The 57,671-nt window shown below is 69.3% G+C and carries 35 protein-coding genes (1 of these 35 running past the window's edge); 25 read left to right on the top strand and 10 right to left on the bottom strand.

Annotated features, from left to right (window positions below):
- Together ML01_RS29715 and ML01_RS29045 are read left to right on the top strand one after the other, a co-directional pair.
- Nucleotides 1-5,305, top strand: a 5,305-nt coding sequence (locus ML01_RS29715; RefSeq protein ID WP_162268065.1) for a hypothetical protein, incomplete at its 5' end; no start/stop codon positions are given.
- Nucleotides 5,298-8,309, top strand: coding sequence for a CHAT domain-containing tetratricopeptide repeat protein (locus ML01_RS29045; protein WP_058557012.1), 3,012 nt, complete (start codon nt 5,298-5,300; stop codon nt 8,307-8,309). The genes ML01_RS29715 and ML01_RS29045, both read left to right, overlap by 8 nt.
- Before the next feature lie 227 nt (nt 8,310-8,536).
- Here the strand turns inward: ML01_RS29045 and ML01_RS19210 are convergent, their stop codons facing one another.
- The 3 genes from ML01_RS19210 to treZ all read right to left on the bottom strand — a co-directional run bounded on the left by ML01_RS19210 (nt 8,537) and on the right by treZ (nt 16,734).
- Complete coding sequence (locus ML01_RS19210; RefSeq protein ID WP_058557013.1) at nt 8,537-9,313, bottom strand: DUF72 domain-containing protein; 777 nt, start codon at nt 9,311-9,313, stop codon at nt 8,537-8,539.
- A 199-nt stretch (nt 9,314-9,512) separates the two neighbouring features.
- Complete coding sequence (treY, locus tag ML01_RS19215; RefSeq protein WP_058557014.1) at nt 9,513-14,792, bottom strand: malto-oligosyltrehalose synthase; 5,280 nt, start codon at nt 14,790-14,792, stop codon at nt 9,513-9,515.
- Between the two features lies 1 nt (nt 14,793).
- Entirely contained in the window at nt 14,794-16,734 is a 1,941-nt protein-coding gene (treZ, locus tag ML01_RS19220) for a malto-oligosyltrehalose trehalohydrolase (RefSeq protein ID WP_254045319.1), read from the bottom strand.
- Between the two features lie 599 nt (nt 16,735-17,333).
- Here treZ and ML01_RS19225 point away from each other — a divergent pair.
- The 4 genes from ML01_RS19225 (at nt 17,334) to ML01_RS19240 (ending at nt 22,722) form a co-directional block, all read left to right on the top strand.
- Complete coding sequence (locus tag ML01_RS19225; RefSeq protein ID WP_156427858.1) at nt 17,334-17,702, top strand: hypothetical protein; 369 nt, start codon at nt 17,334-17,336, stop codon at nt 17,700-17,702.
- 286 nt (nt 17,703-17,988) lie between these two features.
- The gene (gene treS, locus ML01_RS19230) at nt 17,989-21,495 is read left to right on the top strand and encodes a maltose alpha-D-glucosyltransferase (protein WP_058557016.1); all 3,507 of its coding nucleotides are present in this window, start codon (nt 17,989-17,991) and stop codon (nt 21,493-21,495) included.
- Nucleotides 21,496-21,561: 66 nt separating this feature from the next.
- On the top strand, nt 21,562-21,951 hold the full coding sequence (locus ML01_RS19235; RefSeq protein WP_058557017.1) for a DUF423 domain-containing protein: 390 nt from the start codon (nt 21,562-21,564) through the stop codon (nt 21,949-21,951).
- 27 nt (nt 21,952-21,978) lie between these two features.
- Nucleotides 21,979-22,722 carry a 16S rRNA (uracil(1498)-N(3))-methyltransferase gene (locus ML01_RS19240; RefSeq protein WP_058557018.1) on the top strand — a complete coding sequence of 248 codons (744 nt, stop codon included), beginning with the start codon at nt 21,979-21,981 and terminating at the stop codon, nt 22,720-22,722.
- An 85-nt stretch (nt 22,723-22,807) separates the two neighbouring features.
- Here the strand turns inward: ML01_RS19240 and ML01_RS19245 are convergent, their stop codons facing one another.
- From ML01_RS19245 to ML01_RS19255, 3 genes are all read right to left on the bottom strand, one after another.
- Entirely contained in the window at nt 22,808-23,332 is a 525-nt protein-coding gene (locus ML01_RS19245; protein ID WP_058557019.1) for a hypothetical protein, read from the bottom strand.
- A gap of 3 nt (nt 23,333-23,335) precedes the next feature.
- The gene (locus ML01_RS19250; protein WP_058557020.1) at nt 23,336-27,922 is read right to left on the bottom strand and encodes a response regulator; all 4,587 of its coding nucleotides are present in this window, start codon (nt 27,920-27,922) and stop codon (nt 23,336-23,338) included.
- Between the two features lie 352 nt (nt 27,923-28,274).
- On the bottom strand, nt 28,275-29,837 hold the full coding sequence (locus ML01_RS19255; protein WP_058557021.1) for a hypothetical protein: 1,563 nt from the start codon (nt 29,835-29,837) through the stop codon (nt 28,275-28,277).
- Nucleotides 29,838-30,197: 360 nt separating this feature from the next.
- Between ML01_RS19255 and ML01_RS19260 the strand changes: the two genes are divergently transcribed.
- The 6 genes from ML01_RS19260 to ML01_RS19280 all read left to right on the top strand — a co-directional run bounded on the left by ML01_RS19260 (nt 30,198) and on the right by ML01_RS19280 (nt 37,138).
- Nucleotides 30,198-30,752: a hypothetical protein gene (locus ML01_RS19260; protein ID WP_058557022.1), complete on the top strand. Its 555-nt coding sequence runs from the start codon at nt 30,198-30,200 to the stop codon at nt 30,750-30,752.
- A gap of 116 nt (nt 30,753-30,868) precedes the next feature.
- On the top strand, nt 30,869-33,577 hold the full coding sequence (gene polA / locus ML01_RS19265; protein ID WP_058557023.1) for a DNA polymerase I: 2,709 nt from the start codon (nt 30,869-30,871) through the stop codon (nt 33,575-33,577).
- A 104-nt stretch (nt 33,578-33,681) separates the two neighbouring features.
- Entirely contained in the window at nt 33,682-34,254 is a 573-nt protein-coding gene (locus ML01_RS19270) for a Uma2 family endonuclease (RefSeq protein ID WP_058557024.1), read from the top strand.
- Nucleotides 34,255-34,282: 28 nt separating this feature from the next.
- Nucleotides 34,283-35,581 (top strand): AAA family ATPase, encoded by a 1,299-nt coding sequence (locus ML01_RS19275; protein WP_058557025.1) that lies wholly within the window; start codon nt 34,283-34,285, stop codon nt 35,579-35,581.
- Between the two features lie 201 nt (nt 35,582-35,782).
- On the top strand, nt 35,783-36,202 hold the full coding sequence (locus ML01_RS29050) for a hypothetical protein (protein ID WP_156427859.1): 420 nt from the start codon (nt 35,783-35,785) through the stop codon (nt 36,200-36,202).
- Between the two features lie 522 nt (nt 36,203-36,724).
- Complete coding sequence (locus ML01_RS19280; RefSeq protein ID WP_058557026.1) at nt 36,725-37,138, top strand: hypothetical protein; 414 nt, start codon at nt 36,725-36,727, stop codon at nt 37,136-37,138.
- A gap of 43 nt (nt 37,139-37,181) precedes the next feature.
- Here ML01_RS19280 and ML01_RS31450 read toward each other — a convergent pair whose 3' ends face one another.
- Complete coding sequence (locus tag ML01_RS31450) at nt 37,182-37,943, bottom strand: pentapeptide repeat-containing protein (protein WP_082674452.1); 762 nt, start codon at nt 37,941-37,943, stop codon at nt 37,182-37,184.
- A 330-nt stretch (nt 37,944-38,273) separates the two neighbouring features.
- Here ML01_RS31450 and ML01_RS19285 point away from each other — a divergent pair, with 330 nt between their 5' ends.
- The 10 genes from ML01_RS19285 (at nt 38,274) to ML01_RS30010 (ending at nt 46,608) form a co-directional block, all read left to right on the top strand.
- Nucleotides 38,274-39,545 carry an aminotransferase class V-fold PLP-dependent enzyme gene (locus tag ML01_RS19285; protein WP_058557047.1) on the top strand — a complete coding sequence of 424 codons (1,272 nt, stop codon included), beginning with the start codon at nt 38,274-38,276 and terminating at the stop codon, nt 39,543-39,545.
- On the top strand, nt 39,542-40,009 hold the full coding sequence (sufU, locus tag ML01_RS19290) for a Fe-S cluster assembly sulfur transfer protein SufU (RefSeq protein WP_058557027.1): 468 nt from the start codon (nt 39,542-39,544) through the stop codon (nt 40,007-40,009). The genes ML01_RS19285 and sufU overlap by 4 nt, the downstream gene beginning before the upstream one ends.
- Nucleotides 40,010-40,112: 103 nt before the next feature.
- Nucleotides 40,113-40,952, top strand: coding sequence for a hypothetical protein (locus ML01_RS19295; RefSeq protein ID WP_162268066.1), 840 nt, complete (start codon nt 40,113-40,115; stop codon nt 40,950-40,952).
- A 579-nt stretch (nt 40,953-41,531) separates the two neighbouring features.
- On the top strand, nt 41,532-42,395 hold the full coding sequence (locus ML01_RS19300; protein ID WP_173865200.1) for an adenylyl-sulfate reductase: 864 nt from the start codon (nt 41,532-41,534) through the stop codon (nt 42,393-42,395).
- A gap of 39 nt (nt 42,396-42,434) precedes the next feature.
- Nucleotides 42,435-42,917: an adenylyl-sulfate reductase subunit beta gene (gene aprB, locus ML01_RS19305; protein WP_058557029.1), complete on the top strand. Its 483-nt coding sequence runs from the start codon at nt 42,435-42,437 to the stop codon at nt 42,915-42,917.
- On the top strand, nt 42,917-44,800 hold the full coding sequence (gene aprA / locus ML01_RS19310; protein WP_058557030.1) for an adenylyl-sulfate reductase subunit alpha: 1,884 nt from the start codon (nt 42,917-42,919) through the stop codon (nt 44,798-44,800). Before aprB ends, aprA begins: the two co-directional genes overlap by 1 nt.
- Nucleotides 44,801-44,911: 111 nt before the next feature.
- The gene (locus ML01_RS19315) at nt 44,912-45,262 is read left to right on the top strand and encodes a hypothetical protein (RefSeq protein WP_058557031.1); all 351 of its coding nucleotides are present in this window, start codon (nt 44,912-44,914) and stop codon (nt 45,260-45,262) included.
- 4 nt (nt 45,263-45,266) lie between these two features.
- Nucleotides 45,267-45,776, top strand: a complete 510-nt coding sequence (locus tag ML01_RS19320; RefSeq protein WP_058557032.1) for a peptidylprolyl isomerase — start codon at nt 45,267-45,269, stop codon at nt 45,774-45,776.
- Between the two features lie 176 nt (nt 45,777-45,952).
- Nucleotides 45,953-46,273, top strand: coding sequence for a hypothetical protein (locus ML01_RS19325; RefSeq protein WP_058557033.1), 321 nt, complete (start codon nt 45,953-45,955; stop codon nt 46,271-46,273).
- A gap of 173 nt (nt 46,274-46,446) precedes the next feature.
- Complete coding sequence (locus ML01_RS30010) at nt 46,447-46,608, top strand: hypothetical protein (protein WP_173865201.1); 162 nt, start codon at nt 46,447-46,449, stop codon at nt 46,606-46,608.
- A 306-nt stretch (nt 46,609-46,914) separates the two neighbouring features.
- Here ML01_RS30010 and ML01_RS19330 read toward each other — a convergent pair whose 3' ends face one another.
- Entirely contained in the window at nt 46,915-47,412 is a 498-nt protein-coding gene (locus ML01_RS19330) for a peptidylprolyl isomerase (protein WP_058557034.1), read from the bottom strand.
- 328 nt (nt 47,413-47,740) lie between these two features.
- Nucleotides 47,741-48,301: a hypothetical protein gene (locus ML01_RS19335; protein ID WP_058557035.1), complete on the bottom strand. Its 561-nt coding sequence runs from the start codon at nt 48,299-48,301 to the stop codon at nt 47,741-47,743.
- A 359-nt stretch (nt 48,302-48,660) separates the two neighbouring features.
- On the opposite strand from ML01_RS19335, the gene ML01_RS19340 reads away from it, so the two are divergent.
- On the top strand, nt 48,661-50,130 hold the full coding sequence (locus tag ML01_RS19340) for a mechanosensitive ion channel family protein (protein ID WP_082674453.1): 1,470 nt from the start codon (nt 48,661-48,663) through the stop codon (nt 50,128-50,130).
- Nucleotides 50,131-50,358: 228 nt separating this feature from the next.
- On the opposite strand, the gene putP is transcribed toward ML01_RS19340, so the two are convergent.
- On the bottom strand, nt 50,359-51,852 hold the full coding sequence (putP, locus tag ML01_RS19345) for a sodium/proline symporter PutP (RefSeq protein ID WP_058557049.1): 1,494 nt from the start codon (nt 51,850-51,852) through the stop codon (nt 50,359-50,361).
- 414 nt (nt 51,853-52,266) lie between these two features.
- On the opposite strand from putP, the gene ML01_RS19350 reads away from it, so the two are divergent.
- Together ML01_RS19350 and ML01_RS19355 are read left to right on the top strand one after the other, a co-directional pair.
- Complete coding sequence (locus ML01_RS19350; RefSeq protein WP_082674454.1) at nt 52,267-55,890, top strand: hypothetical protein; 3,624 nt, start codon at nt 52,267-52,269, stop codon at nt 55,888-55,890.
- Between the two features lie 613 nt (nt 55,891-56,503).
- Nucleotides 56,504-57,671: the 5' portion of an ATP-binding protein gene (locus tag ML01_RS19355; protein ID WP_058557037.1), read on the top strand. Its footprint extends 386 nt past the window's final position; the window shows 1,168 of its 1,554 coding nt (coding positions 1-1,168); it begins with the start codon at nt 56,504-56,506; its stop codon lies beyond the right edge, outside the window.

Below are 57,671 nucleotides of genomic sequence, written 5' to 3' on the forward strand. Positions count from 1 at the left end.
CTCCGACCCGACCGCGGGCCCCGGCGCCGAGCTGACGGTCAGCGGCCCGGTCACCGCCGACGGCACGGGTGCCGACATCGCCCTCAGCACCACCGGCAGCGGCGACATCGCGCTCGAAGGCACCGTCACCGCCGACGACGACGCGATCGCCGTCAGCGCCGCGGGCGCCATCGACGGCCCGACCGATCCCGCGCAGGCGCTCATCGCGCAGCGTGTCGAGCTCGACGCCGGTTTGGGCATCGGCGCCGTCGCGGCGGTGCAGACCCGCGCCGAAGCACTCAATGCCGACGCCGTGAACGGCGCCATCGACCTCGACAACACCTTCGCCGACGCGGTGACGGTCGAGCAGTTGCGCAGCCAAAGCGGCGGCGCGATCGACTTCGACCAAAGCGGCGGCAACGTCACCTTCAACGACGTCCGGACCGCGGGCACGGCGACCTTGGGCGCGAGCGCCAACCTCGTCGTCGCCGAAACCGGCATCAGCGCCGGCACCGCCAACCTCGATGCGGGCGGCAGCATCACCGGCGGCGTAATCGGTGCCGGGACGGCCAACCTCGACGCCGGGAATCTCATCAACGTCACCACAGCGGCGCAGACCCTCGATGCCGAGAGCGCCACCGGCGGCATCACCATCGCCAACGCCCTGGCCGCGGACGTCACCGTCACCGGCCTGCGCGCGCTCGGCACCGGCGGCATCGACTTCGACCAAGCGGGCGGCGGCAGCCTGGAGATTCAGGCCGCGAGCACCGCCGACGGCGGCATCGACATCGCCAACTCCGACCCGACCGCGGGCCCCGGCGCCGAGCTGACGGTCAGCGGCCCGGTCACCGCCGACGGCACGGGTGCCGACATCGCCCTCAGCACCACCGGCAGCGGCGACATCGCGCTCGAAAGCACCGTCACCGCCGACGACGACGCGATCGCCGTCAGCGCCGCGGGCGCCATCGACGGCCCGACCGATCCCGCGCAGGCGCTCATCGCGCAGCGTGTCGAGCTCGACGCCGGTTTGGGCATCGGCGCCGTCGCGGCGGTGCAGACCCGCGCCGAAGCACTCAATGCCGACGCCGTGAACGGCGCCATCGACCTCGACAACACCTTCGCCGACGCGGTGACGGTCGAGCAGTTGCGCAGCCAAAGCGGCGGCGCGATCGACTTCGACCAAAGCGGCGGCAACGTCACCTTCAACGACGTCCGGACCGCGGGTACGGCGACCTTGGGCGCGGACGCGAGCATCGTCGTCGGCGGCAGCGGCATCAGCGCCGGCACCGCGAACGTCAGCGCCGGCGGCAGCCTCACCGGTGGCGTGATCGCCGCCGGCCTGGCCGACCTCGACGCGGGTGGCGAGATCAACGTCACCACCGCGGCGCGGACCATGATCGCCGACAGCGCCACCGGCGGCATCCGCATCGTCAACACCCTGGCCGAGGACGTCACCGTCACCGCGTTGCGCGCGCTCGGCACCGGCGGCATCGACTTCGACCAAGCGGGCGGCGGCAGCCTGGAGATTCAGGCCGCCAGCACCGCCGACGGCGGCATCGACATCGCCAACTCCGACCCGACCGCGGGCCCCGGCGCCGAGCTGACGGTCAGCGGGCCGGTCACCGCCGACGGCACGGGTGCCGACATCGCCCTCAGCACCACCGGCAGCGGCGACATCGCGCTCGAAAGCACCGTCACCGCCGACGACGACGCGATCGCCGTCAGCGCCGCGGGCGCCATCGACGGCCCGACCGATCCCGCGCAGGCGCTCATCGCGCAGCGTGTCGAGCTCGACGCCGGTTTGGGCATCGGCGCCGTCGCGGCGGTGCAGACCCGCGCCGAAGCACTCAATGCCGACGCCGTGAACGGCGCCATCGACCTCGACAACACCCTCGCCGACGCGGTGACGGTCGAGCAGTTGCGCAGCCGCAGCGGAGATCGCATCGACTTCGACCAAAGCGGCGGCGACGTCACCTTCAACGACGTCGAGACCGCGGGCACGGCGACCTTGGGCGCGGACGCGAGCATCGTCGTCGGCGGCAGCGGCATCAGCGCCGGCACCGCGAACGTCAGCGCGGGCGGCAGCCTCACCGGCGGCGTGATCGCCGCCGGCCTAGCCGACCTCGACGCGGGTGGCGAGATCAACGTCACCACAACGGCGCAGATCCTCGATGCCGAGAGCGCCACCGGCGGCATCACCATCGCCAACGCCCTGGCCGCGGACGTCACCGTCACCGGCCTGCGTGCGCTCGGCACCGGCGGCATCGACTTCGACCAGACGGGCGGCGGCAGCCTGGAGATCCAGGCCGCGAGCACCGCCGACGGCGGCATCGACATCGCCAATGCCAACCCCAGCGCGGGCGCTGGCGCCGAGCTGACGGTCAGCGGCCCGGTCACCGCCGACGGCGCCGATGCCGACATCGCCCTCGCCACCACCGGCAGCGGCGACATCGCGCTCGAAGGCACCGTCACCGCCGAAGACGACGAGATCGCCGTCAGCGCCGCGGGCGCCATCGACGGCCCGACCGATCCCGCGCATGCGCTCGTGGCGCAGCGCGTCGAGCTCGACGCCGGCCTGGGCATCGGTGCCGCCACGGCGGTACGGACCCGAGCCGCGGTGCTCGATGCCGACGCCGTCAACGGCGCCATCGACCTCGACAACACCCTCGCCGACGCGGTGACGGTCGAGCAGTTGCGCAGCCGCAGCGGAGATCGCATCGACTTCGACCAAAGCGGCGGCGACGTCACCTTCAACGACGTCGAGACCGCGGGCACGGCGACCTTGGGCGCGGACGCGAGCATCGTCGTCGGCGGCAGCGGCATCAGCGCCGGCACCGCGAACGTCAGCGCGGGCGGCAGCCTCACCGGCGGCGTGATCGCCGCCGGCCTAGCCGACCTCGACGCGGGTGGCGAGATCAACGTCACCACAGCGGCGCAGACCCTCGATGCCGAGAGCGCCACCGGCGGCATCACCATCGCCAACGCCCTGGCCGCGGACGTCACCGTCACCGGCCTGCGCGCGCTCGGCACCGGCGGCATCGACTTCGACCAGACGGGCGGCGGCAGCCTGGAGATTCAGGCCGCGAGCACCGCCGACGGCGGCATCGACATCGCCAATGCCAACCCCAGCGCGGGCGCTGGCGCCGAGCTGACGGTCAGCGGCCCGGTCACCGCCGACGGCACGGGTGCCGACATCGCCCTCAGCGCCACCGGCAGCGGCGACATCGCGCTCGAAGGCACCGTCACCGCCGAAGACGACGAGATCGCCGTCAGCGCCGCGGGCGCCATCGACGGCCCGACCGATCCCACGCATGCGCTCGTGGCGCAGCGCGTCGAGCTCGACGCCGGCCTGGGCATCGGTGCCGCCACGGCGGTACGGACCCGAGCCGCGGTGCTCGATGCCGACGCCGTCAACGGCGCCATCGACCTCGACAACACCCTCGCCGACGCGGTGACGGTCGAGCAGTTGCGCAGCCGCAGCGGAGATCGCATCGACTTCGACCAAAGCGGCGGCGACGTCACCTTCAACGACGTCCAGACCGCGGGCACGGCGACCTTGGGCGCGGACGCGAGCATCGTCGTCGTCGGCAGCGGCATCAGCGCCGGCACCGCGAACGTCAGCGCGGGCGGCAGCCTCACCGGCGGCGTGATCGCCGCCGGCCTAGCCGACCTCGACGCCGGCGGCAGTATCGGCACGGCCAGTCGTGCGCTGGACACGAATGTCGAGCGCATCAACGCAAGGTCCGGCACCGGCGGGATCTTCATCGCCGAGGCGAGCGATCTCCAACTCGGCGCAACGGCTCCCGTGACAACCGGGGCGCCGGGTGCAGAGATCCGCGTGACCAACGGCGGCGCGCTTACCGTCGCCCAGGCCGTCACTACCACCGGCAGCGGCAATATCTCGCTGACCAGCATCGGTACCCAGACCGTCAACGCCGCCGTCACGGCCGGGGGGGAGGCCAGGCTGACCAGCAGCGCCGGCCAGCGCATCGACGCCGCCGTCAGCGCCGGCAACAATGCGACGCTCTCCGCCGCCGGCGGCATCACCCATGGTGCGGCCGGCCACGTGAGCGCGAATGGCGCCATCGTCGCCAATGCAGGCAGCGGTGCACTGACCATGGACGGCGGGACGCGCTACACCGCCGGCGGTCCGGTGCAACTGACCGCGGCGCAGAACATCGGCGTCGGCCGCGTCCAAGCGGGCACGGACCTGCGCGTGCAGAGCACCGGCGGGCGCATCCTCGATGCCAGCCCGTCCGGCGACGGCATCGGCAACGAGAACTTCCTCGGCCGCGACTTGATCCTGCTCGCCGCCACCGGCATCGGCGCCGTCGGCGACGGGGACATCGACACCGCGGTGGAGCGCATCGACGCCGTCACCGGCAGCGGGGACATCTACATCGGCGAGCGCGATGCGGTGACCTTCGGCTTCAACCAGGGCGTGAGCACCGGCTCGGGGGACATCGAGGGGAGCTCCGGCGGGACCATGACCATCGGCGCGCCGGTGTCGGCCGGCGGCAGCGACATCCTGCTGCGAGCCGGGAACGAGCTCTTGATCTTGTCGGACATTCGCACCGGCACGGGCGACATCGAGCTGTTTGCGAGCAGCAATATCCGCTCCATCGGCCCCGGTGTCATCAGCGCCTCGGTGAACGATCGCGGTTCCCTGGCGCTGCGGGCCGGGGGTGCTGTCGGCGAATCGGCTGCCCCGATCCTGATGGACATCGCGACGGTCGCGGCCCAGGCGGACGGCGGCGGGGTCTTCCTGACCCAGATCGACGGTGGGCAGGGCAACCTGATCATCGGCCGCACCACCGGCTCGCAACCCCTCGCCGGCATCACCGCCACCAACGGCAATGTCGAGGTCCGCACCCTCGGCGACGGCTCGCCGCCGGACCATGGTCGGCTCGACGTGACCGAGGATATCCGCATCATCGGCACAGGCGACATCCTGTTGGCGACGGAGGGCCCGAACAGCGACATCTTCATCAGCGCCCTGCTCATCGCCGACAACGGCACCACAACGCTCGACGCCGGCCGCCGCGTCCTCTCCACCTATGATCTCAGCGGCGTGCTGATCCAGAGCCAGATGGACGAGCTTGCGACGGTGGTGGACTCAACGCTGATCCTGGCGCGCTACTTCAGCGGCTCCCTCGCCGAGGCCTATGCGATCCCGGACTACGGGGTCGATGATGACGAGGACATCCTGTACCTCAGTGACGGGAACGAGGCGCTCTGGGGGCCGGCGGACGATGGCTCGGCAGGGCTCGATGACGACGATGACGGCGACGGCGACGAGTACGATCAGGAGCATGACCATGACTGAGCCGCGGCCCCGCCACATCCGCGCAGCCCTGCGCCGGCTATCGGCATGCGGCGCGAGCGCAACGCTCGCGGCACTGCTGCTCGCGGGCTGTGCGGCGACGCCGGTCGGCGACGACGGCACCGCGGTCGACCTCGATGTCGGCACGAACCAGAGCGGCGAGCCCTGCACGCTGTCGGGCCGCCCGGCGCCGGCGAAGATCGCCGAGGCCGGCGCGCGCTACTACAGCCTGCAGTGCGGGCGTTGGGAGCAGCCGAGCGGCTCGCTCTTCGTTGCCGGGGTCGGAGCCGGGTCGGCGGAGTCGCTGGCGCGCGACGGCTGGTGGCGCACGCGTCTGGAGCAGTTCCTCGACTGCGACGTCCCCACGGGCACCTCGGTGCTGGACGGCGTTGCGGCCATCGCCATGGACTGCCGGCTGCAGAAGGGCGGCTGGGCCTTCCAGGCGTTGGCGGTGCAGATCGGCGACAAGGTCTATCTGGCCGACAGCATCCCGAGCGCCTTCGGCCCGATGGAGCAGGCCATCGGCGCACTCAGCGGCCGGCGCGCGGCGGACGCCCTCGGTGGCGACGAGTCCGAAGAGATGCGCCGGCTGCAAGGTCGGCTCGCCGGCGCCGACTTCGACATCCGCGACATCACCCAGTACAACGACCTGCGCCGGCTCGCCCGCTACCACAATCGACGCGGGGAGTACGCGCTCGCCGAGCAGCAGTACCGCCGCGCGCTGACCGTGGCCGAGCAGGAGCGCGCGGAGCAGGTGGCCTTCCTCGCGATGCACATCGCCCTGGAGCTGAGCAACCAGCGCAAGTTCGACGCCGCCGAGGCGATGTTCGAGCGCGCCGATGCGGCCCTGCCCGGCTCCGGCAACGTCGGCGTCGACCGGGCGCGGCTCGCCGGCTATCGCGCCATGCATTTGGCCAACCAGCGGCGCAACGCGGAGGCCGCCGCACTCGCCGGCGAGGCCACCCGGCTCTTCCAGGCCCAGGGCTACGCCGGCGACACCGGCGCCTTCGACCTCACCGCCGGGCACGAATTCACGGCGACCTCCGGCCTGCTCACGGCCACCACAGGGGCGGATCTGCTTGCCAGCGAAGGCGCGAGCGCCTGGGCGAACGCCGTCAAGAGCAGCATGGTGGAGACCCGCACGCTGCTGAATCAGGGTCGGGTGGATGCCGCCGAGACGGAGCTTACGCAGGCACGCAAGCTCTATGCGCAGAACCCGCAGGCGCCGCGCACCTGGTCGGTGCAGCTCGACGTGCTCGGGGCCGAGATCGCCGAGCGCCGCGGGCAGCTCGGCAAGGCTGAGCGCCTGCTCAAGTCCGCCGTCGCCACCGACGCGGGCCTGGTCGGGCGCTCGCGCAGCGGCGGGCTGGCCTGGCTCGCGCTCGGGCGCATCAACGCGCGCCAGGGCAAAGAGGGGCAGGCGCTCAACGCCTTCCGCGAAGGCTTTGCGGTGTTTGCGGAGCAGGGCGGGAGCGTAGACGTGGACGCAGCCATGCCGTACTTCCGCATCGGCGCCAAGCGTGGCGGCAAGGCGCTCGCGGCGGAGCTGTTCGAGGCCGCGCAGCTTGTCACCAGCGCCACCGTGACTCGGCAGATCGCCGAGGTCACGGCGCGGCTCGAATCCGGCGACCAGGCCGTGAGCGGCCTGATTCGCGACATCCAGGACGCCCAGCGTGAGCGCGAGCGCGTGCGCGAGCAACTCGACGTCGCCGGCGCCGCCAGCGCGCCCGCCACCGAGGCGCTGCGCCGGCGCTACGAGGAGATCAACGCGGCGCTGCAGGGCCTGGAGCTGGAGGTTCAGTCCGCGTCGCCGCAGTACAACCAGCTCGTGCTGTTCGAGGCAATCCCGGTCGGCCGGGTGCAGCAGGGCCTGCGCGCCGGCGAGGGGCTGTCGCAGCTCCTGATCGGCGCCGACGGCGGCGTCGGCTTCCTGGTCACCCGCGACGACATCCGCATCTATCCCGTCGAGCTGACCAGCGCCGAGGCGCGGCGCATCGTCGCCGCGCTGCGTGCGCCCGTGGAGGACCCGCTGGACATCCCGCCCTATCCGGTGGACGCGGCCTACCGGCTCTACCAGACGCTCTACGGACCCGTCACGGCGGAGCTGAGCGCGCTGCGGCACTTGGTCACCATACCGTCCGGCGACCTGTTGAGCCTGCCCTTCGCGATGCTCGTGGTGGAGCCGCCGCCGCCGGTCTCGGGCTTCGACTATTCCGGCGTCACCTTCATGGTCGCGCGGCACGCGCTGACGCTGGCACCGGCGGTGCAGTCCTTCGCGAGCCTGCGCGATGCCAAGCCGTCGCAGGCGCGCTATCCGTTCCTCGGCTTCGGCGATCCCCTCCCCGGCGGCAACACCTCTGCGGTGCTGGCCGGCGCCGGCATGACGCGCTCCGCGCAGTGCGCACAAGAGGCCGGGCTCATCGCCAACTTTGCGCCGCTGCCGGACACCGCCTTCGAGATCCGGGAGAGCGCGAAGGCCCTGGGCGCCGGCCCCGGCAGCGTCGTGCTCGGGCGCGCCTTCACGGAGCGGGCGGTGAAGCAGCGCCCGCTGGACCGCTACCGCATCGTCTCCTTCGCCACGCATGGTCTGTTGCCGAGCAAGCTCGCCTGCCTCAACGACGCCGCGCTGGTGACCACGCCGGGCAGTGGCGCCTACGCCGACGGCCTGCTGGAGGCGAGCGAGGTGGCGGCGGAGCTCAAGATGGACGCGGACCTGGTGGTGCTGTCCGCCTGCGACACCGGCGGCGGTGGCGAGAGCGGCGAGGCGTTGTCCGGTCTGGCGCGGACCTTCTTCTTCGCCGGCGCACGCAACCTGCTGGTCAGCCACTGGGAGGTCCCGTCGCTAACGACGACGGAGCTCTTGGTGCAATCCTTCCGCAAGCTCTCCACCCCCGGCATGACCAGCGCCGAGGCACTGCGCCAGAGCCAGCTCGGCATCATCGCCACCGGCGCTTACTCCCATCCCAAGGCCTGGGCGGGCTTCACGGTGGTCGGACACGGGGGCTGAGACCGGCGCTGGTCCGCGGCGCCGCGAGCCCCGTCTGGACTTGCCGGTGCAAATCCGCTGGTCGCCGCAGGTGAAGCGCGACGACACGGCGCTTGCAGGCAAAAGAGCCGAGGGTCAACACCCACAGAGCGGGATGCACTGATTTCGCGTCGCGGAGTCGACCTGGCGGTCGACTCTCCGCCGCGGCCCGGCCGCTGCACTCGTCAGGGCTGCCGGCCCCGACGGTGTCAGGCCGGGATGGCGGGCGACGCGGCCGCCTGCCGTGCAAGCCGCTCCCTGAGCGCCAGCGCGTTCTGCACCGCATAGCCGGCTTCGTCGTTGTCGAAGTAGCAGTAGACGTCGAGTCCCTTGGCGCACCAGGCGCGGATGGCGCGCGCCCAGTGCCCCAGCGCGGCGCTGTCGTAGCTGCCCTGGTAGGCGGCGCCCGGGCCGTGCAGACGGATGTAGACGAAGTCGGACGTGATGTGCGCGGGCGAGCGCCAGCCGTCGAGCTCGTAGATGCAGAAGGCGGCGTTGTGGCGCCGCAGCAGCGCGAGGGTCGTGTCGTCGATCCAGCTAGGGTCGCGGAGCTCGAAGGCCCAGCGGTGGCGGTCGTCCAGCCGGTCCAGGAAGGCGGCGAGGCGCTCGGTGTTGCGATGCCAGCCTGGTGGCAGTTGGAACAGGATGGGGCCGAGGCGCTCGCCGAGGATGTCCATGCGCGTCACCAGGCGGTCCAGGCTCTCCGCCGGGTCGTTCAGCTTCTTCATGTGCGTGATGTAGCGGCTCGCCTTGGCCGCGAAGACGAAGTCCGACGGCACCCGCGCGCACCAGCGCTCCAGCGTCTCCACGCTCGGCAGGTGGTAGAAGCTGCTGTCGATCTCGGCGCTGTCGAGCCGCGCGCCGTAGTAGTCGAGCCGCTTTGTCGGCGGCAGGTCCGGCGGGTAGAAGGGGCCCTCCCAGGCGTCGTAGTACCAGCCGGAGGTGCCGATATGCGCGTGCCCACGGTCGGCGACGAGGAGGCTCACGGCGCTATCTCTCGGTCGTCGCCGCAGGTGAGCCCAGGGCCAAAGGTCAAGGGCCGAGGGCCGGGGAGGGCTCCCTTGGCCCTCGGCCCTCGGCCCTTTGGCCTGCAACCGCCGTGTTGTCGTGAAACTTGCCTCATTAGCAAACTCGTGAAACTTGCCTTGTTAGCAAACACTTGGTGCCGTCAAGCAATCTAGGGCCTCAGCCCGGATCGGCGGCGTCGCCGCTGGTCAGGAAAGCCACCGGAAAGCGCCGTAGCAGGTCGGCGGCGCAGAGGCGCTCCGCGCCGTCGTCCGTGAGCGCCTCCAGCCCGCCGCCCGTGAGCCGGTCCTGCCAGTGGCGGGCGGGCACGTCGATGAAGGTGGCCTCCCAGCTCGGGTGCGCGAAGGGATCGCGCCGGGCGGCCTTGCCCAGGTCCACGGTGGTGGGCCGGGGCTCGCCGACGCCGTAGCCGAGCAGCAGCGGCGCCAAGAGCCGCGGCGCCACGGCGAGCGCGGCCTGGCCCGCGTGCACCCGCGCGAAGGCGATGACATGGTTCGCAAGCGGTCCCTCGACCCCGAGCGGCACATAGTCGCCTGCGGCGAAGAGCCTTGGTGTCTCGGCCCGAACCTTGAGCGCCTGGTGGATCAGGTGCAGCTTGGCGCGCCCCTCCGGGTGCCGCCACGAGGGCGGCGTGATGGGCGCGTCGGCACTCGGCTCCGGCAGCTCCGCGAGCAGCGCCCGGCGCAGCCGGAAGTCCACCGGCCGGCGATTGTCCGGATCCACCAGGCTGAGGGTGCCGAGCTCCGTGCCCTGGTAGATGTCCGGCACGCCCGGTGCGGCGAGCCGCAGCAGCGTCAAGGTCAGGCTGTTCAGCCGGCCGAGCTGGGCGATGGGCCGCAGCAGTAGGTCGAAGTCCTCCAGAAAGGCAGCGCTGCGCTCGGGGTCCATCACCGCGTCCACGAAGCCGGCCAATGCCTCCTCGTAGGCCGGGTCCGGGTTGGTCCAGGCGGTGTGGAGCTTGGCCTCGCGCGCGGCCTTGATCATGTAGTCGCGCACGCGCGCCTGCAGGCTCGTCTGGGCGGTGCGGTCCGGCGCCGTGCCGTTCTCGGGCTCCGGCCAGACGCCGAGCAGGGTTTGGTAGAGCAGGTATTCCGCGTTTGCGTCCGGCAGCGGCCGGCCCGCCGCGTCGGCGCGATGCAGCCGGCGGTTCAAAAGCCCCCAGCGCTGCACCCGCGCGCACCAGAGCCGCGGCAGCTCCGACAGCGCGGCGAGGCGCGCGCGGACATCCTCGGAGCGCTTGCTGTCGTGCGTGGAGCCGGCGAGCATGCCGTGCGGCCAGTCGCCCAGCCGTCGCTGGCAGGCGCGGTGGAAGGTCTCGATGTCGATGCCGCAGCGCTCGGGCTCCCCGCCCACGTCATTCAGCGCCACCAGCCGATGCCAGCGGTAGAACGCCGTGTCCTCGACGCCCTTGGCCGTGACCGGCGCCGTGTATTGCTGGAACTTGAGCGCGAGGCGCAGCACGCGCTCCCGATAGCGCTCGGGCTTGCCGTCGGCAATGTCCGTCAGCAGCACGTCGCGAACAAAGTCGAGCACGCTGAGATCCGGCGCGTCGGCGCGCCGGCGCGCCTCGGAGACGGCTTTTAGCACCTGATGGCGATCGGTGTCGGAGCCGCCGCGCTCGGACAGATAGGTCCGATACACCGGGAAGCACGCGACCACCTCCAGCAGCGCGCCGCGCAGCGCCTGCAGCGTGTAGTCGCGGGTGTGCGGGTCCAGCTCCGAGATGCGCGAGAGCTCGCTCGCGAGCAGGTGCAGCTCGCTCGCGAGCATGTGCTGCATGACCATCTGCTTGGCCTGGTAGGTCTCGTCGGCAAAGCCGAGCGCGCGGCCAGTGCACTCCGTGTAGCAGTCCGCCAGCGGCTCGGCGCCGGCGGGGTCCACCAGCAGCGCATCGCACAGGGCCGCAAACTCGTAACCGGTGGTGCCGTGCACGGCCCAGTCGGCGCGCAGTTGCTCGTCGGCGGCGAGGATCTTCTCGGCCAGGAGGTACAGCGGCCGGTCGTCGTCGCGTGGCGTGCGGGTCGGCGCCAGCACCTCGGCGGCCTTTAGTTGCAGGCGCTGGAAGTAGCCCGCCGGGTCGTAGAGCCCGTCGGGGTGGTCGATGCGTAGCCCGTGGATGCAGCCCTCGCCGATCAGCGCCAACACCAGCCCATGCACGGCATCGAAGGTCTCCGGATGCTCCATGCGCAGCGCCGCCAGGTCGTTGATGTCGAAGAAGCGCCGGTAGTTGATCTCGTCGCCGGCCACGCGCCAGTGCGCGAGCCGGTAGGCCTGCGCCTCCAGCAGCGCATGCAGCAGGCCCTTATCCGCGGAATACTCCTCGGCGCCGTTGTAGGCCTTGAGGCAGTCCTGGATGTAGCGCGCGAGGTCCGCGTCGTCGGCCACCAGCTCCGCGAGGCGCGCCTTGTGCAGCTCCTTGTCGCGGCGGCGTTCGGCCAGCGAGGCGGCGTCGAGCGCCTCGCGCCGCGGCAGATTGCCGAAGGCCGTGACCAGGCTTTCGAAGCTGGTGAGCGCCGGGCTGGCCTCGCCGCTGTCGCCTTTCAGGCGCTCGCGCAGCGCCGGCAGGCCGGGGCCGAGGATGCGCGGGTACTCACGCGGGTCAATGGGGAAGTGATGCTCGAAGTACTCGACGCGGAACCCGCCGCGGTCGAAGACGAGCTTGAGGTCGCCATGGTCCAGCACGTCGCCGTAGTGGCCGCCGAGCACGGGCACCAGCACCTTGCCGCGCAGCTCCGTCTTGAGCGGGGCCCAGTCGATATCGAAGAAGGCCGCGTGCCGGGCGGCGGGGCCGTTCTCCAGCACGTCCAGCCACCAGGCGTTGTCGGCGCCCATGATGCCGACGTGGTTCGGCACGATGTCCAGTACCTGGCCCATGCCGTGCTCGGCGAGCGCGGCGCAGAAGCGGTCGTAATCCGTGCGCTCCCCCAGCTCCGGATTGAGCTGGTCGTGTGCTACCACGTCGTAGCCGTGGGTGCTGCCGGGCCGGGCCTTGAAGTAGGGCGAGCAGTAGACGTGGCTCACGCCGAGCTCGGCGAGATAGGGCACCAGCGCCGCCGCGTCGGCAAAGCCGAAGCCCGCGTGCAACTGCAGCCGGTAGGTGGCGCGGGGGATGGTGGGCATGAGCGGCGCGGAGTCTGCGGGCGACGCGGCGGCCTCGGTGCCGGCCGTCTCGGGCGGCGCCGTGCCGGCGCAGGCCAGGGGCTCGTGGTCGAGGATCGGTGGCGGCTCGGCCGCACCGCCGCGCTCCCGGCGCAGCGCCGCGAGCATGCGCGCGACGGCGGGCTCCGCGAGCCAGTGCTCCAACGCCAGCGGCTGGCGCTGCTGGTAGCTCGGATAGGCCTTGCCGGCGCCGGGCAGGTTGGTCTGCTCGCGCTCGCCGAGCAGGTCTGCCACCTGCACCAGCAGCAGCCGCGCCGGCGAGCGGGCGAGATACAGCTGCACCGCGGTGACATGGGCCGGGGTCAGCTCGGGCACCGCAACGGGGTCCGTGCTCGTGTCCGCCGGCAGCAGTCCGGCGCGCTCCAGCGCGAGCAGGAGCCGCGTGCGGTCGTGGGTGCGTTGCAGCAGGCGCTCGGCGTAGTCCTCGGGGGTCGGGAACAGGCCAAGCTCGCGGCGCTGCTCCAGGTCCACGCCGGCCCAGAAGCCCGCGAGCGGCGGCAGGTCGTGCGTCGCGGCGGTGAGGAGCGCGTTGGGCTCGATGGCTTCGGGTGGCAGAAAGCCGCCGTCGGCGTCGCGCTCGAAGTACAGCACCCGCGTCGACAGGAGCCCCCAGTCCGGGATGGCCGCGCGCACCTCGTCCGGCACCGTGCCCAGGTCCTCGCCGATGATGACGCAGCGATTGCGCACGCTCTCCAGCGCGACGACGCCGAGCAGGTCCTGGAAGGGATAGCCGACGTAGGTGCCGGTGCCGCGTGGGGCGCCATCGGGCACCAGAAAGAGCCGCATCAGGCCCATCACATGATCGATCCGCAGTGCGCCTGCGTGGCGCATGCTCGCGCGCAGCTCCGCGGCGAGCGGCGCATAGGCGGCCTCGCGCAGCCGCTGCGGATGCCAGGCCAGCACGTGCCAGTTCTGGCCTTTGGGGCTGAATTCATCCGGCGGGGCGCCGACATGCGCGGCGCTGACATAGCGCTGCGTGGCGCCCCAGCGGTCCGCGCCGTCTGGCGCGGCGCCGACGGCGAGGTCGAGCGCGAGCCCGTAGGCCATGCCGAGGGATGCCGCCCGCGCCGCGGCACCGGCGAGCTGCTGCGCCGCGAGCCATTGCAGCCAGGCGTAAAACTCGACCCGCGCGGGCTCTTCGCGGGCGAAGGCTTGCACGGCGGGCGAGTACGGGTCCCGATACTCGGCGGGCCAGGCATCGAAGCCGCCGCCGTCGGCGTCCATGCGCTGCGCGTTCAGATGCTCGGCCAGCGCCTGGAACAGCGCAAAGCGCGCGAGCGAGTCGCCCTCGGACGCCAGGAACACGCGGAAGTCCTGCGCGCGCTCGCTGTCGTTGGCGAGGTGCTCGGCCTCGAAGTGACGGAACAGCCGTTTCAGCACGTCGAGCTTGGCGGCGGCGACGCCGGCATAGTCGATGCGCGGGCTGCCGCGCAGCGCCCGCAGCCCGGCCTGGAAGGCGTCGCCGTCCACGTACTCGCGCGCCGGCTCGCTCTCGAACAGCTCCGGCAGCGCCTCGACGTCGATGAACAGCGGGTTCAGATAGCGCCGGCTCGCCGGGCCGTAGGGGTCGGCCCGCTCCGGGCGGGTCAGGAACAGCGCGTGCAGCGGGTTCAGCGCCACCATGCCGGCGCCGGCCGCGGCGGCGACCTCCACCAGCCGGGTCAGGTCCGTGAAGTCGCCGATGCCCCAGTTGCGCGCTGAGCGCACCGCGGGCAGCGGCGTCACCAGGCCCCAGGTCTTTGCCGGCACGCGCGGCGGCTGCCAACACTGGCGCGGCGCGACGATGAGGGTGGTGGCGGCCACGGCCTCGCCGGCCGGGTCGCCCGGACAGAGCCGGAGCCGGTGATAGCCGAGCTCGGCCGGCGGCGACACCGAGAAGCTGCGGCGGCGCCAGCGCACGCCGTTCATCTCGCGCTCCGCCGCCACCGGCAGTGCGCTGAGGTCGATGGGGCCGACGTGCTCGCGGCCGTCTTCTTCGGTCAGTACGAAGCACCAGCGTGCGGCATCGGCCGTGTCCGGCAGCGTCAGCGTCAGCGTCGGCGCCGGGTCGCCCTGGCGGTGCACCAGCACCGGCGGCAACGGGCGGCTCCACTCGGCCTCGATGGCCGCCGCGAAGCTCTCGGCCTCGGTTTCCGGGTCGCCGGCCGGGACGCCCAGGGCGCGGAGCAGCGCGCGGCGGGTGGCGTCGTCGGTCTGGCGCTCCTGGCCGGCGAAGTCTCGGTACGTGGCCGCGATACCGAAGTGCCGGCAGAGTCGGTCCAGCTCGGGTGTGGGGTCCATGTCAGCCGGCTTGCTCAGGTTCCGGGGTTGCCGCGGAGGCCGCGGAGGCCGCGGAGGCCGCCGGGGTCAGATACCAGGCGACGCCCCAGGGCGGCAGCCGGCCGGCGGCGAGGGCCGACTCGGCGGTGGCGGGCTCCATGTGCAGGCGGTCGGTCGGGGCGAGCGCGGCCAGCGGCGTGGCGAGCGCTGCGTCTGCCAGCTCGCGCTCGCCGAGATTGGCGAAGAGCTGCAGGGTGGCGCCGTCGCCGAGCTGCCAGCGCACGCTGAGCCCCGTCTCGCCGATGACAACGGCGGTGCCGGACGCGCCGCCCATGCCGACGAGGCGTGGCACGATCTCGGTGCGGCGCAGGGCCAGGAGCCGGCGGTGGAAGCTGCGCCAGGCGCGATGCTCTGGCTGGTCCAGATCGGACCAGTCGAGCCGTGAGCGGGCGAAGGTCGCGGGGGCGTTCGGGTCCGGGATGGCCTGCTGCGCGGCCTCGTCGGCGAAGCGCAGAAAGCGCGAGAACTCCCGCCGGCGTCCCGCGGTGACGGCCTCGGCGAGGTCCGGGCCGAAGTCGCAGAAGAATAGGAACGGGCTGTCCGCGGCCACCTCCTGGCCCATGAACAGGAGCGGCGGCGACGGCGCGAGCAGCAGCACGGCGGTGGCCGCACGCACCGCCTCCGGGCGGGTGAGCTGGGGCAACCGCTCGCCGAAGGCGCGGTTGCCGACTTGGTCGTGGTTCTGGAGCAGATTCACGACGGCCGTGGGCGGCAGCAGGCGGCTCGGCTCGCCGCGCGGCTCGCCATGGCGAAAACCCGACGCCTCGCCCTGGTACGCAAAGCCCTCCGCCAGGCAGCGGCCGAGCGACCGGGCCGGCGCCTCGGCGTAATCGGCGTAGTAGCCGTCGCGCTCGCCCGTCAGCAGCACGTGGGCGGCGTGATGAAAATCATCGTTCCACTGCGCGGCATAGCGGCCGGGGGAGCGGGCGTCGCCCTTGAGGCGGTGCGCCTCGTTGGCGTCGTTCTCAAGCACCAGGTGCACGCGGCGCTGCTGGCCGGGACCGGCCTCCACGGCCCGGGCCAGATCGGTGAGGATGTGCGTGGGCGAGTCATCGGCGATGGCGTGCACGGCGTCGAGCCGGAGCCCATCGAGCCGGTATTCCTCGATCCAGTACAGCGCGTTCTGGATGAAGAAGTCGCGCACCGTCGGGCTGCCGTCGCCATCGAAATTGATGCCGTCGCCCCAGGGCGTCTGGTGGCGGTCGGTGAAGAACTGCGGCGCGTAGAGGTGCAGGTAGTTCCCCTCAGGCCCGAAGTGGTTGTAGACGACGTCGAGCAGGACCATGAGCCCGAGGGCGTGGGCCTGCTCGACAAAGGCCTTCAGATCTTCCGGGCGGCCGTAGCTCGCGGCCGGGGCAAAGGGCAGCACGCCGTCGTAGCCCCAGTTGCGACGGCCCGGGAAGGCCGCCACCGGCATCAGCTCCACCGCCGTGACGCCCAGGTCAGCGAGCTGCTGCAAGCGCCGCGCGGCGCCCGCGAAGCTGCCCTCGCGCGAGAAGCAGCCGACGTGCAGCTCGTAGATCACGGCCGTCTGCCATGGCATGCCGCGCCAGTCGGAGCCGGGGCCGGTCTGGTGCCAGCAGAAGGCGGTCGGGTCAATGACCTCGCTGGGGCCGTGCACGCCCTCGGGCTGGAAGCGCGACGCCGGGTCCGGCAGCGGCAGACGGCCGTCGCTCTGGGCGCCCGTGACGCGGTAGCCGTAGCGGCTGCCGGGGCCGGCGGCCTCGGTGGTGAGCTCGAACCAGCCGTTGCCGGCTGGCGTCAGGTCCAGCAGGTGCGGCTCGGCGTCGCCGTTGCTGATCTCCACCGCCACGCGCTCCGCGGCCGGCGCCCAGAGCCGAAAGCGCACGGCGCCGTCGTCGAGCTCGGCACCGAAGGGCATGCGGTGGCGGCTCGTGCTCAACGGGCGCCTCCGCGGGCCGACGCCGCCGCTTCGCGTCTGCGCGCTCGCCCGCTCGTGCCGGGTGTCCGGATCGAAATCGGAATCGAGGTCGTCGTGGCTCGCGGCTGCATGCGTTGCTCGGTCTGCGCTGGGGTTGCCATCCAAAGCGCGGATGCAGATGCCATACCAGCGCGCCGTCGGGGCGCCGCGCGAGCGGCTCCCGCGGCTTGCCCGGTCCGTGCCAGCCGCCGCCACGATCCACGCGCGCTCGCACATCATCCCGACGGGTGTTTTGCGCCAAACGCTGGTGCATATCCACCGCCGCAACGGCGCGGTGCCCCTACCCGTGGGAGCGGCTTCAGCCGCGATCCGCCAAGCCGAGCGCCAAGCGGCGTCGCGCTCGCGCGCCCGCGGCATTGCCGGACGCGCGCAAGGCTCTGGTCCGACGCGGGCAGGCGCTTGCCGGACGCTGGCAAGGCTCTTGCGACGAGCAAATTCAGCAGCAGTGGCGATGCCAACGGCGACCCGGCCGTCGGCACGGTGCGTCACTCATCCCCCGAACGACCGAACGACCGAAGGAGAGTACACCAGGCGGAGATACCACTATGGGAGACAACAGCATGCGACGCAAAGACCTGCTCCTCATGACCTGCCTGCTCGGCAGCAGCGCCGTCCTGCTCGGCCAAGGGGCCATCGCCCAAGTCGCCGAGCCCGGCCCTGAGAGCGCCATCGACCCGGTGGAGAAGTACCCCGGCTTCGCCGAGGGCAACCCGGACCTCATCGACACCCGCGGCAACGGCATTCCCTACGAGGGGCCGCCGGCCACCGAGCAGCAGGTCGGCACCGACGATGTCGAGCGCTATCCGGACCCGGTCGCCGAGGACAACCCGGACCTTGGCCCGAACGTGCCCGACAGCCCGCCACCGTACAGCGACGAAACCGACGTGCACGGCGCCTTCGATGAGGGCAATCCGGACCTGAGCCGGTGAGGAAGGGGCGAGGGGCTAGCACCTAGCCCCTAGCACCTAGCACCTAGCACCTAGCACCTGGATTGCTTGACAGCGCCAAATGCTTGCAGATGAGTCAAGTTTCACGACGACAAGGCGCTTGCAGGCAAAAGGGCCGAGGGCCAAGGGAGCCCTCCTCGGCCCTCGGCCCTCGGCCCTTGGTTCATCTGCGGCGACGACCGGATTGCGCAAGAAAGCGCTCCGCGTCCTGGTCGGTCTGAGGCTCTGCCTTCCTAGCCCCTAGCCCCTAGCACCTAGTACCTGTCCAATGAGTCAACCCGGCACAGCGCCGACCACCCCGGCCTCCGACCCGCTTTGGTACAAGGACGCGATCATCTACCAGACGCACGTTAAGGCCTTCTTCGACACCGACGGCGACGGTTCCGGCGACTTTCGCGGTCTGACTGCAAAGCTCGACTACGTCCGCGAGCTGGGCGTCAACTGCATCTGGGTGCTGCCGTTCTTCCCGTCGCCGATGCGCGACGACGGCTACGACATCTCGGACTACCGCAACGTCTACCCGCCCTACGGCACCCGGCGAGACTTCCGCCGCTTCGTCAGCGCCGCGCACCGGCGCGGCATTCGCGTCATCGTCGAGCTGATTATCAACCACACCTCGGACCAGCATCCGTGGTTTCAGGCCGCGCGGCGGGCGCCGCAGGGCTCGCCCAAGCGCAATTTCTACGTCTGGAGCGACGACGACAAGCGCTTCGCCGAGACGCGCATCATCTTCACCGACACCGAGTCGTCCAACTGGACCTGGGACCCGGTGGCGGGCCAGTACTACTGGCACCGGTTCTTCTCCCACCAGCCGGACCTGAACCACAACAACCCGAGCGTGGTGCGCGCGATGACCCGCGTCATGCGCTTCTGGCTGGATATGGGTGTGGATGGGCTCAGGCTCGATGCCATCCCGTATCTGTGCGTGCGCGAGGGCACCAACAACGAGAACCTGCCGGAGACGCATGCCGTCATCAAGGAGATGCGCCGGGTCGTGGACGCGCACTACGAGAACCGGGTGTTCCTCGCTGAGGCCAACCAGTGGCCGGAGGACGTGCGCGACTATTTCGGCGATGGCGACGAGTGCCACATGGCCTATCACTTCCCGCTGATGCCGCGCATGTACATGGCCCTCGCCCAGGAAGAGCGCCACCCCATCGTCGAGATCATGGAGCAGACGCCGGAGATCCCGCCCAACTGCCAGTGGGCCATCTTTCTGCGCAACCACGACGAGCTGACGCTGGAGATGGTCAGCGACCGCGAGCGCGACTACATGTACCGGACCTACGCGGCGGACCCGCGCATGCGGGTCAACGTCGGCATCCGCCGGCGCCTGGCGCCGCTGCTCGGCAACGACCCGGCCAAGATCCGGCTCATGGTGAGCCTGCTGCTGTCCATGCCCGGCTCGCCGATCCTGTACTACGGCGACGAGCTGGGCATGGGCGACAACATCTATCTGGGCGATCGCAACGCCGTGCGCACGCCCATGCAGTGGTCGCCGGACCGCAACGCCGGTTTCTCCCGCGCGGACCCGGAGCGGCTGTACCTGCCGCCCGTCATGGACCCGATCTACGGCTACCAGTCCGTCAACGTGGAGGCGCAGAGCCGAACGCCGTCGTCGCTGCTGAACTGGATGCGCCGGGTGATCGAGGTGCGCAAATCGCAGAAGGTGTTCGGTCGCGGCGTCATCGAGCTGCTGCATCCCGGCAACCGCAAGATCCTCGCCTACGTGCGCCGTTACCGCCGCCCGGCGGACGTCGCGGACCACGCCGCACCCGTCGCCCGCGCCCCCGGCGGCACTACGCTCGATCCGGGCGGCGCCGAAGACGCCGACCGCGCCGTCGAGCCGGACGACGTGGTGCTCTGCGTTGCGAATCTGGGCCGCGGTGCGGAGCCCGTGGAGCTTGACCTGTCGCACCTCGCCGGGCGCGTGCCCATTGAGCTGCTGGGACAGACGCCGTTCCCGCCCATCGGCGAGCTGCCTTACCTGCTGACGCTGCCGGGGCACGGCTTCTACTGGTTCCTGCTATCGCAGGACGCTGACGCGCCTGCCTGGCACGACGAGCGCGTGACGCCGCCGCGACTGTTGACCTTGGTGCTGCCGGAGGGCTGGCAGAGTCTCCTGCCGGAGCGCGCCGAGCGCCCGCGCACCGCCTACCGCGCACTGGCCCTGCTCGCGGAGCGGGTGCTGCCGAGCTACCTCGGCCCGCGCCGCTGCCGTACCCGGCACTGCGCGCTGCCGGCGGAGCTGCGCGTGGAGGCGGCCGAGCCCTGGCGCGACCGCCTGCTGCTGCTGCTGCGCCTGACCCAGGCCAGCGGCGTCGGCCCGGCCGAGCGGCTGTTTCTGCCGCTCGCCATCCAATGGCAGCAGGGCGATGCCGAGCTGCCGACGGTGCCCTCCGCGGCGACGACACTCGCGCAGGTGCGCCGCCACGCCACGCCGGGGTACCTGTACGAGGCCTTTGCGGACGCGGGCTTCGTGCAGGCGCTGGTGCGCGACATCGGCGCCGGTGCGACGCTGCCCCTCGGTGCCGGCGCGCTGCATCTGCGCCCCACCGGCGCCTTCGCCGAGCTGGCCGCGGAGGGACTGGACGCGCCGGTGCAGATGCTGATCGAGGACGCCGACAACGGCGCCGTGCTCGGCGACCGGCTGCTGTTGAAGACGCTCCACTGCGTGGTCGAGACCGAGACCGAGACCGAGACCGAGACCGAGACCGAGCCCGAGCCCGCGACCGAGGCATCGGCGGCCCGGGTGGAGCCGCTCGTCGAGATCGGCCGCCACCTCACCGAGGTCGCGCGCTTCGCCGGGGTGCCGGCGCTCGCCGGCCACGTCGACCATGCCGAGCCGACAGGGCCGGGTTGTACCCTCGCGCTCCTGGAGCAGTTCGTGCCGAATCAGGGCGACCTCGCCGGCCGCATCCAGACCCTGCTGCGCCGCCTCTGCGACGAGCACTTCTGCGCCCGCGGCGATGACAGTTGGCGCGAAGACCCGGGCCAGATCAGCTTCGAGGGCCTCATCGCCCGCGCCGGCACCCGGCTCGCCGAGATGCATGGCGCGCTCGCCGTGCCCGATGGCAACCCTGCCTTCCGCCCGGAGCGCCACGCCGCCGCCGACGCCGGCGCCTTCCGGCAGCGGCTGCGCGCCGCCGTTGCCGACGTGCTCGGACGGCTGGAGGCGCGGCAGCAGACCATGGCCGAGCGCGAGCGCAGCCTCGCCGACGCGCTGCTCGTGGAGCAGCAGCGTATCGACGGGCTCCTCGACGCCTGGAGCGCCGCCGGACTCGGCCCGGTGCGCTGCCGCGTGCATGGCGACCTGCGCCTGGAGCGTGTGCTCGTTGCCGGGGAAGACGTCGTCTTCATCGGCGCCGGCGGCCCCGCCGACCGGCCGCCCGCGCCGCGGCGGCGGAAGCTGCCGCCGCTGTCGGACCTGGGCCGCCTGCTCGCCGCCTGCCACGAGACCGTCGCCGAGGTCGCCGAAGCCATGGACACGGAGCATCCGGACCTAGGCGGGCGCCTTGGCGAGCCCATCACCCGCTGGCGGCGCGACATGCTCGGGCTGCTCGTGAGCGCCTACGCGGCGGCGGCCACGGAGCCCGTGCTGCCGGCCGGCGGCGATGCGGAGCTGATGCAGAAGGCGCCCTGGCTCTTCGCCCTTGATGCCGCGCTCCGGCGCCTTGACGCCGCGCTGACGCAAAGCCCCGAGCGCACCGCCACCGCTCTGGGGGCAATGCTGAGCCTGCTGCGCGATGGCGCGGAGGCGACGGCGCCCGGCTGAGCGTTTGAACGCGCCGCGGGAGAGGTTCAAGATGCCAGGCTTCTTGTCCCACTCCGGTTTCGCCTGATGCACCGCACTCTCTTCGCCATTGCAACCACCTTTGGGCTCGCCGCCGTGCTGCTCGGTGCCTTCGGCGCGCACGGGCTCGAAGGCCAGGTGAGTGCCGAGCGCCTGACGGTCTGGGAGACCGGCGCGCATTACCTCGGCTGGCATGCGACGACGCTGCTGGTGATCGCGCTCTTGGGCGTGGAGCGTCTCGGCCCGCCGGCGCGCATCGCGGGTTGGATCATGGCCGGTGGTGCCGCGCTGTTCAGCGGCAGCCTGTTCCTGCTGGTGCTGACGGACACCCCGGCGCTCGGCGCCATCACGCCCTTCGGCGGCCTTGCGCTGGCCGCGAGCTGGGGGCTCCTGCTGTTCGCCGCGGTACGCGGAACCGGGCCGACCCGCTGCGGCTGAACGGTCGGCCGACTGCCCGACACCGCCATGCGCCGCGATCGCATCTACACCCCGCAGCCGCTGGCCCCGGGCGCTCGGGTTGAGCTGGAGGCCGGCCCGAGCCGCCATGTGGCGCAGGTGCTGCGGCTCGCCGCCGGTGACCAGCTCCTGTTGTTCAACGGGGACGGGCACGACTACGACGCCCGCCTGGTCGCCGCCGACGGGCGCGGCGCCGTCGCCGAGATCGCGCAGGCCGGCCCGCCGGAGCCCGCGCCGACGCTGGCCGTGACCCTCGCCATCGGCATCTCGAAGGGGGAGCGCATGGACCTGGTGCTGCAGAAGGCCGTCGAGCTGGGCGCCACGGCCCTGGTGCCGCTGTTCACGGAACGCAGCGTCGTGAAGCTCGCCGAGGAACGCCGCGACAAGCGGCTGCGCCACTGGCAGGGCATTGTCATCGCCGCCTGCGAGCAGAGCGGCCGGCGCCGGCTGCCGAGCCTGGCGGCACCCCAGCGCCTGGCGCCCTGGCTGGAGGCCCCCGGCGCGCCGGAGCACACCGGCTTGCTGCTGCACCACGCGGCGGCACAGGCGCTGCCGGCGCTCCCCGCGCCGCCCACGGCCCGGGTCACGCTGCTGGTCGGCCCGGAGGGCGGACTGGCGCCGCCGGAGCGCGAGCTGGCGTTGCAGCATGGCTTCGTCGCCGTGCGCCTCGGGCCAAGGGTCATGCGCACCGAGACCGCCCCGCTCGCCGCGCTGGCGGCGCTGCAAACCCTGTGGGGGGACTTTCGCAACTGATGGCGTAGACGAAGGGCCGAGGGCCGAGGGCCGAGGGCCGAGGAGGGCTGCCTCGGCCCTCGGCCCTTGGCCCTCTCGGGCGCGCTCAAGTCAATGCCGGCGCGAGCTCGATCAGCGCGCGGCCGACGGCGTCGAGGTCCGGCACCGCGCAGCGCAGGTTGCCGAGCCGCAGCCCTGCCGCCGTGAAGGGCTCGCCGGCGGATGGCTCCGGCTGCGGCTCGCCATCGCGCAGCAGCAGCATCGACGGGACGCCGTTGGCCGCGAACGCGACCGCTTCGATGCCGATGCGCGCATCGAGCAGCGGGCAGATCACCGCGCGCATGCGCGTCGCGGCCGTGGGCTCCCGGCCGTGTGGCGCCGCGGGCGGCGCCGTGGCGGCGTCGGCGCCGAGCCACAACAGCGGCACATTGCGCCCGTGCCAATGCACGCTGCCGAGCAGCGCGGTCAGCAGCGCCGGCGGCGCGGCCGGCGCCAGCGCCACGGGCGTCGGCGCCGCGCAGCGCACCACCTCTAGCACCAGCGCGGCGGGCAGGAGCCAGCGCCGCCCGCCATCGTCCCAGGTCAGTGCCTGCATCGGCACCGGCAGGCGCACGCTTGCGTGCCCGCCCATGGCTCAGGCGTTGCCGGTAAAGAGCAGCAGGGACTCGATCTGCGCCATGAGCTCGTCCTCGGCGAAGGGCTTGGCGACGAAGCGGTCCACGCCCGCCGCTAGGGCCTCCGCGCGCTGCGGATCGGCGGCCATGGAGGTAATCATGATGATGGGCAAACGGCGCAGGTCGTCGCTGTCGCGCACCCAGCGGGTGAGCTCGAGGCCGTTCATGCGCGGCATGTCGAGGTCCACGAGCAACAGGTCCGGCTGGCGGCTGCGCAGCATCACCTGCGCCTCGATGCCGTCGCGGGCGGTGGTCACGGCCATGTTCTCGCGCGCCAGCAGGCGCTGCGCGACGCGGCGCACGGTCTCGGAGTCGTCCACCACCAGCACCCTGGGCCGCGTGTCCGCGGGGCTGGCGGCCTGCGGCTGGCGTAGCGCGCGCAGCAGCGCCGGCAGGTCCGCGAGCAGCGCCACGCGCCCGTCCGGCAGCACCGTGCCGCCGGACAGCCAGCGCAGCGCCGCGAGCGGCGGCCCGAGGGGCTTCACCACCACGCGCTGGCTCTCCAGGAGCAGGTCCACCTGAAACGCGACCCGCTCCGCACCGGCCGCCACCAGCAGCACCGGCAGCCAGCGCTGCTGCGGCGGCGTCGGCACGGCGCCCGGATTCAGCGCCCGCTCGATGGGCTCCACCGGGAAGACCTCGCCGCGATAGGTGACCAGCGCATCGCCGGCGATCAAGCGCTCGCGCTCGACCCTGGCCACCGCGAGCGCGGTGCCGTGCGGCACGGCGAGCAGCGTGTCGGCGGCGCTCACCAACAGCGCCTCGACAATGGACAAGGTCAGCGGCAGGCGCACCGAGAAACGCGCCCCGCGGCCCGGCTTGGAGGCGAGCGCAAGCTCCCCGTTCAGCGAGGTCACCTGGGTGCTGACCACGTCGAGGCCGACGCCGCGGCCCGCGTCCTGCGTCAGCGCCGCGGCGGTGGAGAAGCCGGGCTTGAGCGTCAGCGCCATGAGCTCGCGCTCGGACACTTGTGCATCCGCCGCGATGAGGCCTTGCGCCAGCGCCCGCTCGCGCAGCCGCTCGGGGTCCATGCCGGCGCCGTCGTCGGCGATGTCGATGAGCACGTCGTTGCCTTCTCGGGCCACGCCGATGCTGACCTGGCCCACCGGCGGCTTGCCTTGCGCCGCGCGCGTCGCCGGTGGCTCGATGCCGTGCACGACGGCGTTGCGCAGCAGGTGCTCCAGCGCCGGCACGAAGCGCTCCAGCACATTGCGGTCGAGCGCGACGTCGGCGCCGCGCAGCACGAGCTGCGCGCGCTTGCCGTGGTCCTCCGCGGTGCGCCGCACGAGCCGTGCAAGGCGCGTCTCGATGCGGCCGAAGGGCAGCATGCGGGCGCCGAGCAGGTCGTCCTGCAGGGACTCGGCGATGCGCATCTGCTGGCGTAGCAGGTCGGCGTTGTCGCGCTGTAACTCGCCGATGGCGGCGGCGACGGCGCGGGACTCCGCGAGCAGGGCGGCGGACTCCCGCAGCCCGGGCAGCACCTCGTCGATCTCGTCTTCCGGCACCGGCACCGGCGCCGGCAGCGCCGGCGGGCCGGCCTCCACCAGCGCATCGATGCGCCGGCCGATGCGCCGCAGGCCGTCGTCGAGCTGCGCGAGCCGAAAGCCCAGGCGCGCGTTCTGCTGCACCAGCCGTGCGCGGTAGGTGCCGACCTCGCCGGAACGGTTGATGATGGCGTCGAGCCAGTCGGTGCCGACCCGCAGTTGCGTCGCCGGATCATCGCGGGGTGCAGTCGGGGCATCCGTGTCCGTTGCCTCCGGCAACGGCGCCGGCGTGGGATCGGCGGCCGCCGACGGCGCCGGCGCGGGCTGCAGAGGTTCCGGCACCGGCGCCGCGGGCGCCATGATGCCGGTCGTCTCTGCATCCGAGCGGGCGGCGGCGAGCTCCGCAACCAACGTGTCGGCGAGCATCAGCGGCGCGCCCTGCCGGGCGGCGTCGAGCTGCTCCGAGAGGGCGTCCAGCGTGCGTTGGAGCAATAGCGGGAGCTGCGCGACGGTGGCGGGTGCGAGGCTTTCGGTGCCGGCGAGCAGGGATTCCGCGGCGTGGCTCAGGTCGCCCAGCGGCGCGAGCCCCGCCATGCGCGCACTGCCCTTGAGCGTGTGCAGGCGGCGCCGGGCCAGCGCGAGCTCGTCGGCACCGGGGCCGGCGGCAGGCCAGGCGCGCAGTTGCCCGTCGAGGGCATCGATGATCTCCCGCGCCTCCTCGGTGAAGACCTGCACCAGACCCTCGCCGTCCAGAAGCTCATCGAGGCCCTCGTCGGCGAGCATTGCAGCGGTCGTGGCCGGCGGCTCGGCCGGCGGCTCGGCCGGCGGCGCCGCGGCGGGCTTCGGTATGGCCTCGGACTGCTCGCCGGGGCCGTCGCCCGGGGCGTTATCGTCGGCGTCGAGGGCGCGGGCGGGCGCCGTCGGCGTGGCCATCTCCGGCCGGGCCGCCTGTGGTCCGCTGTTGAGCAGCCGCAGCGGGATCACCTTGGCGCCCTGCGGGTTGGCGGCGGCGGCGAGCAGGGCCTTGGCGGTGCGCACCAGGTTCGCGGTGGGGGCCTTGCGGCGCTGCGCTTCGGCGTCGATGATCTCGGGCAGCAGCGCGACCAGGTCGGCGAGGAAATCCGCCGCCGTCACGTCGGCCGGCAGCTCCCGGTCCAGCAGGTGCTCCAGCACGCTCGCCGTGTTGCGGGCCAGGTCGGCAAGGTGCCGCGCGCCGACCAGGCTGCCGCTGTTCTTCAGCGTTTGGAAGGAGCGGCGCAGGATCGACAGCGCCACGTCGTCGTGGCGGTCCCTGGACCAGCGCTCGTGCTGCATGCGGATGGTATCGAGCTCGTCCTGCGCCTCGTCCAGGAACAGGTTCAGGAACTCCAGGTTCACCGACTGCGACACCTCGGACCAGGGCAGCGAGTCGCTGGCCTCGGAGTCGCCGTCCACCTCCTCGTTCGGGCGCAGCAGGCCGGACAGGCGCTCGATGGCGTAGTCCGCTTCGGCAATCATGCGCACGTCCGTCATGTCGCGCTCCAGCCGGTCTTCGAGGTGAATGTCCACGGCAGCCAGCGCGCGAGCAATGAGCTCGACGCCGGCCTCGCCGGGGAGCTGGCTCGGGTCCAGATAGCGGATGCGCAACTGCGTGGCCAGCGCGTCCAGGAGCCGCGCCGGCTCGGCCTCGCCGATGCCGCGCAGCGTGCCGGCGACGGCCTGCAAGGTGCGATAGGTGTCGGCGAGCTGCCCGCTCTGGCCGGGCTTCATCGCCCCGCTGCCGATGGCGTTGCGGGCGCCGGCCAAGGCGCTGCGGGCATCGCGCATGCTCTCCGCCGCGGCGTCGCGCGCGCGTGGCGCGGCGCGCTGGATGGGCGGGGTGTGCGGCGGTGCGGCCAGCTCGGCGCAGGCGGCGAGCTCGCCGTCCACCAGGCGCAGCGTGCGCAGCACATCACCGAGCCGGCCGGGGTCTGGCGAATCCAAGCTGCCGTCGAGCTCGATGGCCTCGGCGCAACGGCGGATGCGTTGGGCCGTCGCCTCCTGGCCGAGGGCCGACAGAGACTCCGCGAGGCGCACCAGGCGCCGCGGCATCGCGGCCAGCACAGCGGCGCTCGGCGGCTCGCCGCCGCGCAACAGCGGCGCGGCGATGGCGTCGAGCTCCCGGCGGAGCGCGTCCAGCATCGGTGCGGTGTCGTGCTCCGTGGACTGGCCGACGCCGTCCGGCTCCTCGTCATCGGTGAGGCGACGGCCGAAGATGCGCTCCAGCTCCTGCACCGCCGGCGATGTGGACGGCAACTGCGCCATACGCGCGAGCAGATCTCCGAGCAGCGCCGTCGCCAGGTCCGCGGGCCATTCCGGCGTCGATGCCGTGAGCGGCTTGAGGATCTTGTCGATGCGCCCGATGACGGCCTTGGTTGGGGCATCCGCCTCCAACTGGCCGTCGAGCAGCCCGTCGACGACGGCCTCCGCGCCAAGGAACAGCTCGTGCACCGGTCCCTGCTTAAAATAGCGGCGCATGTGGTTGAACAGGCGCGAGAGCCCGAGCAGGCCCTCGTGGGCGTTGTCGCCGTTGAACCAGCGCACGAGGTAGCGATGGAAGTGCGGGCGCACCTTCAGCGCCAGGCGCACCAGTGCCGCCAGCGAGTCCGACGCGACCTGCTCGTTCTGCGCGAGCACGGAGGCCGGAATCAGCAGCTCCGCCGAGCTCATCGGCGGCACACCGCGGGAATGACGCAGGTCGTTGATGCTGGCGAGCAGGGCCAGCGGGTCCTGGTGCTCGCCGGCGTCGGTGTGGCGCAGGTGCTCATCGAGCTGGACCACTGCGAGCGCCACGGACTGCCGGGCCTGCTCGGCGTCGACGGTCGCATCCTTGAGGATCTGCTCGCAGGTGCGCTGCATCTCCTCGGCGAGCATGGACGCGGCGGGCAAGGGCAGCGCCATCAGCACGGCGCGCATCTCGAACAAGAGCGTCACCGCGTCGGCCGTGTCGCCGCCGCTGCGCACCTGGGTGCCGATGCGCGCGAGGTTTGTGACGAGCTCCTCGCGCACCCACTTGAGGCCGCCCTTGGATCCATGTCCCGCCATGATTAACCCTACGCAATAAATCTAAGTGCGTGAGTTTACGACTAACAGGGGGTACCTCCTAACCATCGCGCGTGGAATCACGGATGGCGAGGCTCAGGGAAGGCGCCTTGTACGCCCAAAAGTGGCGAAGGGCGCGGGCGGAGCTGGGATCACCCTGGGCGTACGCTCAAGAATAACCGGTACACTCGTTGCTGCGGAGCTCGATGTTGGGCGATCGCGATCGATGGTGACAAATGCGGTTATGGGTAGGATTTCGATTTCGATTTCGATCCCGACGAACGGCGGGCGGAACGTGACTGTCGGAGATGGGGTTGTATCAGTTGTTGTTGGACGGTGCCTTGGTCGTCTCCGTTCAATACGACGGCGGCGGTGGCGCCCGGGTACAGCCGCGATCCGCGCAGTGCGCGACCTTGAGATCGCCGTTGGTCTCGTCGTAGTAGACCACCACGGGCAGGCCGTCGCGGCCCACGGCCACATCAATGTGCCATCCCACCGAGCCCTGGGAGTCCAGCGTCACCACGGTGGCGTCGGCACAGTCCATATCGGGGCAGTGCGCGAGCTTGATATCGCTATTGCTGTGGTCGTGGTAGGCGATGATCGGGCGTCCGTCCACGCCGAGCGCCACGGCCGGACTCGCGCCGACGGAGCCCTCTGCGTCCACGCGTTGCAGGGTCACGTCGTTGCACAGCGGGTCCCGGCAGCGTGCGGCCTTGAGGTCGTCGTTGAAGAAGTCCCAGTAGACGATAAAGGGCAGGCCCAGGGCATCGAGCACGAGGTCCGTGCCCATGCCGACGCCGCCCAAATCCACGGCGGTGGACTCGACCCCAGAGCAGCCCCGGTCGCTGCAGCGGGCGACCTTCAGGTCGCGCCGGCTCGCGTCGAAATAGCTCAGCACCGCAAGTCCGTCGGCACCCACCGCAATGGCGTTGTGCCAGCCGGCGTCGCCGGCGGTGTCGATGGGCCGCAGCACGGCGCTGTTGCAGCCCGGGTCGCGGCACAGCGCGACGAGCAGGTCGCGGTGGTTGCTGTCGTAGTAGCTGATGATGGGTAGGCCGTCTTCGGGCACGGCGATGTCCACGAACTTGCCGACGTCACCCGAGCTGTCCACGTCTACGATATCGGCCGTGAAGCAGCCGGCGTCGCGGCAGCGTGCGGCCTTCAGCACGCCGCGCTCGTTGTCGAAGTACGCAATGACGGGCAGCCCGTCGGCGCCGATGGCGAGCCCGATGGACCAGCCGACATCGCTGTCGGCGTCCACTACCGTCTGGCGCACGTTGGTGCAGGCCGGGTCCGCGCAGTGGGCGACTTTGAGGTCGCGGTTGCCGTAGTCCAGGTAGGCGACCACCGGCAGACCGTCGCCGCCGATGGCGATGGCCGGTGACCAGCCGACATCGCCCGCGGTGTCGAGGGTGCCGAGCCGGTTGAAGCCGCCGACGGGCTCGGGCGGCGGCGGCGGCGCCGGCTTGGCGGCGCCCTCGCCGAGCTCCAGGCTGAAGGCGTCGAAGCGCGAGCGGTCGTCCCCCGCCACCACCCGCAGGATGTGACTGCCGGGCGTCACGCCGGGTGGCATCGGCCCCGCCTCGATGTAGGTCTGCGTCGCCTCGCGCACCGGCAGGGGCATGCTGTCGAGCGTGACTGTCGGCAGTCGGAGGCCGAAGTGCTCACCCCGGATGCGCAGCACCTTCGTCTCCGGGTCCAGGCTCGCCCCCAGAATGATGAGCTGCGGGTTGTCGAGCCACTCGTAGGACTGAGCACCGCCGGCCACGGGGAGCCCCAGGAGCAGCAGCATGGACAGGAGCCTGAGCATGGGGGGCGTGTGACGGAGCAGGATCTCGGCGAAACGGGTATTGGCGATGCGCGGACCCGAGCCGCGGCGGCCGGCGCACGCGCGGTCCGCCGGCTGCGGCTGTGCCACGCCGACGATGGCCCGAGCGCTCTGAATGTTACACCGCGGTGCAGACCTGCTTTCGGACACTGCGCACGTTGCCCGCTATTGGCCGCGCCCTGATCGCTTGCCCCGGCAGGCCCGGCCGAGCGCTGCGGGCAGATGCACGCCGCAGTCCGGTGCAAATGCCCGTGCAACGGATCGGGGCTTGACCGCCCCCGCGCGTCGTACGCGGGCGCCACCGCGGGCGCGATGGCACCGAATGCGCCCCACTCCGGAGGACTGGAAGACAAGCGCTATTGAAATTATGGAATTCCACTATGCGCACGCTGGACATCCAGCGCGCTATCCCCCAACATGCACAGGGCCACCCAATCCCGGAGCATCGCCATGACAGACGCCCGACTGCTGCGCCGCCACCGCGCCTACTACCCCGGCTGGGCGCAGCCTTTTGGCCTGTGGGAGCTGCTGCGGGATGCGCGCGTCGACCTGCGCTGGCTGCTGGGCGACGGCGAGATCGGCCTCGTGCTGGATCCGTCCGTGCGCACGCAACTGCGCGGTGGCGACACCGAGTGCTTGGGTGGCCTCTTCGCCGACGCCGCGCCCCCGGCGCCGAGCGGCGAGCCCCGGCGGCTGGCGGTGGCGCAGAGCCGGCCCGCCCTCATCGATGTCGGCGGCGAGACGCTCCGGCTCGGCCGGCTCACGCTGCGGCAGTGTCCGGCCGCGATCATGGACCGGGTCCGCCGGCTGCTGACACCGGGCGCGGAGGTCCATTTGTTCGAGAGCTTCCATCCGTTCCTGAACCCCGGCACGCGCATCCTGACGCTGTCGCGCCGGGCACCGCTTGCGCTGGTCTACCGGGAGCTCGGGCCCGCGCTGATCCGCGCCGCGCCCTTGGCCACGCCCACGGCGCCACGCCGCCTGCTCGAGGCCGCCTGCGCCTGAGCGCCGGCTGGCCGGGCTGTCCGCCCGCGCGCCGGCTTTGGGTCACAGGCGCCCGGGCACCGGCGCGGCGCCGTGCATGCTACCGTTGCGGCTTTCCGCCCTGACCCCAGAGTCCGATGCCCGACCGGTACCCGCTCGTCCTCGTGGACGCTTCCGGCTATCTCTTTCGCGCCTATCACGCGCTGCCGAAGCTGACCAACTCCCGCGGCGAGGCCACCGGCGCCCTCGTCGGCGTGCTGAACATGCTGCGCAAGCTCATCGACGAGCAGCGGCCCGACTATATCGGCGTGGTCTTCGACGCCTCCGGGCCGACCTTCCGCGACCGCCTCTACACCGACTACAAGGCCAACCGCCCGCCGATGCCGGATGAGCTGCGCGAGCAGCTCGCGCCGCTCAAGGAGATCATCCGCGCCATGGGGCTGCCGCTCTTGGAGGTGCCCGAGGTCGAGGCCGACGACGTCATCGGCACCCTCGCGCAGCGCGCCACCGACGCCGGCCTTGCGACGCTGATCTCCACCGGCGACAAGGACATGGCACAGCTCGTGAGCGAGCACGTCACGCTGGTCAACACCATGTCCGACACGGTGCTCGACCCGGCCGGCGTCGAGGCGAAGTTCGGCGTGCCGCCCGCGCGCATCGTCGACTACCTGGCGCTGATGGGCGACAGCATCGACAACATCCCGGGCGTGCCCAAATGCGGGCCGAAGACCGCCGCGAAGTGGATTCAGGACTATGGGAGCCTGGACGGCGTCATCGCCAACGCCGAGCAAGTCAAGGGCAAGGTCGGCGAGAACCTGCGCGCGGCGCTGGAACAACTGCCGCTGTCGCGGCAGCTCACCACCATCAAGACCGATGTGGCGCTCGACTTCGGCCCGACGGACCTGGTGCCCGGTGCGCCGGACCTGGACCTGCTCCGCGGCTGGTACGAGCGCATCGAGTCGCGGCGGCTATTGGCCTCGCTGAACGGCGAGTCGGGCGGCGACGACCCGGCGCCGGCCAAGCCCGCGCCCGAATACGCGATGATCCTGGATGAGGCCAGCCTCGATGCCTGGCTGGAGAAGCTGGCCGCGGCCGATCTCTTCGCCTTCGACACCGAGACCACGGATCTGGCCTACATGAACGCCCGCATCGTCGGCGTGTCCTTTGCCGTCGACACCGCCGGCAGCGTCGAGGCGGCCTACGTGCCGCTGGCGCACAGCTATGTCGGCGCGCCGGAACAACTGGATCGAGACGCCGTGCTTGCGCGCTTAAAGCCGCTCTTGGAAGACCCGGCGCGCCACAAGGTCGGCCAGAACCTGAAATACGACATCAGCGTCTGCGCGAACCACGGCATCGCGGTCACCGGCTGCGTGCACGACACCATGCTGGAGAGCTATGTGCTCGACAGCACCGCGACGCGCCACGACATGGACTCGCTCGCGAAGAAGTACCTGAACCACGACACGATCCACTTCGAGGAGATTGCCGGCAAGGGCGCCAAGCAGCTCACCTTCGATCAGGTCCCGCTGGAGCAGGCCGGCCCCTACGCCGCTGAGGACGCCGACGTGACGCTCCGGCTGCACCGCACGCTGTGGCCGAAGATCGAGGCGACGCCGTCCGTGGCCGCCGTGTACCGAGACATCGAGATGCCGCTGGTGCCGGTGCTCTCCGGCATGGAGCGCACCGGCGTGCGCATCGACGCCGACGAGCTGCGCGCGCAGAGCACGGACCTCGCGCACCGCGCCCTAGAGCTGGAAGAGCGCGCCTACGCCACCGCCGGGCGCAAGTTCAATCTCGGCTCGCCGAAGCAGATCGGCGCCATCTTCTTCGACGAGCTGAAGCTGCCCGTGGTGGCCAAGACGCCGAAGGGCCAGCCGTCCACATCGGAGGCCGTGCTGGAGCAACTCGCCGCCGACGGCTACGAGCTGCCGAAGCTCATCGTCGAGCACCGCGGGCTCACCAAGCTCCGGTCAACGTACACCGACAAGCTGCCGGCGCTCATCAACGCCGCCACCGGCCGCGTGCACACGAGCTATCACCAGGCCGTGGCCGCCACCGGGCGGCTGTCGTCATCGGACCCGAACCTCCAGAACATCCCCATCCGCAGCGAAGACGGCCGGCGCATCCGCCGCGCCTTCGTGCCGGAGCCGGGGTTCCGCATGCTGGCCGCGGACTACAGCCAGATCGAGCTTCGCATCATGGCGCACCTGTCCGGCGACGAGCGCCTGCGCGCCGCCTTCGCCGAGGGCCAAGACATCCATCGCGCCACCGCCGCCGAGATCCACGGCCTGCCGCTCGACGCCGTCACCACCGAGCAGCGCCGCAGCGCCAAGGCCATCAACTTCGGCCTCATCTACGGCATGTCCGCGTTCGGCCTCGCGCGCCAGCTCGGCATCGAGCGCGGCGTCGCGCAGGAATACGTGGATCTCTACTTTGCCCGCTACCCTGGCGTGCGCGCGTTCATGGACCGTATCCGCGCCCAAGCCCGCGCCGACCGCTATGTCGAGACCCTCTTCGGCCGCCGGCTTTACCTCGCCAACATCAACCACAGCAACGGCCAGCTACGCAGCGCCGCCGAGCGCACCGCCATCAACGCGCCGATGCAGGGCACCGCGGCGGACATCATCAAGCGCGCGATGATCCGCGTCCACGACTGGCTCCGCACCGAGCAGCCGCCGGTGCGCATGATCATGCAGGTGCACGACGAGCTGGTGTTCGAGGTGGCAGACGGCGCCGTCGATGCCGCCCGCGAGCGCATCCAGACCATCATGCAAGGCGCCGCCGAGCTGGCCGTGCCGCTCATCGTCGATACCGGCGTCGGGGATAACTGGGATGAGGCGCATTGAGCGGGATGCGGCCGCAGCGCATGCAGCCGCGGCCCGTCATTGAGCGGCGCAGGTCGGATGTATGATCCGCACCAGATGACGAGCCCACGCTTGACACCAACGCCATGGCCAACGCCGTCCGAGACCCAACCCCGAGCCACGTCCATCGCTGGACCCGAGCCGAGTACGAGCACATCGTCAACACCGGCGGCTTTTCCGCCAGCACACGCCTGGAGTTGCTCGACGGCGAGATCCTCGACATGAGCCCACAGAAGAGCCTGCACGCCAGCACCTGCGACCTGGTAGAGGCGGCGCTCCGGGCCTGTCCCTTCGACGCCGCGTACCTGCGCACCCAAAAGCCGCTCGCCATCGACGCCACCTCCGAGCCCGAGCCGGACGTCGCCGTCGTCCCCGGATCACCGCGCGATTACGTCCATCACCACCCCACCACCGCGCTGCACATCGTCGAGGTCGCCGACAGCAGCCTGGACTACGACCGCAGCCGCAAGGCCCGCGTCTACGCCCGCAACGGCGTGCCGGACTACTGGATCATCAACCTGCGGGATCTGGTGTTGGAGGTCTACCGACAGCCCAACGCCGACGGTTATCGGTCACGCGACACGCTGCTCGCCGGCGACATGGCGAGCCCGCTGGCTGCGCGCGATTGCGCTGTTGCGGTTGCGAGCCTGTTGCCGTGAGCCGATAACGATCCGACTTCCGTCTCTCATGCATATCGACCACATTACGCTCCAGAGCATCCGCGGTTTCCGCCAACTGGACTTCGACCTGAAGCGGCCTGGGGGTGGCTATGCCGGCTGGACTGTGTTCACTGGCGACAACGGCTCCGGCAAGAGCACGTTGCTTAAGACGATCGCCGTTTGCCTGACGGGAGCCGACACCGCACGCGCGTTACAGCCAAGTTTCCGCGGCTGGATACGCTGCGGCGCCGTTAAGGAGCCAGCCTACATCCAGCTGCACATTGCAGGGATACCCGAAGACGATGGAATGACAGGCGAAGGCCGACGACGCGGCGGCCCCTTCCCGGCGAGATTGGGACTGGAGCCAGGGGGAGAGGACGTCGTAGTTCGCGCAGTCAAGCCCGAGGGAACGCCCCGCACTTACTCAACGCCAGGCCGTTCCATTTGGTCTCCGAAGGCAAGCGGTTGGTTCAGTTGCGGTTATGGCCCGTTCCGCCGCGTATTCGGTGCATCCCCCGAGGCAGCACGCGCGATGGTATCGCCCGCGTCCGAGCGCTTCGTCACCATGTTCCAGGAAGCAGCGTCGCTCAAAGAGGTCGATGAATGGCTGCGCACACTGAACCACAAGAAGCTTGAAGGGAAGTCGGAAGAGAGCGCCCAGTTGGATTTGCTGTTGAACCTTCTTTCCGACGATCTCCTGCCGAACGAGATTACCGTCGATGGTGTTGACTCGGACGGCCTTTGGCTGCAGGACCGCAATGGCACGCGCCTGTCTTGGGACGAGATGAGCGACGGTTACCGGGCGAGTCTCGCACTGCTTGCCGATATTCTGCGCCACTTGATCAAGGTTTACGGTTTCGCCGATCTCACCGGAACCGATGAGCAAGGCAACACCTACGTGAAGCGCAGCGGCGTCGTATTGATCGACGAAGTTGATGCTCACCTGCACCCGGAATGGCAGCGGGAGATCGGCTTCTGGCTGAAGCGGCATTTCCCGATGATTCAATTTCTTGTCACAACGCACAGCCCACTGATCTGCCAGGCGGCGGACCCGAATGGTCTGTTTGTGCTGCCAGAGCGGGGTTCGGCCGAGCTCCCGCAGCCGCTGAGCGATGCGGATTACCAAAAGGTGATCGCGGGACGACCTGATACCATCCTGCTAACACCGGCCTTCGGTCTGCCGAACACGCGTTCACCTCGGGCGGTCGATGCGCGGGCTGAGCTCGCGAAGTATCGAAGCAAGCGGCGAGCCGGTGCTCGCTTGTCGCCGCAAGAACAGGACAAGTACCAGCAGTTGAAGCTGTTCGAGACCGAAGAGGAATTGTAGATCGGCATGCGTCGGATCTACCGCCTCCCGCTGCCCGCAGGGGTGCGCTTCCGGCTCGGCCGAAAGCAGGTTCTTGCAAATTGACAGCGCCGCGACGCGCAGTTCAATGCCGAGCGCATCTGGAGGAATGCGCGTCAAACGCGCTGCCTTCGCGACGTCGAGGCTACACTGAAGCGCATGGCGGGCAGGACCGAGCGCTGCATGTACTGCGAAGACTCTCACGGCACTGATATCGAACATTTCCGCCCGAAGACACCCTTCCCCGAGTGCCTGTTCGTCTGGACGAACATGCTGCTGTGCTGCGCAGAGTGCGGTCGCCTCAAGGGCAAGCAATTCCCAACCGATGCGATGGGCGAGCCTCTCTTGATCGATCCCACCGTTGATGCTCCCTGGGAGCACCTGGATTTCGACCCGGAGACCGGCAACGTGGTAGCTCGGTTCGATCTCGAACGGAACGCCTTCTGCCCCAAAGGCGAGAAGACGGTAGAGACGCTCCACTCTCCACTCTCCACTCGCATCGGAGAGAATCGCTTGCTCGTATCTACCAGCGCAGTTACAGCAGCATCGTCAGGATCATCGTCACGGCGATCGAGGCGGTCGAACCCGATGCTGATGAGCTGATCGAGCAGCTCCGCGAACGTGACGACAACGGCATTCTGGCATGGTGTTTCGATGGCAACGGCCAACACCGGGCGCCGATCTCGGAGCTCCGGCATAGGCATCCAGACATCTGGCAAATTTGCCGCGAGCGCTTGCTTTGACACGTCGTCCTTTGACCCGTCGTCCTTTGACCCGTCGTCGAGCGTCGGGATGCTGGCCACGGGGCGCGAAAGTGGATCGCATTCGGGATGTGCCCGCACCTTGAGCCCGCGGACATTGGTCAGACCCCGAACCACGCGCAACAATCCGTGGCTCCCAAGGCCCCCGGAGCAGCGTCATGATTCGTCGCATCTACATCGATCGCGAGGGGCTGGGAGCGATGAGCCGTCGGGTAACTCAGGTCGTCTTGCTCTGCGAGGACAGTCAGCACGAAACCTTTGCGCGTCGCTTTCTGGAGCTGTTGGGGGTCCACCGACGGGCCGTTCGGGGTTCGGGGTTCGGGTCGAGAAGGCGCCGAAGGGGCGAGGCAGCGGCGAGCAATGGGTGCGCGAGGCCTACCCGAAGGAAGTCAAGGCTTTGCGCAGCAAGCGCTATATCGAAGGACGGGCGCTCGTTGTCATCATCGACGAGGACACGCAATCCACCGGTGCACGCACGGTGGGCCTTGGGCAGGCGCTCAAAGGTCACGACCTATCAGACCGTCCGCGCGATGAAGCGATCATCCACGTCATTCCCGCCCGCAACATCGAGACCTTGATCACCTATCTCGCAGGGCAGGATGTCAACGAGACGACGGCGTACCCGAACCTCGACCGGCCAGGTAATTGTGCGGATCTGGTGGGAAAGCTAATGGAGATGTGTGACCAGCGCGCGCTGCGGCAGCGGGCTCCGGCCTCTCTCGAGCGGGCCTGCGTCGAGTTTCATGCGAGGTGGCGACGCGCCGGAGCCTCGGGTTGAGGGTGCCGGGAGCGGGGGCCCGGGGTGGGCTGGAGCATGGTCCTCACCGCTGCGATGCCGGCCGGCTGGGAACAAAGCCGTCGTCCAGCGCCTGCTCCGGGACGTAAGGCAATCCTCCGGCAGCCGTACATGCTCGCCGACGGCCAGCAGCGCGTCGTTGGCCTGTCGGCGTGCCCGCGCCAGATCTCGGTGAGCATCGCTTCCACCTCCGGTGCCAGGCTGGGCTGTCGGCCAGCCGGTCCGCGATCTCGGCGCGGGCGTTCTGGACCTCCTCGGACAGGATCGGGGGCAACTGCCCGAGCCAATGTGTGTGATGGAGTCGCGGCGCATCAAGCCGAATCTCCATCGCGGAGCACTCATGCACCGTCGCCCCCGTCAAATCCACCCCCGCCGCCTGCACCCGATCCAACCGGCACCGATCCAGCACCGACCGCGACAGGTCCGCGCCGTCGAGCCGGGCGTCGCTGAGATCGCAGTCGGTGAATTCGCCGCCGTCCAGCGTCGCGCCGCGAGATCGGCACCGCGCAGGTCCAGCGGGCGGTCCGGGCGGCCTTCCCAGCGCTGGAAGCGCCGTTCCGCGCCCTGGAGCTGGAAGCCGGCCAGGCTGTCGCCGGGGTGGCCGCGTTCGAAGGCGTAGAGCCCGTAGGCCAGCCAGCTCGCTGATGCGCGAGCGGTAATTGGCGCATATGGCGGCGAGGCCGGCAAGGATGCGACGCTCGCCGAGATCCGCCCCGATGCGCTCTGGCTCGGCGCCTTCATGCTCGGCGGGCTCATCGTCGCTCCGACCAGCGCGGGCGGTCTGCAGAGCGGGCTAGGAGCTCGGCGGCTTTAGGGTCCGCTGTGCGGACCATCGGCCCTGGCGAGGCGCGTCGGGATCGGGATCGCTATCGAAATCGCGAGCATGGACGGCGCGCCTGCGTCAGTCGGCGTCGCCAAGGAGCCCGAGAGAGCGGGGGTCATGTCTCACATCGCACCTGCTTGGCAGCTCCTTCCGTGCACAGCCCGCCCGCAAGCTGCGTATGGTCGGCCCTGAGGTCCGGGCATCGATCGTTCCGTCGCGCGCTTCGCAGGCCGGGCTGCGGGGTCTAAACTCCGACCGATGCACGAGGTTTCTGCAATGCCCTGCGAGGAGCTCATGACCTTAGCCGCCGAGATCGCCGCCGCCGACGCCCCCGAGCCATCCGGCCCGCGCCCCTGGGACCTGGACGCGATCCGCCGGGACTTTCCGATCCTGAATCAGCAGGTCAACGGCGCGCCCTTGGCCTACCTGGATAACGCCGCGACGGCACAGAAGCCGACGGCGGTGATCGAGTCCATTGCCGATTTCTATCGCCACGACAACGCCAACGTGCACCGCGCCGTGCACGCGCTGGCGGAGCGCGCGACGCTGGCCTACGAGGGCGCCCGCGAGCGCGTGCGCGGCTGGATCAATGCCCGCTCCGTGAGCGAGGTGGTGTTCCTGCGCGGGACCACGGAGGCCATCAACCTCATCGCCCATGGCTTGGGTCAGGGCTGGTCCGCGGGCGACCGCGTCGTGCTGACGCAGATGGAGCACCACGCCAACATCGTGCCCTGGCAGTTGCTGCGCGAGCGCGCCGGCATCGACATCGCGGTGCTGCCCATCAATGACGCGGGCGAGCTGGACCTGGCGGGGTTGCCGCGCCTGCTCGCGCCCCCGACCCGGCTGTTGGCGTTGACGCACGTGTCCAACGTGCTCGGTACCGTCAACCCCATCGCAGACATCGTACACATCGCTCACGAGCATGGCGTGCCGGTGCTGGTGGACGGCGCCCAGGCCATGGCCCATCAGCGTGTGGACGTGCAGGCGCTCGACTGCGACTTCTATTGCTTCTCCGGCCACAAGATGTTCGGCCCCACCGGCATCGGCGTGCTCTATGGCAGGCAGGCGCACTTGGCCGCGCTGCCGCCCTGGCAGGGCGGCGGCGAGATGATCCGCCGGGTGACCTTCGAGCGGGTGCGCTTCGCCGACCCGCCGCAGCGCTTCGAGGCCGGCACCCAGGACTTCGCCGGCGCCGTCGGCCTTGCCGCCGCCATCGACTATCTCGACAACCTCGATCAGGGCGCCCTGGCCCGCCACGAGCAGAGCCTGCTCCGCTATGCCGTGGAGCGCCTGGACGCTGTCCCGGGTCTGCGCCTGATCGGCCGCGCCGCGCACAGGGCACCCGTGCTGTCTTTTCTGGTGGACGGCGTGCATGCGCATGACATGGGCACGCTGCTGGACCGCAAGGGCGTCGCCGTACGCACCGGCCACCATTGCGCGATGCCGCTGATGGACTTCTACGGCGTGCCGGCCACGACCAGGGCGTCGCTCGCGTTCTACAACACCCGCGACGAGATCGACCGCCTGGCGGATGCTATCGACTATGCACGTGGGGTGCTCGCATGAGCAACGAGCTCGACGACCTCTACCAGGAGATCATCCTGGACCACAACCGCCACCCGGCCAACTTCCGGTCCATGGTGGATGCCCACCGCACCGTTGAAGCGGATAATCCGCTCTGCGGTGACCGCCTGACGCTGTACCTCAAGCTCGACGACGACGGCGAGCACATCGCGGACCTGAGCTTTCAGGGCAGCGGCTGCGCTATTTCTGTTGCATCGGCGTCGCTGCTCACTCAGCGCCTCAAGGGCGCCACCGTCGCCGAGGCCGAGGCGCTGTTCGAGACCATGCGCGGCGTGCTCACCGGCGTCATCGATGCTGCCGATACTACGGAAGCCCTGGGCGGCCTCGCGGCGCTGGCCGGCGTGCGCCGCTACCCGATGCGGGTCAAGTGCGCAACGCTGAGCTGGCATGCGCTAAAGGCGGCGCTCGGCGCGGAGGATGCGGCGGACAGCGTCAGTACGGAATAATCGCGCGACGCTCGCCGACCACCCGCGCCGGCTGAGCCGAGGACCGAGGGCCGAAATGATCAGAGCTCACTCTCAACGTCTCTTGCAGCCATATTCGGCACAGGTGCAGATCGCTGAATCCGGTGGCGCGCGAGCACTCTCAACAGATGGGGACCTGTGGGAGTTTCAATTCATCTATGCAAACGGTCGTGGTGGCAAACCGAACGGCCCGCCGCAGCGCGGTCGCTTCATCCGGGCGGCGCATATCCGGCATCGCGATCTCGCCCAGTTGATCGCCAACCCCTCCACGGAAGATGGCGAAGTGGACCAGCGAATACTCGACTTAGCGACATTTTTGCTCGACGCCCGACTGCCGTTCGAGGCCGCCGACCGTTATGAATACTGGCTGCTTGAGCCCAAGAACGGCTCCCCGCTGGCGTTGATCTTCTCTTGTGTAGAGGCCTCCGAGATGGCGTCGTTTCCGAAGCTCACGGAATGGACGGCGCTCCCGGCGGCGGTGATGCCCGTTGAAACGAGCGAGGCGGAGCGCAGCAGGTCCTATGGCCCTGTGAATTACCGACTAGAACGCTGCGTCGCCGAGCGCGCAGGTCCAAAACCGCGCGCGCAGTGGTTCACCCGGAGGTACCACGAGAGCGAGGAGTTCCCGCCCTTCCTGGTTCGCGAGGATTGGGACCATGACGAGCATCAGGACCTGTGCCGGCGCTATCTGCATCGCCAAGCCCCCCGCTTATTGATGCTGCATGGCGTAAGCTGGGAGAACCGCCAGCGCATGGAGCTGGCGGCCAAGGCGAACGCGCTCGACGTGGCGCGCTTCTATGCGCTCTACCCGGAAGTCGCCGACCAAGGCGTTATGGATAAGATTCGCATTGAAGCGCGACTGCGCATGGCGGCAGGGGAGACCGCCTACGCCATGGGGCGCCGCGATGGCGTCCTTTATCAATAAAGCAAGCCGGCAATGGGCTGGCCTTGATCATAACGCCGGGCAGGCGGTCGCGACGACTGCGTACTCAGGGCGGCCTCGCTCGACAGATCAAGGCTGGGGGCGCTCGCTACGGGCGCCGGACGCTTCACCGACGCGGACGCACAGCTTTTGTCCAGTCAGCGATACGGCAAATTACTGTGCCGGTTGCCGCTTCCGCCGCGGGCAGCGCAGAGCTTATGGGGGCATAACGGCCGAGGCATGGCAAGCCACAGCGGCGGTGGCTCAGCGCCACGGCCCGGGCCTGGGCGGCGGGTTTAGGAGGGACGATAATAGCTACAAAAACAGTGGCCTGCACTTTTCTTGTCGAAGGCGCGAGCCATCATTAGCAGCGGTTATGACGCCCGAAAATGTTTCAATCACGGGTGGCCTACCAAAACGCTTAGACTGTGCCGTTATCGCACGGATGCGTTAAATACACCGCCGATCTCCCAATGGACGGGTTGGGTTCCCGCCCCTTCGGCATACCGGTGCACCTGATGCGAGGGCGGATCGGGTCACTGTTTCTGAGATAGTCCAGGTCCTAAGTGGGGTCACCAACCAATGATCACAACCAACCCATTCGCGGCTCTGTCCGCGAGCCTCCCGCTGGAACCCGGGGTCATGCAGGCGTACGTCGTTCTCATGGTCCTGTTGGTCATCGGCGGCACCTTGCTCGATGTTGTGCACAAGAAGAGCGCGCAGTACTTCTTCGAGAAAGGTCAAGCGCTGAAGAAAATCGCCAAGCGCGAGGTCAACGGCGGCGAGAAGCTGAGCCTGGCTGTCAGCACGCTCACGAACGAGGTGTTGTCCTCCAGCGAGTTCGAAAACCCCGATCGGCGCTTCGCTCACCTCTTCACCATGTACGGCTTCGTGTTCTTTGTGGTGACGACCGCGATCATGATCTTCGGCCTGCCGCTCGCTGAAGGCGAGAGCTCCTTCTTCGCGCCGCTGTTCTGGCATCTCGGTGCCGTCTCCATCTGCTTCGGCGGTTCTTGGTTCTGGTTCAAGCTCCGCGCCGATGTGCGTTCCGATGGCAACCTTTGGTACAACGTGCACCAGTCGGACATCTTCGTCGTGTCCCTGATGCTGATGGCGGCTTTCGCGCTGGTCTGGTCCTTTCTGCAATCCATCACCGGCTCAACCTCGGTCTTGAGCCTGCTCGCATTCGTGCTCTTCATTGCGTCAGCGACCACGCTGTTCAGCACCATTCTGTGGTCGAAGTTTGCGCACATGTTCTTCAAGCCGGCGGCGGCGTTCCAGAAGAAGGTTGCTGTCGCGGACGGCTCTCGTGACAAGCTGCCGGAGATCCCCGACCTGTCGAGTGCCGAGTGCAAGGAGCGTTACCCGGACATCCCCGAGTACATGGGTGACAACCCCCCCAATATGGGCCTCGGCATCAAGCGCGAAGCGCCGTCCCATTTCTAATCTCGCGTCGCTGACTCAAGTCACGAAGAGGAATACAGCATGCCAACTTTCGTCTACATGACCCGCTGCGACGGTTGCGGCCAGTGTGTCGATATCTGCCCTTCGGATATCATGCATATCGACCCGAAGGTCCGCCGTGCGTACAACATCGAGCCCAACATGTGCTGGGAGTGCTACTCCTGCGTGAAGGCCTGTCCGCATAACGCCATTGATGTCCGCGGCTATGCGGATTTCGCCCCGCTTGGCCACTCGGTGCGCGTGCGCCGCGACGAGGAAAAGGGCGTCATTGCCTGGCGGATCATCTTCCGCAACGGCGAGAAGGACATGAATCTCCTCGCGCCGATCACCACGAAGCCTTGGGGCAAGCATATTCCGCAACTTGCCGATGTGCCGCCGCCCAGCCAGGAGATGCGCGACAGCGAGTATCTCTACAACGAGCCGAAATACATCCGGTTCGATGAGGGGGGCCTCCACACGTTTGAGGCCGCCGGGCTGCAACTGAAGACTGGGGTGTACGAATAATGGCTTACAAGACAATCATTGAGGACGGCATCGACATCCTGGTGTGCGGTGCGGGGCTGGGCGGAACCGGTGCGGCCTTTGAGGCTCGCTACTGGGGCAAGGACAAGAAGATCGTCGTCGCGGAAAAGGCGAATATCGATCGCTCCGGCGCGGTTGCGCAGGGCTTGTATGCCATCAACTGCTACATGGGCACCCGCTTCGGCGAGAACAATCCGGAAGACCACGTCCGCTATGCGCGTATCGACCTCATGGGCATGGTCCGGGAGGACCTGCTGTTCGATATGGCCCGGCATGTGGACTCGACGGTGCACCAGTTCGAGGAATGGGGTCTGCCGTTGATGCGCAATCCGAAGACGGGTGCCTATCAGCGTGAAGGCCGCTGGCAGATCATGATTCACGGTGAGTCGTACAAGCCGATCGTCGCCGAGGCCGCCAAGAAGTCGGCGGACAAGGTGTTCAATCGTGTCTGCGTGACCCATCTGCTGATGGACGAATCCAAAGACAATCGCGTCGCCGGCGCCGTCGGGTTCAATGTGCGCACCGGTAACTACCACGTGTTCAAATCGAAGACCGTGGTCGTCGCCGCCGGTGGTGCGTCGAACATCTTCAAGCCGCGCTCTGTCGGCGAGGGTGCCGGCCGCGTCTGGTACGCGCCCTGGTCCTCCGGCTCCGCCTATGGACTGATGATCGGTGCCGGCGCGAAGATGACGCAGATGGAGAATCGCATCGTTCTCGCTCGCTTCAAAGACGGCTACGGCCCCGTCGGTGCGTACTTCCTGCACCTCAAGACCTACACGCAGAACGGCATGGGTGAGGAGTACGAATCCAAGTGGTTCCCGGCCCTGGAGGAAATGGTCGGCAAGCGCTATCTGGATGTCGAGGCGTCGCACCGCACCCATCGCCCGATCCCCACCTGCCTGCGCAACCATGCGTTCATCAACGAGGTGAATGCCGGCCGCGGTCCGATCCACATGGTGACCATGGAGGCCTTCCAGGACCCGCATCTCGAGGAGATCGGCTGGCACAACTTCCTGGGCATGACCGTCGGCCAGGCCGTGTTGTGGGCAGCGACGGACGTCGATCCCAAGTACGAGAACCCGGAGCTGACCACCTCCGAGCCCTACGTCATGGGTTCCCACGCCACCGGTTGTGGGGCCTGGTGCTCCGGTCCGGAGGACTTGTCGCCGCCCGAGTACTTCTGGGGCTACAACCGCATGACCACCGTCGAAGGCCTGTTCGGCGCCGGCGACGCGGTGGGTGGCACCCCGCATGCCTTCTCGTCCGGTTCGTTCACGGAAGGGCGCCTGGCGGCCAAGGCGGCATGCAAGTACATCGACGATGGCAAGGGCGAGGGCATCCGCGTCTCGGATGAGCAGATCGACCGGCGCAAGGCAGAAGTCTACAAGCCGATGGAGCACTACAAGATCTACCGGAACGAGATCACCGCCGGGTCTGTCAATCCGAACTACATCAATCCCCGGCAGGGCCTGGATCGTCTGCAAAAGCTGATGGACGAGTATTGCGGCGGCGTCACGGTCAATTACATGACCAACGAGAAGCTGTTGAACATCGGCCTGAAGAAGCTCAAGCTCCTGGAAGAAGACTTGGAGAAGGTTGCCGCGGAGAACATCCACGAGCTGCTGCGCGCGTGGGAGCTCAAGCATCGGCACATGACCTCCGAGGCCGTCATGCACCACACGCTGTTCCGCAAGGAGACGCGCTGGCCCGGGTATTACTACCGCGGCGACGCCATGCGGGTGGACGACGACAACTGGCATGTGCTAACCGTGTCGCGCCGCGACCCCGAGACCGGCGAGTACACCATGGAGAAGGCGCCTTGCTATCACTTGGTCGACGAGAAGCCCGCGGCTGAAGCTGCGTAAGCCCCTGTCGCAGTTCGGGGCTTTGGTATTGGGCCCCGAACTGCTTCGCGTGCGGTCGCGAATCGTTCGGTATTCGATCTTTCCCGCGGCTATAGAGGTTGGCGACGCTACATGAATATTATTGATCTGTCCGACGAAGAGATTTTCGACATCGCGCATCCGCTTTGGGACGACCTGATCAAGTTCTCGAACAAAGGTCAATACGGAAAGTTTATTAGAAATTTCTCTTACGAGCTGCTACTCGGCCTGAACGAGGTTGAGCTTGGCAAGCAGTTCGCGCACAGCACACTGTCACGGAACCTGGCCGAGGAGCGCGACTTCCTTGGGCTCATTCGTCGGGGCGAGCACGTGACCGCGCTCTATCGCGTGCGCAGCACGACGATGCCGGGGGAGTGGCTGGGGCGAATGGTTCTCGGCTACGAGAAGGGGGAAGTCCGTATTTTTGCCGCATCGATCTTCTAAAGGCATGACCGACACCATCCAACAGAACAAGTACGTCGAGCTGAAGTACAAGGTCGTCGACGCAAAGACCGGTCATTTCCTGACCGGCGTGGACTTCCCGCTTGGTTACGTCCATGGTGTTAACGATGTGCTTTCGCCGCAGGTCATGGCGGAGCTTGACGGCAAGGCAGCCAGCGATACGATCGCGGTGGAACTGGACTGCAACAAGCTGTTCGGTCCGCGAGACGAATCGCTGGTGATTACCGACTATATCGAGAACGTTCCGGAGGCCTACCGAGAGGTCGGAACGACCATCGTCATGGAGAACGACCGGGGCGATACCAAGACGTTTCTGGTGACGCGCATCGATGAGAAGACGCTGACGATCGACGGCAATAATCCCCTATGTGGCCGCCAGGTCATTTTTCAGCTTGAAATACTCGCCGTTCGCGATGCCACGGACGCGGAGATTGCGACCGGTGGCAAGGTGGTCGCCCAGCCCAAGCTCTCGGGCGTCAAGCCCGTGCCGCTGTAGTCCGCGGCGCAGCCGCGGGGCGGCCCTTCGGGTTGCGGGTAACTGCGACCACGGCAGCGGCCGAGTGCGCAGTCAGGCCATGCTGGCCTGAGGCCATCAGGGCTGGAAGCTGGTCCAGCGCTTCCAGCGAAAGACCCGGACACCCGGGGCGTCGCTCCCGGCAAAGGTATTAGACAATGCAACTCAGCCTTGATCCGACGCTATACGAAGAGCAGCAGGCGATCTTTGTGCGTGAAATGGTCCAGAGCGTCCGCGTCAAGCTGCAGGAAGCGGGCTTGGATGGCGCCAAGCTCGAAGAGGCGGCAGCGGGTATCGCGTTCAGTATCGCCAGCATGATCGACGATACAGCGGCGATTGAAGCCGGCGGTTGCGAGGTTCATCCGTACCTAACATTTCGCACCGCCGATGGTGTGTTGACGCACTGCGGCGAGAACTCTTACACGCACGAGTTCGTCTACGAGGCGTTGGAGCAGATTATCCAAGAAAGAGCCGATTGATCCGACTGCGAGCGCGCGGACCGGCCCTTGGCTCTCGCGCTTTGCCGGCGACGGAACGCTGATAGTCTTTCGGATTTGGCGGGCTGCGCGCTCGCAATTGGTGTCCCAACGGGGCGATCCGCGGCGTCGCGGGCTCCATTTCAGCCGTAACGGTGTTTCCACAGAGGTGACCTATGAGCCAGCAATCCAACACCAGACCAAAAGTGCCGGAAGGTAAGGCGCGGTTCTACAAGACCAAGCAAATGGAGCCGAATGAGAAGGGCTTCGTGGGGTATCAAACGATCTGGGACACGCTGCAGAAAGAGACCGAGTACAAGACGCCGAAACGCCCCTGAGGCTCGCGGCCGCGTGGGGTGGTTGGGTCGTCTGACCATGCCGCCCCACCACACCTGATCGGGCCGGCCTCAAGCTGAGCGCGGGGGTGGTCGGACTGTTGGTCAGGCCGCTAGATTTCTTTACGGCGCCGAAATTCTTGCAGATGAGTCAAGTTTTGCGGCGACAAGGTGCTTGAAGGCATAAGGGCCGAGGGCCGAGGGCCAAGGAAGGCCTCCTCGGCCCTTGGTTTCGCTTGCGGCAACGAGCGGGCGACGCAAGACGACGCTCCTTGCCCTGGTTGGTCGGAGGCTCTGCCTCGCTAGTGTTCACGCTTGTTGGTCCGGCGCCTCCGACGTGCCCATCTGCTTTTCTTGATCCGTCGCATCCCGCACCAGTTGGATCTTCACCTGGTAGATGACTTCCCGGCCGCAGAGCGGGTTGTTGCCATCGAAGGTGATGGTGTCGCCCTCGATCTTGGTCACCAGGAAGCTCTTCAGTTGGCCCAGATTGTTCTCCATCAGGATTTGGGTCCCCAGCTCACGGTATTCGCGCGGCACGTGCGCGACCGGCTGCGTAATCACGAGGGTATCGTCCCTAGGTCCATACAGCTCATTGCAGTCGACAAGCAGATCGACGCGGTCTCCCTGCGTCTTCCCTTCAAGCTCTCGGGTGATCACCGGCGCCAGGATCTCGTTGACACCGTGAACATAGTTGAGAGGACGGAGGACCTCGGTAAGGACATCGCCGGTCTTGCTATCCCGCACGAGGTAGGTGAGCTCGACGTAACTGCCGTCGGCAATGGCGCTGCTGCTGGTCGCGGTCATCATGGTCTCCGAAGGGTGCGAGGCGTGGGCAGGGAGGTCTTCGCGTGCGCATCGTCGGCAAGGGGACGGGCGTCTTGTCCGTTTGGACCGGGACACTGTAGCCCAAGAGGCATTCCTAACGAGGCTTTGCGTCACAAAGGGTCGAGGGTCGAGGGTCGAGGGCCGAGCAGGGCTCCCTTGGGCCTCAGCCCTCGCCCCTTCAAGCACGTCGTGAGTGCAGGGGCAGGAAATAGTAGGAGAAGTCGTCGCCTCGGGGAGAAGCGGCGGCCCGGAATGCGGTCTGATGTCAGGCGCGGCCCCGTTATCCGAAGCCGCGCCCTTGTAGCGGCTACACGGCGCCCCAGGCTTCGCGGACGACGTTGGTCTTGGTGGCGATGACCTCGTCCAGGGGCTTGACGGCAGATTTCGGCTCATAGCCTTGTGCCGCGCGCCAGACCGTGGCGACCTTGTCTTCACCGTTCTGGCCCTTCAGATCGGATTTCTCGACGTATAACAGCTCCATCAGCTCGTTCCAGACGATCCCCTCGCGATGCTGGATGAGCACGTAGCGGCGACCGTCCTGCTCGACGACGGCGTCGCTCGCGAGGTTGTCGATGAACAGGAAGATGACACAGTCCGGGTCCATGTCGGCGCCAAAGCCGGCCATGAGCTGCGGCAGTTCGTCCACGCTGGAGAAGTTGCCGGCCACCAGCTTCGCAGAGTCCTCACCGGCGAGGATAACCGCTTGCTTGAGCAGGGCCTCTGGCGGGTTGCGCTTGCCGGCGGTGACGTTGAGCTCGCCGTGCTTGACGATGAAGTCCCCGCGAAACGCCTGCAGGCCCTCGCTGGTAGCGCCAAAGAAGGTCGTGATCCAGAAACGATCATCGGCCTGGTAGGTATCGAGGAGCATGTTGTAAACCTGACATTCGATGTTGAAATACCGCCGGCGCAGGACCGACCGGGGTCGGAAAACCCTCGGCGGTACCTAGCCTTGCCTGATCTGGGCGCCGCGCACGCGCGGCCGCCCGCACTATTAAGCAATATGTGTGCCGATGATGGCATCGATGCGCCTGACGTCGCCAAGGCCGCCGCCGCGCAAGCGGTTCAGGCTGCCGGCGGCGGGCGCGCCACGCACCCGACGCGTCCCCCCAGAGCGGCATGGTAGTTGCTGATCCTTTTGGTCCATACGCGGCCGGAGTCTCAGCCGCTTCTTTGTGGTGCTGACGCACCTGCGGTGAGCTTGCGCGGGTCGCGGCGAGGCAGACGCCATTGTCTTGGATTGCTGTCGGCAGATATCCGCAGGGCTTGGCTCGGTTGCACCCGCTTGGCGGAGCACCGGCCGGTGCCGGCCATCGCGGTGGTCCTCGGCGTTGCGGCACGCGCGGGCGGAGGCTTCCGGCGAGCCTAAGGCTCGCGCCGGCCGCGCTCGCGCTCGGCCTGCTCGCCCCGTGGGCCGGGGCACAGGGCGTCGCCAACTCGGAGGCGCTCCCGGAGCTCGCCGACGAGACGGTGCCCACCCCGGAGCGGGTCGACGTCGAGCCCGGCGCACGCGATTCGGAGATCGCCCGTCGGCTCCGGGGCATTCTCGAGGCGGCGCGCTGGTTCGAGGACCCGGCTGTGACGGTGCGCGACGGGGTCGCCGTCCTCGGCGGCACGAGGGACCGTGAGCAGTACCGGACCTGGGCCGCGGACCTCGCGCGGCGCACCGAGGACCTGGTCGCGCTGGTGAACCGCATCAAGGTGCGCGAGCAGCCGGCCTGGGACTTGGCGCCGGTGGCCGAGGAGCTTGAGCGACTCGGCCGTGCCACCCTCCTGGCTCTGCCTTACCTGCTGGTCGCCGCGCTGATCCTGACCCTTGCGTGGTGGGCGGCGAGGGGCTTCACCTGGCTCACGCGCCGGCTGCTGGCCCGCCGGGTGCGAGCGCCGCTGGTGCGCGATGTGCTCGCGCGTCTCGCCGGGCTCGCGCTGTTGCTGCTCGGGCTCTACATCGTGCTGCGCATTTCCGGGCTCACGCGCCTCGCCGTGACCGTGCTCGGCGGCACCGGCTTGCTCCGTCTCATCATCGGTATCGCGTTTCGCGACATCACCGAGAACTTTCTTGCGAGCATCCTGCTCAGCACCCAGCGGCCCTTCCAGTCCGGCGACTTCGTCGACATCGCGGGCGTCGAGGGCTATGTGCAGCGACTCACCACCCGCGCCACGAGCCTGATGACGCTCGACGGCAACCATGTCGAGATTCCGAGCTCGACCGTCTACAAGAGCCCGATCTGCAACTACACCAGCAACCCGAATCGCCGCGTCAGCTTCCAGGTCGGCATCGGCTACGGAGACGCCATTGCCGACGCCCAGGCCACGGCGCTGCAAGTGCTGGCCGAGCACCCCGCCGTGCTGACTCGCCCGGAGCCGCAGGTGCTCGCCGACAGCCTGGGGCCGTCTACGGTCAATCTCGTCGTCTATTTCTGGCTCGACGGCAGCACGCAAAGCTGGCTCAAGGTGAAGTCGGCGGTGATCCGCTTGGTCAAGCGCGCCTTGCAGGAGCAGGGCATCTCGATGCCGAGCGACGTGCGCGAGGTGGTTTTCCCGCGCGGTGTGCAGGTGGACATCAAGGAGCAGGGCGCGCCGGCGCGGTGCCGAGCCGGCCGAGCGGCCCGTCACGGAATCCTCCGCGCTCGCCACCGGCGCCGAGGCCGGGTTGGCGAGCGACGCCGGCGTGCTGGAGGATCAGGCCGCGCGATCTAGGCCGCCGGACGAGGGGCAGGATCTGCTCAAGATCGGCGGCGGCAACCGTTGAGCCTAGTGCTTGGCTGCGAAATCCCGAGACGTTGCCCCCGTTGTCGTTGTCGTTGTCGTTGTAGTTGTCGTTGTCGTTGTCGTGGTCGTGGTCGTGGTCGTGGTCGTGGTCGTGGCGGTCAGTGAACGCCCCGCCGGTCCCTCCGGACACGCCGAAGCCCTGAGCGCCCTGATCGCCTAGCCGAGACTCGCACGGAACCGCGCAAAGCCGTCGCGCACCGCCGCGGGCGGCGGCGCGGTGGCGAGGCTCGCGCCGACGCTGGCGAGCGTCGCGAGCAGCACCCCCGGCACGATCTCGTACAGGTCGAAGAGCCCGCCCGAGAGCTGCTTCCAGACCACGACGGTGACGCCGCCGACGACCACGCCGGCGAGCGCGCCGGCCCAATTCATGCGCGGCCAGTAAAGGCTCAGCACCAGCACGGGTCCGAAGGCGGCGCCGAAGCCGGCCCAGGCATAGCCGACCAAGCCGAGCACGGTGCTGCCGGGATCGAAGGCGAGCAGCAGCGCGACGACGGCGAGCAGCACGACGGCGAGGCGGCCGACCAGCACGATCTCCGTCTGGCTCGCGGCGGGGCGGAGCAGCTTGCGGTACAGGTCCTCGGCCAGCGCGGACGACGAGACCAAGAGCTGGGAGTCCGCCGTGGACATGATGGCGGCCAGGATCGCGACCAGCAGCACGCCCGCGATGACGGGATGGAAGAGCGCGTTGACCAGCACCATGAAGATGGTCTCGGCGTCCGCGAGCTCGCCGCCGGCGTTGGTCTGCACCCAGGCCGCGCCGGCGAGCCCGACCAGCAGCGCCCCGGCCATGCTGAGCCCGGACCAGGTGACGGCGATGCGCCGCGCCACAGGCACGTCGGCGCCGGAGCGGATGCCGGCGAAGCGCGCGAGGATGTGCGGCTGACCGAAGTAGCCGAGCCCCCAGGCCGCGAGCGACACGATGGCGATGATGCCGAGCGGCTTGCCGGCGTTGTCCCGCCACAGGGTCAGCAGCTCGGGGTTGGTCTCTCGCAGCGTCGCGAGCATCGGCCCGACGCCGCCGTCCGCGTGGATGGCCCACACCGGCACGACGAGCAGCGCCGCGGCCATCAAGAGCCCCTGCACCAGGTCCGTCCAGGACACGGCGAGAAAACCGCCGAACAGCGTGTAGGACACCACGAACAGTGTGCCGATGACGACGGCGATCTCGTAATCGAAGCCGAACACGGTCTCGAACAGCTTGCCCGCGGCGACCAGCCCGGAGCTGGTGTAGAACAGGAAGAACAACAGCACGAAGCCCGCCGAGACCGCTTGCAACACGTGCCGCGGGTCGCCGAAGCGGTTCGCGAAGAACTCCGGGATGGTCAGCGCATCGTCCGCGGCATAGCTGTAGAGGCGCAGCCGCCGCGCGACCACGAGCCAGTTGAGCCAGGTGCCGAGCAGGAGCCCGCCCGCGAGCCACAGCGCCTCGATGCCGGACGCGAACGCGAACCCCGGCAGGCCGAGCAAGAGCCAGCCGCTCATGTCCGACGCGCCGGCCGACAGCGCCGCCGGCCAGGGCCCGAGGCTGCGCCCGCCCAGAAAGTAGCCCGAGGAGTCCTGCGTGCGGTGGTAGGCCCAGGCGCCGATGGCGAGCATCAGGGCCAGATAGACCAGAAAGGTGGCGGTGATGGCGATGTCGAAATTGGGCATGGGCCGGTCCTGATGGCGGGCGGGCGGGCGGGCGAAGACGGCGGCGGACGGCGTCCGGGCACGGCCGGATGCATCGTTCGGGCATCCGCCCTTGCGCACGCCCATCAACCTAACATGGGAGCGTGCCGGGCTGCACCGCCTGGGGCGGCCGTGCACGCCGGGCGTTTGCGCCGCTGCCGGCCGGGGTTACCATGCAGGCAGTACCGACTCCCGTCCAGCCTGGCACCCCGTTGCACCGGTCGCCGGCGGGCGAGGAGTCGTGCAATGACCTTGGAACAAGAGCGGACGGTCCGCACAGCGGACCCTACCGAGTCCGCTGTGCGGACCATCGGCTTTGGAGCCGACGCTTACGCAAGCTCGGGCCTAGGCCCTAGACCCCTAGCCCCCAGCCCCTAGGCCCTAGCCCCTCAATTCATGCCAACAGCCAACGCCAAGGCCTTCCGCCAGCAGATCCTGAAACCCGCCGAGGGCGTGTTCCTGTTCCACGCCCGGGCCATTGAGCGCCTCATCGAAGACGAGTTTGGCGCCGCGGCGCGGGGCGTGCCGATCCCGGACCTGCCCTACTACTTGATGCCGCGGGAGGCCTTCCTGTCCGGCCTCGAGACCGAGAACGCCGAGGCGCTGTCGGTCATCGAGGGCCTGCGCCTGCCCAAGTACGTCGTGCTGCTGCCGAGCCCGAGCACGCAGATCTACGGCGAGCAGGCCTTCGCGCGGCTGCGGCACGACTACTGGCGGCGGGGCTTCGAGGCCGAGGTCGCCCGCGCCTGGCAGAACGCCCGCGATGACAACCAGGACACGGCGCTCTTCGGCGCCGGTGCGCTGCGCGGGCTGATCGGCGAGCACGCCTTCGCCGAGGTGCAGGGAGTGCTCGAGCGCGACGGCATTACCCTGTCTCTGTGGGATGCGGAGCTGGTGACGCGGAGCTTCGCCGCGCTCGTGGTCCGGCTGCGCTACTTCGCGCCCGGCGCCCGCGGCTTCTACTTCCCGGCCATCCAGGTCTGGCCCGCCGTCGATGCGTGGCTGGAGGCGAGCGGGCTCGATCTGCCCGTGCCCAGCCGCAACGGCCGCCGGCCGCTGCTCCTGATCAAGAGCTGCCCCGAAGGCAGCGAGCTGCCGGCGCTGCCGCCGCTGCTGCCCGCCGGGTTGCCGTTCGGGGCGTCGGACCCCGACATGGCCCTGGCCTTGGCCGGCGCCGCGGCGACGCTGCCCGTGGCGGCGGAGCTGCCGGGCGAGGACGCCGGCGCTCCGGTCCCGCATGCGGCGGATGCGGGCCTGCCACCGTCGCTGGAGCGCCTCTATCTGGCAGCGCTGCGACGCGGCTCGCGCCTGCGCCGGCACAAGGGCTGGCTCCCGCGGCTGCGGGCCGACCTCGGCCACGGTGCCCGCCTGCTCGCCGCCCGGCTGCTGTTTCTGCCGGGGCTCGACGACATCGGCTTCGCGCCGGCGCCGGGCCGCGCCATGGGCTGGCACAAGCTCGGGCTCATGCTGTTCGAGCACGCCATCGGCTCCGCGCAGCGCGCCGAGCTCGAAGGCCGCTTCGCCCACGAGCTGCGCTGTCTGGCGGATGCACGCCACCTCGCGCAGCGCCTGAGCCGGCCGGCGCGCTCGGCACCGGCGGCGGTGGACGAGGCCATCGCCGCCCGCGAGGCCGAGGCAGAGGATCACCTCGCGGACCTCTTGGCCGCGAAGTGGAAGCTCGACCTGGCCACCGCCGACGACATCCACGACTTGGTCGGGCGCCTCGCCGCCGAGGATCGCAAGCGCTTCGGCTCGGCACCCGCGCGCACGCTGCTCGCGTGCCTGGAACAGGTGCTGTCCGAGAGCCGCAGCGACTACTACCGGCTGCGCTTCGGCCGCTGGCTGTTGACCTTTGGTCGGCGGCGCCTGCGCGAGGTGCTGCCATTCCAGTCGCTGCTCAAGGCGCTGCGTGCGATGGACATCGCCGCCGCGCGCCTCGATGAGATGCCCTGGGCCATCACGGACCTGGAGCGCTTCGGCCGGGCGCTCGCCGCGCTCACGGCACGCGTCAACGCCCGGCTCGATGCACAGATCATGCCGCGCGTGGAGCAGGCCATGCGCGAGGCGGACTTCGTGCCGCGGGACCATCGCGAGAACGTCGCCGCGCAGAAAATGAAGCTGGAGCTGCAGGACGTCATCAAGCAGCGCCGGCATCTCAAGTTCACGGACGTGCGCGACATCGTCGCCCGCAACATCCTTAGGCTGCCGGACCCGACGTTGTCGGAGTTCTTCCGCGGCGACCGGCTCGCGCGCTTCGACCGCACCGCCGCCGAGGCGCTGCCCGGCGTCTACCGGCCGGGCGAGATCTACATCAAGGGGCTGCAGCAGTTGAGCGCCCCGCTGTTCGGCACCGGACCCGGGCGCAAGCTCTCGCGCTACGTGCTGGTGCCCTTCGGCGCGGCCTATCTGCTGCTAAAAAGCATCGACATGCTGATGGAGCTGGTGCCGGACTACGACAAGTCCTTCCGGTTCGCGAACCTCACGGACGTGATGCTGCTTGGCGGCATCGTGAATCTGGTCATGCACACGGGCATCGGCCGCCACATCGCCGTGTCGCTGTGGCAGGGGCTCGCGGCGACGCTACGCTTTCTGTTCTACGACGGTCTGACCCGGCTGATGCGCTGGCCGCCAATCGCGGAGCTCTTAACCACCGGGCTGGTGCGCGGGCTCGGGCGCAACATCGTGCAGCCGCTCCTGATCGGGATGCTGCCGCTGATCCCAATCATCGTGCTCGCGGTGTTCGTGGAGGAGGTGCCCATCGAGCCCGGCCTGTGGCTCGCGGCGCTCGCCTTCGCGCTCGGCACCTTCGCGCGCAACACGCCGACGGGGCGGCGCTTCCTGGACAATCTCAGCACCCGCATCGGGCTCTATCTCAGGCGCATCAACCAGGCGCTGTTCATCGGGCTAGTGCAAGCGCTGCTGTACTTCTTCAAAGAGGTCACGCGGCGCTTCGCGCAGCTCTTGCACCGCGTGGACGAGTCGCTGACGCACCATCTCGGCGAGCACCCGGCGAGCCTCATCGGCAAGGCGCTGGTGGCGCCGCTGTGGCGCTTCGCCGAGGCGCTGATCCAGTTCTACGTGACGGTGCTGGTGGAGCCGCAGGTGAACCCCGTCAAGCACTTTCCCATCGTCAGCATCGGCCATAAGATTCTGTTGCCCTTCCTGCCCGCCATCACCTCGGCCTTCGTCGAGGTCTCCAGCTCCGTGCTGCCCGCCGTCGTCGCCTATCCGCTGGTGACGCTCACCATCGTGTTGCTGCCGGGGCTGTTCGGCTTCTTCGTCTGGGAGCTGAAGGAGAACTGGAAGCTCTACCAGGCCAACCACCAAGACGGCCTCGCCGCCGCCGACCGGCCCCAGTCGCCCTTCGGCGACGGCGACGACACCGAGCCGCTGCCGGTGGAGCCCGCCGCCGTCGGGCACCACGGCGAGAGCGTGCGCGCGCTGATGTCCCGCGGCTTTCACTCCGGCGCGCTGCCGAAGGCCTTCGACCGGCTGCGGCGCGTGATCCGCGCGGAGCTGCGCGACCAGCAACCCTATCCGCACCGGCTGCGGCGCGTGCAGCGCCAGTTGGAGGATGTGCGCCATGCGCTGCGGGTGTTCTTCGAGCGCGAGCTCATCTACGCGCTGCGCGAGCGCTGCCGGGACCCAAACTGCAGCCTGACGCGGATCGACAGCGGCACGCCGCGCATCGCGACCAACCTGGTGGAGCTGTCGGTGGACATCTACCCCGGTGCGCGCCGCGACGGCAGCGGCCCGAGTCTGGACGCGCTGTCGCAGGACAAGCTCGCCGAGCCCCTGACGCTCTGCATCCGGCTCTTCTACCGCGCCCCGCGTATCCGCCTGGAGACCGAGATCGGCGGCCACGCCGAGCGCATCGGCCCCTACTGCTGGTCGCTCATCGCCGCCGACCTCAAGCTCTTCGCCGGCCGCGCCGGCGCCGACCTCAAGACGCTTGAGCTCGGCCTGCCCGCCGAGCCCGCGGACTCGGCCGCGCCGCGGCAGCTGCGCGCCGTCGCCTGAGCCGGGAGGGCCGGCGTCCCGCCGGCCAACTGGAAGCGCCGGCGTCCCGCCGGCCAACTGGAAGCGCCGGCGTCCCGCCGGCCAACTGGGAGCGCCGGCGTCGTCTGGCTCGCTGCCTCGCCGATGCAACACGGGTGGCGCCCCTTCGACGCCCAAAGTCAGCCGCAGCCCGCGCCAAACTTGCCCTTGATCGTCATCCCGACCCGCGCCGCGGGCTCCATGCGTAGCCAGGGCTTCCAGCCCTGGTGGCGTCAGGCCAGGATGGCCTGACGACGCAGGCGACCGCTGCTTTGGTCGGCGCCATGATCAAGGCTCGGGGTAGTACCACGCCGACGCCCTCGGCTCCGTCGTCGCTCGCCGACCCCCACCGGAGATCGCAACGCTGCACTGCCGTAGAGCGGTTGTTGTGCCGCCCGGACGCCCCGCAGGACCCTGCGACCGCCCGCTACAGCCGACCCGCACCGCCCCGGCGACAGGCCCCGGCGCCGACGCGCCGGGAGTCGTCCGTCGCTGGACCTGCAGCACCCGCTCAGGCCACACGGCCGCGGGTCGCGAGGGCGTGCTAGAGTCTTGTCGAGAAGATCGATCCCGCCCCGCGAGGCGGCCTCCCGCCATGACCCAACGCGCCCTGCCCATCGGCATCCAGACCTTCCGCGAGATCCGCGAAGGCGATTTCTACTATGTGGACAAGACCGGCTTTGCGCTGCGGCTGATCGAGGAGGGCAAATACTATTTCCTCTCCCGCCCGCGGCGCTTTGGCAAGTCGCTGTTCCTGGATACGCTCGCGGAGCTGTTCGAGGGCAACGCGGCGCTGTTCACCGGGCTCGCGGCGGAGCGGCACTGGGACTGGTCGCGGCGCTTTCCGGTGATTCGGCTCAGCTTTGCCGAGGGGGTGCTGGCGAGTCGGCAGGCCCTCGACCGGCGCATCGAAGACCTGATCCGCATCAACCGCGACGCCCTCGGCGTGAGCCTGTACCCGGACCTGGATATCCCGGGGCAATTCGGCGAGCTGATCCGTCAGGCGCACGCTGCCGTCGGCGAGCGTGTCGTGGTGCTGGTGGACGAGTACGACAAGCCCATCCTGGACAACATCACCAATCCGGCCACGGCGCGCGAGATGCGCGACGGGCTGCGCAATCTCTACTCGGTCATCAAGGGCCAGGATGCGCATATCCGCTTCGCCTTCCTCACCGGGGTGAGCAAGTTCAGCAAGGTGAGCCTGTTCTCGGGGCTCAACAATCTCCGGGACATCACCGTCGATGCACGTTATTCGGCCATCTGCGGCTATACCGAGGCGGATCTCGATGAGGTCTTCGCGCCGGCGCTGGAGGGGCTCGACCGCGAACAGATCCGCGCCTGGTACAACGGCTACAACTGGCTCGGCGAGGCCGTCTACAATCCCTTCGATGTCTTGCTGATGTTGGATGCGCGCGAGTTTCGTCCCTGGTGGTTCGAAACCGGCACGCCGACCTTTCTCGTGGATGTGCTCACCGAGCGCGGGTATTTCACGCCGGACCTCGCCAGGGTGCGCGCCTCGGAGGCGTTGCTGTCGACCTTCGATGTGGACCAACTGGCGCCCGAGGCGCTGCTCTGGCAGACCGGCTATCTGACCTTCACCGGCTCGCGCCAGATCGGCGCGCGCCGGGAGTACAGCCTGGGTTATCCCAATCTCGAAGTGGAGTCCGCGCTCAACGATGCGCTGCTCAAAGGACTGATGGGCGATGCCACGCAGGCGGAGCGTGCCGTCAGTCGGCTGTACGATGTGCTGGTCGCCGCCGATT

It is taken from the genome of Thiohalocapsa sp. ML1, from assembly GCF_001469165.1.
Classification (GTDB): domain Bacteria; phylum Pseudomonadota; class Gammaproteobacteria; order Chromatiales; family Chromatiaceae; genus Thiohalocapsa.

Excerpts from the sequence above, each read along its gene's own strand:
- ML01_RS19225 (WP_156427858.1), top strand. The coding sequence starts at position 17,334 with ATGCGACGCAAAGACCTGCTCCTCATGACCTGCCTGCTCGGCAGCAGC.
- putP (WP_058557049.1), bottom strand. The coding sequence starts at position 51,852 with ATGCCCAATTTCGACATCGCCATCACCGCCACCTTTCTGGTCTATCTG.
- ML01_RS19325 (WP_058557033.1), top strand. The coding sequence starts at position 45,953 with ATGCAACTCAGCCTTGATCCGACGCTATACGAAGAGCAGCAGGCGATC.
- ML01_RS19275 (WP_058557025.1), top strand. The coding sequence starts at position 34,283 with ATGCATATCGACCACATTACGCTCCAGAGCATCCGCGGTTTCCGCCAA.
- ML01_RS30010 (WP_173865201.1), top strand. The coding sequence starts at position 46,447 with ATGAGCCAGCAATCCAACACCAGACCAAAAGTGCCGGAAGGTAAGGCG.
- polA (WP_058557023.1), top strand. The coding sequence starts at position 30,869 with ATGCCCGACCGGTACCCGCTCGTCCTCGTGGACGCTTCCGGCTATCTC.
- treS (WP_058557016.1), top strand. The coding sequence starts at position 17,989 with ATGAGTCAACCCGGCACAGCGCCGACCACCCCGGCCTCCGACCCGCTT.
- ML01_RS29050 (WP_156427859.1), top strand. The coding sequence starts at position 35,783 with ATGTACTGCGAAGACTCTCACGGCACTGATATCGAACATTTCCGCCCG.
- ML01_RS19270 (WP_058557024.1), top strand. The coding sequence starts at position 33,682 with ATGGCCAACGCCGTCCGAGACCCAACCCCGAGCCACGTCCATCGCTGG.
- ML01_RS29045 (WP_058557012.1), top strand. The coding sequence starts at position 5,298 with ATGACTGAGCCGCGGCCCCGCCACATCCGCGCAGCCCTGCGCCGGCTA.
- ML01_RS19240 (WP_058557018.1), top strand. The coding sequence starts at position 21,979 with ATGCGCCGCGATCGCATCTACACCCCGCAGCCGCTGGCCCCGGGCGCT.
- ML01_RS19315 (WP_058557031.1), top strand. The coding sequence starts at position 44,912 with ATGAATATTATTGATCTGTCCGACGAAGAGATTTTCGACATCGCGCAT.
- ML01_RS19260 (WP_058557022.1), top strand. The coding sequence starts at position 30,198 with ATGACAGACGCCCGACTGCTGCGCCGCCACCGCGCCTACTACCCCGGC.
- aprA (WP_058557030.1), top strand. The coding sequence starts at position 42,917 with ATGGCTTACAAGACAATCATTGAGGACGGCATCGACATCCTGGTGTGC.
- treY (WP_058557014.1), bottom strand. The coding sequence starts at position 14,792 with ATGGACCCCACACCCGAGCTGGACCGACTCTGCCGGCACTTCGGTATC.
- ML01_RS19335 (WP_058557035.1), bottom strand. The coding sequence starts at position 48,301 with ATGCTCCTCGATACCTACCAGGCCGATGATCGTTTCTGGATCACGACC.
- ML01_RS19330 (WP_058557034.1), bottom strand. The coding sequence starts at position 47,412 with ATGACCGCGACCAGCAGCAGCGCCATTGCCGACGGCAGTTACGTCGAG.
- ML01_RS19320 (WP_058557032.1), top strand. The coding sequence starts at position 45,267 with ATGACCGACACCATCCAACAGAACAAGTACGTCGAGCTGAAGTACAAG.
- ML01_RS19250 (WP_058557020.1), bottom strand. The coding sequence starts at position 27,922 with ATGGCGGGACATGGATCCAAGGGCGGCCTCAAGTGGGTGCGCGAGGAG.
- ML01_RS19285 (WP_058557047.1), top strand. The coding sequence starts at position 38,274 with ATGACCTTAGCCGCCGAGATCGCCGCCGCCGACGCCCCCGAGCCATCC.
- aprB (WP_058557029.1), top strand. The coding sequence starts at position 42,435 with ATGCCAACTTTCGTCTACATGACCCGCTGCGACGGTTGCGGCCAGTGT.
- ML01_RS19235 (WP_058557017.1), top strand. The coding sequence starts at position 21,562 with ATGCACCGCACTCTCTTCGCCATTGCAACCACCTTTGGGCTCGCCGCC.
- sufU (WP_058557027.1), top strand. The coding sequence starts at position 39,542 with ATGAGCAACGAGCTCGACGACCTCTACCAGGAGATCATCCTGGACCAC.
- ML01_RS19300 (WP_173865200.1), top strand. The coding sequence starts at position 41,532 with ATGATCACAACCAACCCATTCGCGGCTCTGTCCGCGAGCCTCCCGCTG.
- ML01_RS19245 (WP_058557019.1), bottom strand. The coding sequence starts at position 23,332 with ATGGGCGGGCACGCAAGCGTGCGCCTGCCGGTGCCGATGCAGGCACTG.
- ML01_RS19350 (WP_082674454.1), top strand. The coding sequence starts at position 52,267 with ATGCCAACAGCCAACGCCAAGGCCTTCCGCCAGCAGATCCTGAAACCC.